The sequence below is a fragment of the Streptomyces sp. NPDC006610 genome, from assembly GCF_040611575.1.
Lineage (GTDB): Bacteria > Actinomycetota > Actinomycetes > Streptomycetales > Streptomycetaceae > Streptomyces.
In genome coordinates this window covers 1-55,664 of sequence record NZ_JBEXOP010000030.1, presented here as the reverse complement: position 1 = coordinate 55,664, position 55,664 = coordinate 1, and the positions used below count along the sequence as shown (strand labels likewise).

At 72.9% G+C, this 55,664-nt stretch carries 52 protein-coding genes and 1 pseudogene (1 of these 53 running past the window's edge); 23 read left to right on the top strand and 30 right to left on the bottom strand.

Annotated elements, in window-relative coordinates:
• The 8 genes from ABZY13_RS23325 to ABZY13_RS23290 all read right to left on the bottom strand — a co-directional run.
• Positions 1-165: the 5' portion of an acyl-CoA thioesterase gene (locus ABZY13_RS23325; RefSeq protein ID WP_356633765.1), read on the bottom strand. Its footprint begins 270 nt before the window's first position; the window shows 165 of its 435 coding nt (coding positions 1-165); its start codon is at positions 163-165; its stop codon lies beyond the left edge, outside the window.
• Positions 162-605 (bottom strand): holo-ACP synthase, encoded by a 444-nt coding sequence (locus tag ABZY13_RS23320; protein WP_356633763.1) that lies wholly within the window; start codon positions 603-605, stop codon positions 162-164. Before ABZY13_RS23320 ends, ABZY13_RS23325 begins: the two co-directional genes overlap by 4 nt.
• Complete coding sequence (locus tag ABZY13_RS23315) at positions 541-1,512, bottom strand: hypothetical protein (protein ID WP_356633761.1); 972 nt, start codon at positions 1,510-1,512, stop codon at positions 541-543. The genes ABZY13_RS23320 and ABZY13_RS23315 overlap by 65 nt, the downstream gene beginning before the upstream one ends.
• Positions 1,513-1,554: 42 nt before the next feature.
• Positions 1,555-1,815 carry a hypothetical protein gene (locus ABZY13_RS23310; RefSeq protein ID WP_356633759.1) on the bottom strand — a complete coding sequence of 87 codons (261 nt, stop codon included), beginning with the start codon at positions 1,813-1,815 and terminating at the stop codon, positions 1,555-1,557.
• Positions 1,816-1,862: 47 nt separating this feature from the next.
• Entirely contained in the window at positions 1,863-2,465 is a 603-nt protein-coding gene (locus tag ABZY13_RS23305; protein WP_356633757.1) for a TIGR03086 family metal-binding protein, read from the bottom strand.
• A gap of 131 nt (positions 2,466-2,596) precedes the next feature.
• Entirely contained in the window at positions 2,597-3,931 is a 1,335-nt protein-coding gene (locus tag ABZY13_RS23300; protein ID WP_356633755.1) for a PLP-dependent aminotransferase family protein, read from the bottom strand.
• A 3-nt stretch (positions 3,932-3,934) separates the two neighbouring features.
• The gene (locus ABZY13_RS23295; RefSeq protein ID WP_356633753.1) at positions 3,935-4,885 is read right to left on the bottom strand and encodes an alpha/beta hydrolase; all 951 of its coding nucleotides are present in this window, start codon (positions 4,883-4,885) and stop codon (positions 3,935-3,937) included.
• Positions 4,875-5,573 (bottom strand): TetR/AcrR family transcriptional regulator, encoded by a 699-nt coding sequence (locus ABZY13_RS23290; protein ID WP_356633751.1) that lies wholly within the window; start codon positions 5,571-5,573, stop codon positions 4,875-4,877. The genes ABZY13_RS23295 and ABZY13_RS23290 overlap by 11 nt, the downstream gene beginning before the upstream one ends.
• 187 nt (positions 5,574-5,760) lie before the next feature.
• On the opposite strand from ABZY13_RS23290, the gene ABZY13_RS23285 reads away from it, so the two are divergent.
• Entirely contained in the window at positions 5,761-6,831 is a 1,071-nt protein-coding gene (locus ABZY13_RS23285) for an alpha-hydroxy acid oxidase (protein WP_356633749.1), read from the top strand.
• 208 nt (positions 6,832-7,039) lie between these two features.
• Complete coding sequence (locus ABZY13_RS23280; RefSeq protein ID WP_356633747.1) at positions 7,040-8,524, top strand: class I adenylate-forming enzyme family protein; 1,485 nt, start codon at positions 7,040-7,042, stop codon at positions 8,522-8,524.
• On the opposite strand, the gene ABZY13_RS23275 is transcribed toward ABZY13_RS23280, so the two are convergent.
• Positions 8,468-9,130, bottom strand: coding sequence for a 4'-phosphopantetheinyl transferase superfamily protein (locus tag ABZY13_RS23275; protein ID WP_356633745.1), 663 nt, complete (start codon positions 9,128-9,130; stop codon positions 8,468-8,470). The two genes, ABZY13_RS23280 and ABZY13_RS23275, sit on opposite strands and share 57 nt — an antisense overlap.
• 18 nt (positions 9,131-9,148) lie before the next feature.
• Between ABZY13_RS23275 and ABZY13_RS23270 the strand changes: the two genes are divergently transcribed.
• The 8 genes from ABZY13_RS23270 (at position 9,149) to ABZY13_RS23235 (ending at position 18,485) form a co-directional block, all read left to right on the top strand.
• Positions 9,149-9,412, top strand: a complete 264-nt coding sequence (locus ABZY13_RS23270) for a phosphopantetheine-binding protein (RefSeq protein ID WP_356633743.1) — start codon at positions 9,149-9,151, stop codon at positions 9,410-9,412.
• Between the two features lie 270 nt (positions 9,413-9,682).
• A complete protein-coding gene (locus ABZY13_RS23265) occupies positions 9,683-11,332 on the top strand; it encodes a class I adenylate-forming enzyme family protein (RefSeq protein WP_356633741.1) in 1,650 nt (549 codons plus the stop codon).
• On the top strand, positions 11,329-12,612 hold the full coding sequence (locus tag ABZY13_RS23260; RefSeq protein WP_356633739.1) for a beta-ketoacyl-[acyl-carrier-protein] synthase family protein: 1,284 nt from the start codon (positions 11,329-11,331) through the stop codon (positions 12,610-12,612). Before ABZY13_RS23265 ends, ABZY13_RS23260 begins: the two co-directional genes overlap by 4 nt.
• The gene (gene hppD / locus ABZY13_RS23255; protein ID WP_356633737.1) at positions 12,609-13,673 is read left to right on the top strand and encodes a 4-hydroxyphenylpyruvate dioxygenase; all 1,065 of its coding nucleotides are present in this window, start codon (positions 12,609-12,611) and stop codon (positions 13,671-13,673) included. The genes ABZY13_RS23260 and hppD overlap by 4 nt, the downstream gene beginning before the upstream one ends.
• Positions 13,674-13,741: 68 nt before the next feature.
• Positions 13,742-14,659, top strand: coding sequence for a phytanoyl-CoA dioxygenase family protein (locus tag ABZY13_RS23250; RefSeq protein WP_356633735.1), 918 nt, complete (start codon positions 13,742-13,744; stop codon positions 14,657-14,659).
• Positions 14,659-15,552: a prephenate dehydrogenase gene (locus ABZY13_RS23245; RefSeq protein ID WP_356633733.1), complete on the top strand. Its 894-nt coding sequence runs from the start codon at positions 14,659-14,661 to the stop codon at positions 15,550-15,552. Before ABZY13_RS23250 ends, ABZY13_RS23245 begins: the two co-directional genes overlap by 1 nt.
• Positions 15,553-16,011: 459 nt before the next feature.
• On the top strand, positions 16,012-17,457 hold the full coding sequence (locus ABZY13_RS23240; protein ID WP_356633731.1) for a DHA2 family efflux MFS transporter permease subunit: 1,446 nt from the start codon (positions 16,012-16,014) through the stop codon (positions 17,455-17,457).
• Positions 17,458-17,513: 56 nt separating this feature from the next.
• On the top strand, positions 17,514-18,485 hold the full coding sequence (locus ABZY13_RS23235; protein ID WP_356633729.1) for an acyl-ACP desaturase: 972 nt from the start codon (positions 17,514-17,516) through the stop codon (positions 18,483-18,485).
• Positions 18,486-18,633: 148 nt separating this feature from the next.
• Here the strand turns inward: ABZY13_RS23235 and ABZY13_RS23230 are convergent, their stop codons facing one another.
• Genes ABZY13_RS23230 through ABZY13_RS23220 form a run of 3 tightly spaced genes read right to left on the bottom strand, consistent with a single transcriptional unit; the run spans position 18,634 to position 20,095 of the window.
• Positions 18,634-18,984: a 4Fe-4S dicluster domain-containing protein gene (locus ABZY13_RS23230; RefSeq protein WP_356633727.1), complete on the bottom strand. Its 351-nt coding sequence runs from the start codon at positions 18,982-18,984 to the stop codon at positions 18,634-18,636.
• Complete coding sequence (locus ABZY13_RS23225; RefSeq protein WP_356633725.1) at positions 18,981-19,925, bottom strand: hypothetical protein; 945 nt, start codon at positions 19,923-19,925, stop codon at positions 18,981-18,983. Before ABZY13_RS23225 ends, ABZY13_RS23230 begins: the two co-directional genes overlap by 4 nt.
• Positions 19,922-20,095 carry a hypothetical protein gene (locus ABZY13_RS23220; RefSeq protein ID WP_356633723.1) on the bottom strand — a complete coding sequence of 58 codons (174 nt, stop codon included), beginning with the start codon at positions 20,093-20,095 and terminating at the stop codon, positions 19,922-19,924. Before ABZY13_RS23220 ends, ABZY13_RS23225 begins: the two co-directional genes overlap by 4 nt.
• Positions 20,096-20,239: 144 nt before the next feature.
• On the opposite strand from ABZY13_RS23220, the gene ABZY13_RS23215 reads away from it, so the two are divergent.
• Together ABZY13_RS23215 and fabI are read left to right on the top strand one after the other, a co-directional pair.
• On the top strand, positions 20,240-21,202 hold the full coding sequence (locus tag ABZY13_RS23215) for an alpha/beta hydrolase (RefSeq protein ID WP_356633721.1): 963 nt from the start codon (positions 20,240-20,242) through the stop codon (positions 21,200-21,202).
• Positions 21,199-21,978, top strand: coding sequence for an enoyl-ACP reductase FabI (gene fabI / locus ABZY13_RS23210; protein ID WP_356633719.1), 780 nt, complete (start codon positions 21,199-21,201; stop codon positions 21,976-21,978). Before ABZY13_RS23215 ends, fabI begins: the two co-directional genes overlap by 4 nt.
• 69 nt (positions 21,979-22,047) lie before the next feature.
• Here the strand turns inward: fabI and ABZY13_RS23205 are convergent, their stop codons facing one another.
• Positions 22,048-22,692 carry a TetR/AcrR family transcriptional regulator gene (locus ABZY13_RS23205; protein WP_356633717.1) on the bottom strand — a complete coding sequence of 215 codons (645 nt, stop codon included), beginning with the start codon at positions 22,690-22,692 and terminating at the stop codon, positions 22,048-22,050.
• A gap of 113 nt (positions 22,693-22,805) precedes the next feature.
• A complete protein-coding gene (locus ABZY13_RS23200; RefSeq protein ID WP_356633715.1) occupies positions 22,806-23,702 on the bottom strand; it encodes an alpha/beta hydrolase in 897 nt (298 codons plus the stop codon).
• Between the two features lie 123 nt (positions 23,703-23,825).
• Between ABZY13_RS23200 and ABZY13_RS23195 the strand changes: the two genes are divergently transcribed.
• The 4 genes from ABZY13_RS23195 to ABZY13_RS23180 all read left to right on the top strand — a co-directional run bounded on the left by ABZY13_RS23195 (position 23,826) and on the right by ABZY13_RS23180 (position 28,866).
• On the top strand, positions 23,826-24,266 hold the full coding sequence (locus ABZY13_RS23195) for a hypothetical protein (protein ID WP_356633713.1): 441 nt from the start codon (positions 23,826-23,828) through the stop codon (positions 24,264-24,266).
• A gap of 254 nt (positions 24,267-24,520) precedes the next feature.
• Complete coding sequence (locus ABZY13_RS23190) at positions 24,521-25,627, top strand: GDSL-type esterase/lipase family protein (protein WP_356633711.1); 1,107 nt, start codon at positions 24,521-24,523, stop codon at positions 25,625-25,627.
• A 55-nt stretch (positions 25,628-25,682) separates the two neighbouring features.
• Positions 25,683-27,314: a cellulase family glycosylhydrolase gene (locus ABZY13_RS23185; protein ID WP_356633709.1), complete on the top strand. Its 1,632-nt coding sequence runs from the start codon at positions 25,683-25,685 to the stop codon at positions 27,312-27,314.
• A gap of 163 nt (positions 27,315-27,477) precedes the next feature.
• Complete coding sequence (locus ABZY13_RS23180) at positions 27,478-28,866, top strand: APC family permease (RefSeq protein WP_356633707.1); 1,389 nt, start codon at positions 27,478-27,480, stop codon at positions 28,864-28,866.
• A gap of 193 nt (positions 28,867-29,059) precedes the next feature.
• On the opposite strand, the gene ABZY13_RS23175 is transcribed toward ABZY13_RS23180, so the two are convergent.
• The gene (locus ABZY13_RS23175; protein WP_356633705.1) at positions 29,060-30,526 is read right to left on the bottom strand and encodes a non-reducing end alpha-L-arabinofuranosidase family hydrolase; all 1,467 of its coding nucleotides are present in this window, start codon (positions 30,524-30,526) and stop codon (positions 29,060-29,062) included.
• A 451-nt stretch (positions 30,527-30,977) separates the two neighbouring features.
• Here ABZY13_RS23175 and ABZY13_RS23170 point away from each other — a divergent pair, with 451 nt between their 5' ends.
• The gene (locus ABZY13_RS23170; RefSeq protein WP_356633703.1) at positions 30,978-32,417 is read left to right on the top strand and encodes an endo-1,4-beta-xylanase; all 1,440 of its coding nucleotides are present in this window, start codon (positions 30,978-30,980) and stop codon (positions 32,415-32,417) included.
• Positions 32,418-32,576: 159 nt separating this feature from the next.
• Here ABZY13_RS23170 and ABZY13_RS23165 read toward each other — a convergent pair.
• Positions 32,577-32,699, bottom strand: a pseudogene (locus ABZY13_RS23165) (aldehyde dehydrogenase family protein); the annotation flags it as partial.
• Between the two features lie 215 nt (positions 32,700-32,914).
• Entirely contained in the window at positions 32,915-33,535 is a 621-nt protein-coding gene (locus ABZY13_RS23160; RefSeq protein WP_356633701.1) for a TetR/AcrR family transcriptional regulator, read from the bottom strand.
• Between the two features lie 179 nt (positions 33,536-33,714).
• Here ABZY13_RS23160 and ABZY13_RS23155 point away from each other — a divergent pair, with 179 nt between their 5' ends.
• Positions 33,715-34,371 carry a peroxiredoxin-like family protein gene (locus tag ABZY13_RS23155; RefSeq protein WP_356633699.1) on the top strand — a complete coding sequence of 219 codons (657 nt, stop codon included), beginning with the start codon at positions 33,715-33,717 and terminating at the stop codon, positions 34,369-34,371.
• A gap of 7 nt (positions 34,372-34,378) precedes the next feature.
• Here ABZY13_RS23155 and ABZY13_RS23150 read toward each other — a convergent pair whose 3' ends face one another.
• The gene (locus tag ABZY13_RS23150; protein ID WP_356633697.1) at positions 34,379-35,152 is read right to left on the bottom strand and encodes a restriction endonuclease; all 774 of its coding nucleotides are present in this window, start codon (positions 35,150-35,152) and stop codon (positions 34,379-34,381) included.
• Between the two features lie 220 nt (positions 35,153-35,372).
• Between ABZY13_RS23150 and ABZY13_RS23145 the strand changes: the two genes are divergently transcribed.
• Positions 35,373-36,932, top strand: a complete 1,560-nt coding sequence (locus ABZY13_RS23145; RefSeq protein WP_356633695.1) for a carbohydrate-binding protein — start codon at positions 35,373-35,375, stop codon at positions 36,930-36,932.
• A 121-nt stretch (positions 36,933-37,053) separates the two neighbouring features.
• Here ABZY13_RS23145 and ABZY13_RS23140 read toward each other — a convergent pair whose 3' ends face one another.
• Positions 37,054-39,090, bottom strand: coding sequence for a sigma-70 family RNA polymerase sigma factor (locus ABZY13_RS23140; protein WP_356633693.1), 2,037 nt, complete (start codon positions 39,088-39,090; stop codon positions 37,054-37,056).
• A 277-nt stretch (positions 39,091-39,367) separates the two neighbouring features.
• On the opposite strand from ABZY13_RS23140, the gene ABZY13_RS23135 reads away from it, so the two are divergent.
• A complete protein-coding gene (locus ABZY13_RS23135) occupies positions 39,368-40,294 on the top strand; it encodes an SMP-30/gluconolactonase/LRE family protein (protein WP_356633691.1) in 927 nt (308 codons plus the stop codon).
• A gap of 179 nt (positions 40,295-40,473) precedes the next feature.
• Positions 40,474-42,858 (top strand): excinuclease ABC subunit UvrA, encoded by a 2,385-nt coding sequence (locus ABZY13_RS23130; RefSeq protein ID WP_356633689.1) that lies wholly within the window; start codon positions 40,474-40,476, stop codon positions 42,856-42,858.
• A 146-nt stretch (positions 42,859-43,004) separates the two neighbouring features.
• Here the strand turns inward: ABZY13_RS23130 and ABZY13_RS23125 are convergent, their stop codons facing one another.
• Together ABZY13_RS23125 and ABZY13_RS23120 are read right to left on the bottom strand one after the other, a co-directional pair.
• Complete coding sequence (locus ABZY13_RS23125) at positions 43,005-43,565, bottom strand: TetR family transcriptional regulator (protein ID WP_356633687.1); 561 nt, start codon at positions 43,563-43,565, stop codon at positions 43,005-43,007.
• A gap of 10 nt (positions 43,566-43,575) precedes the next feature.
• Complete coding sequence (locus tag ABZY13_RS23120) at positions 43,576-44,160, bottom strand: sugar O-acetyltransferase (RefSeq protein ID WP_356633685.1); 585 nt, start codon at positions 44,158-44,160, stop codon at positions 43,576-43,578.
• Positions 44,161-44,253: 93 nt separating this feature from the next.
• Here ABZY13_RS23120 and ABZY13_RS23115 point away from each other — a divergent pair, with 93 nt between their 5' ends.
• A complete protein-coding gene (locus ABZY13_RS23115) occupies positions 44,254-44,718 on the top strand; it encodes a hypothetical protein (RefSeq protein ID WP_356633683.1) in 465 nt (154 codons plus the stop codon).
• Positions 44,719-44,859: 141 nt separating this feature from the next.
• Here the strand turns inward: ABZY13_RS23115 and ABZY13_RS23110 are convergent, their stop codons facing one another.
• The 9 genes from ABZY13_RS23110 to ABZY13_RS23070 all read right to left on the bottom strand — a co-directional run bounded on the left by ABZY13_RS23110 (position 44,860) and on the right by ABZY13_RS23070 (position 53,995).
• Positions 44,860-45,951, bottom strand: coding sequence for a zinc-binding dehydrogenase (locus tag ABZY13_RS23110; protein ID WP_356633681.1), 1,092 nt, complete (start codon positions 45,949-45,951; stop codon positions 44,860-44,862).
• Positions 45,952-46,050: 99 nt separating this feature from the next.
• Positions 46,051-46,659 (bottom strand): DinB family protein, encoded by a 609-nt coding sequence (locus ABZY13_RS23105; protein ID WP_356633679.1) that lies wholly within the window; start codon positions 46,657-46,659, stop codon positions 46,051-46,053.
• An 86-nt stretch (positions 46,660-46,745) separates the two neighbouring features.
• Positions 46,746-47,840: an LLM class flavin-dependent oxidoreductase gene (locus ABZY13_RS23100; RefSeq protein ID WP_356633677.1), complete on the bottom strand. Its 1,095-nt coding sequence runs from the start codon at positions 47,838-47,840 to the stop codon at positions 46,746-46,748.
• Positions 47,841-47,863: 23 nt separating this feature from the next.
• Positions 47,864-48,883: an LLM class F420-dependent oxidoreductase gene (locus ABZY13_RS23095; protein ID WP_356633675.1), complete on the bottom strand. Its 1,020-nt coding sequence runs from the start codon at positions 48,881-48,883 to the stop codon at positions 47,864-47,866.
• Positions 48,880-50,586: an ABC transporter substrate-binding protein gene (locus ABZY13_RS23090; protein ID WP_356633673.1), complete on the bottom strand. Its 1,707-nt coding sequence runs from the start codon at positions 50,584-50,586 to the stop codon at positions 48,880-48,882. Before ABZY13_RS23090 ends, ABZY13_RS23095 begins: the two co-directional genes overlap by 4 nt.
• On the bottom strand, positions 50,583-51,383 hold the full coding sequence (locus ABZY13_RS23085; protein ID WP_356633671.1) for an ABC transporter ATP-binding protein: 801 nt from the start codon (positions 51,381-51,383) through the stop codon (positions 50,583-50,585). The genes ABZY13_RS23090 and ABZY13_RS23085 overlap by 4 nt, the downstream gene beginning before the upstream one ends.
• Positions 51,373-52,194 carry an ABC transporter ATP-binding protein gene (locus tag ABZY13_RS23080; RefSeq protein WP_356633669.1) on the bottom strand — a complete coding sequence of 274 codons (822 nt, stop codon included), beginning with the start codon at positions 52,192-52,194 and terminating at the stop codon, positions 51,373-51,375. Before ABZY13_RS23080 ends, ABZY13_RS23085 begins: the two co-directional genes overlap by 11 nt.
• Positions 52,191-53,048 carry an ABC transporter permease gene (locus tag ABZY13_RS23075; RefSeq protein WP_356633667.1) on the bottom strand — a complete coding sequence of 286 codons (858 nt, stop codon included), beginning with the start codon at positions 53,046-53,048 and terminating at the stop codon, positions 52,191-52,193. Before ABZY13_RS23075 ends, ABZY13_RS23080 begins: the two co-directional genes overlap by 4 nt.
• Positions 53,045-53,995, bottom strand: coding sequence for an ABC transporter permease (locus ABZY13_RS23070; RefSeq protein WP_356633665.1), 951 nt, complete (start codon positions 53,993-53,995; stop codon positions 53,045-53,047). The genes ABZY13_RS23075 and ABZY13_RS23070 overlap by 4 nt, the downstream gene beginning before the upstream one ends.
• 620 nt (positions 53,996-54,615) lie before the next feature.
• Between ABZY13_RS23070 and ABZY13_RS23065 the strand changes: the two genes are divergently transcribed.
• On the top strand, positions 54,616-55,482 hold the full coding sequence (locus ABZY13_RS23065) for a response regulator transcription factor (protein WP_356633663.1): 867 nt from the start codon (positions 54,616-54,618) through the stop codon (positions 55,480-55,482).
• The last annotated feature ends 182 nt before the right edge of the window (positions 55,483-55,664 follow it).

The window sequence follows — 55,664 nt, the reverse complement described above, 5'->3', positions numbered from 1 at the left end:
CTCGCGCGCGTCGACGCCGTGGGCGAGCCCCCACTCCCAGCGGCCGGTTTCCAGGAGTTGGGGGTACACGCTGTTGTTCAGGTGCCCGGCCCAGTCGAAGTCGTTGGGGCGCAGGGCGACTTCGCAGGTGTGTTCCAGCACCGGCGGTGGTGTGGCGGTGGTCATGAAGGGTTGCCTCCGCTCGTCGTCCCGATCGTCGTCGTCCCGTGCGCGGTCGCAGCCTGCGCCGTCGTCGCGTGGGGCTCGGCCAGGAGGACGACCACCGCGCCGGCCATGCCGCCGCTGTGGCTGATCGACAGCTCCGCCGCGATGTTCCGTTCCCGGCACCAGCGGCCGACGTCCCCGTGCAGCCGGAGCCGGGGCTGCCCGGCGGGGCCGTGGCCGACCTCGATCTCCGGGAAGGAGCACGCAGGCGCCCCGCCCATGGAGCTGAGCGCCTTGATGAAGGCCTCCTTGGCCGACAGCAGCCCCGTCAGGGACGCGTCCGGGTCGGGACGCGAGCGGCAGTGCGCCCGTTCCCCGGCGGTGAACACCGCACCGCTATCCCGCAAGTGCGGCCGGCGCGCCAGCTCCGCGACGCACTGCAGATCGAATCCGGTCGACATCGTTCGTGCGGAGGCTGGCGAAGTAGGCACGCTTCAGGTCCTCGTAGGATCGGGTCTCGATGCCGGTGACTTCCCGCACCAGGGCGAACACGCTGCTCAGCTTGCGCGAGTGCACCGACCCCTCGTGCAGCGCGTCCTCGCCGAGGGCGAACTCGTCCTCGGTCCGGATCCGCTCCCACCAGTTGACGAAGCCCTGACGCTCGGTCTGGGCCTCGCGCGCCGAGCCGAACGTCTCGCCGCCGTCGGGGCGGATCCAGGTGTACGCCATCGACAGGACGTCCTTGACGGGGTAGACCCCGGACTCCACCAGGGCCTTGGCGAAGGAGGCGAAGTACTGCCGGTGCTGCACCTCGTCCTTCATGATCGTGTGGAAGACGTCGTGCACCAGCTCGTCCTCGCTGGTGCGCGCCGCGTGCTGGTACGACACGCAGGCCTCGATCTCCACGCACGCCTGGAGGATGCAGACGCGGGCGTAGTTGTCGGTGGGGAAGGCCCCGCGGTGCTCGACGACCTCCTCCGTGTCGATGGCGTCGATGCCCGCCATCTCCATCAGGCGCCCGAAGGAGACCTCGTGGTGGGCCTCCTCCTCCAGCCAGTAGCGGGCCGACCAGGCGGCGGCGATGTGCAGGACGTCACTGCCCAGCGGGTTGGACTCGCGGATCTCGTTGGCCAGCTTGACGCCGTCCACGGCGAGCCGGATGCCGGCCGGCTGGGTGGTCAGCTCGGCGCGGGCGGCGTGCCACAGGGCGGCTTTGTCGCTCTCGCCCGGACGCGTCAGGCGGCGGCCGTCGAACAGCTCGTCGGACGACCAGCGGCGCTGCTCGTGGTAGCTCTGCTGGACGCGCAGCACGTCGGTGATGGTGGCCCCGGAGCGGAGCTCCTTGACGATGTCGGTCATGATCAGCATGTGTCTCGCCTTCCGGCCGGGAGGGGCGGGGGAGTCGTCCGTTCAGGAGGAGCTGGGCGCGAGCTGCTTGGCGAGGGCCTGGAGGACGTCCTCCGCGGTGTGGTCGAGGGTCATCGTCGGCAGTTCGACGTCCTCGTCGAAGCCGGTGTCCGCGAGCGCGCCCGCGAACGCGTCCAGCAGGTCGATGGAGTTGATCGCGCTCGGCGAGGCGACGAGGACCGCCGACAGCGGCTGCCCGGCGAACACCTCCGCCTGCGTCAGACCGAGACGCCGTGCGACATGCTGCTTGAGGTCGGTGAGCAAGGTGTCTCCCTGTGCGTGTCGGGCTGGAGGGTGTGTCCGGGCCGCGGCTACTGGACCGTCGCCGCTGACCATTCCGGCGACCGGCCGAGCGACGTGAGGACGAGGTCGAGGGAGCTGGCGCCGGGCGTCGTGGGAAGGGCGGGACGGAAGAGGGGGTCGGGCACCAGCCGGCGTTCGTCGTCCGGCACGCGCAGGGCGAACGCGACGGCGGCGTCGGCGACTTCCTCGTCGAGGTCCAGGGGCAGGCCGAGGGTGCGGGCCACGTCCCAGCCGTGGACGACATAGTCCAGGAAGTGGAACCCGATCGCGACCGAGGCGGGGAACCGCCGGGCGGTGCTGATCTCCGGGAGGGCGAACTCCCGGGTGAGCACGCCGTGCTGGGCGAAGGCGTCGATGGCGGTCCAGGCCGCGGCCCGGTACGTCGTCGACGGGTCCTCGCCGAGCGCGGCCGGATGCCAGGCGGTCGGGTCGTCGCCGCTCCCGGCCGCGGCCGCCGCGAACCCGTGGTGCTGGCCCGCCATGTGGGACACGAGCTGGTGGAGTGTCCAGCCGGTGCACGGAGTCGGCAGGTCCCAGTCCCCGGGGCCGGCCTGCTGCACGAGGCGTACGGTCTCCAGCACAGCCGTCCGGTCGAGCTTCCGGATATCCATGCGGGCCCTTTCGCGAGTGATGGTCCGAGCCGGGACATTAGCACGACCGTGCGTTTAGTTTTAAGGGTGTGGCTCGAAAAGAAGGGCCCGGCCGCTGTCGGCGGCCGGGCCCTCGGTCGTCGATCGCCAGGTCAGAGGCGTTCGGCCGGCTCCGCCGCCCGGGACTCGATGAAGTCGGCCAGCCGCCGCACGCCCTCCGCGATCTGATCGGCGGTCAGCGCGCTGCAGGACAGCCGCAGACGCCGCTCACCGCCGCCGTCCGGGTAGAAGTCGCTCATCGGCGTCCACAGCACACCGAAGGCGCGGGCGGAGTCCTCCAGGGCCTTGGCGTCGGCGACGAACGGGACGTCGACGACGAGGAAGAAGCCTCCCGTGGGCTCGTTCCAGCTCAGGCCCAGCTCACGGCGCCGCTCCGGCGGGAAGTGACGCTCCAGCTCGCTCAGCAGGGTGGCCAGGTTGGTGGCGTAGTGGGCGATGGCCCCGGCGTTGGCCTCGCGCAGCCGGCAGTCGCACTCCACGAGCAGTCCGCCGATGACGGCCTGGGCGACGGCCGAGGTGTTGACCGTCGTCATGCTCTTGATCTTGGAGAGCTCGTCGGCGAGCAGCGAACGCCGTCCGGCCGGGCCGACGACCTCCTGGTCGGCGACGACGTAGCCGACGCGCGCGCCGGGCAGCGCGGTCTTGGCGAACGAGCCCAGGTGCAGCACCCGTCGCTCGCGGTCCAGCGACTTCAGCGTGGGGCGTGCGGAGCCGGCCCGGACGAAGAACCCGTAGGGATCGTCCTCCAGGACGAGCAGATCCTCCTCCGCCGCGACCTCCAGCAGCCGCTGCCGCGCGGCGACGCTCATGCTGGTGCCCGACGGGTTGGCGAAGTCCGGGACCACGTACAGCGCGCGCGGCCGCCTGCCCGCCCGGCGCAGCCCGCGCGCGGCGGCCAGGAAGGCCTCGGGGTCGGGGCCGTCGGCGCCCTCCGGCACCGGGTGGGTCGCGATGTCGAGCAGCCGGGCGGCGCCGGTGATGCCGACGTAGCAGGGGGAGCTGACCAGGAGCGTGTCCTCGGGGCCGGCGAACAGCGCCCGCAGGGTGAGCAGCATGGCTTCCTGGCAGCCGGTCGTCACGACGATCGACTCCGGCGGCACGTGGATCTGCTCGTCGTTGGCCAGGGTGCGGGCGATCAGCTCGTGGATGATGCCGTTGGTGCGCCCGTACTGGAAGAGGTGGGTGCGGACCCGGTCCTTCGACCAGCCGCGCGCGTGTTCCAGGTGGTCGGTGTACGAGCGCAGGTGGCGGGCGAGGTCGTCGGTCTCGAACGCGCCCTCGGACGGCCTGCCGGGCGCGAAGGACAGGGCTTCGGGGAAGCGGGCGACGACCTCGTTGAGGAAGTTCATCGCGTCGAGCACCGGGTCGGTGAGCGAGGCGTGCAGGTCCTGGAGGGCGAGCGCCGGGATGGCGGTGGTGTCCGTCACGGCTCAGCCCTTCGTGGCGGCGTCGGCGAAGGCGGTGCGCAGGTGGGCGGCGGCCTGCTCCACGGCCCGGCGGGCCGCGTCCAGCGTGCCGGACATGGTGAAGAAGCCGTGCGCCATGCCCGGGTAGCGGGTCGACTCGGCGGGCACCCCGCTCTCCCGCAGCCGCCGGGCGTAGCTCTCGCCCTCGTCGCGCAGCGGGTCGTACTCGGCGGTGATCACCAGCGCGGGCGGCAGCCCGGAGTGGTCGGGGGCGCGCAGCGGGGAGGCGAGGGGGTGGGCGCCGTCCTCGGGGGCGGCGAGGTAGTTGTCCCAGTACCAGTGCACCGACTTGTCGTTGAAGAGCAGCGGGTCGGTGTTCTCCCGCCGTGACGGGGTGTCCGCCAGGTAGTCGGTGTTCGGGTAGACGAGCAGCTGGGTCAGGATGCCGGGGCCGCCCGCGTCACGGGCCATGAGCGTCACGGCCGCGGCGAGGTTGCCACCGGCGCTGTCGCCGGCGACGGCCAGCCGGCTCGCGTCCCCGCCGAACTCCGCGGCGTGCTCGGCGGCCCACCGGACGCCCGCGAAGCAGTCCTCGGGAGCGGCGGGGAACTTGTGCTCGGGCGCCAGGCGGTAGCCGACGGCGACGGTGAGACAGCCGACGGAGTTGGCGAGGCTGCGGCAGAGTGCGTCGCCGGTGTCCAGGGAGCCCAGGGTCCAGCCGCCGCCGAAGAAGTAGACGAGCACGGGCAACGGCCCCTGGCCCGCCGGACGGTAGACGCGCACCGGCAGCGGGCCGCCGGGGCCGTCGACGGTGAGGTCCAGCACCTGGTCCACCGGCTCGGGCGTGCCGGCCCCGGCCTGGATGGCGGCGAGGTCGGCGGCTCTCGCCTCCTCCAGCGTCATCGTGTACAGCGGGCGCACGCCCTGCGCCGCGCGACGGTCGTACAGGGTCTGCAACTGCGGATCAAATGGCATGGTGCCTCCGGTCCGGGCCCGCGAGCACTGTGGTCACGGGCGGTTCAAGGGTGTCGGGCAGCAGCGACGGGTCGGTCGCGGCGTCGCGCAGCCGGCTGATGATGCCGTCGGCGGCCCTGCGGTAGCAGGTGAAGTTTCCGTGCAGTACGGATTCGGCGTTGGCCATTTCCAGGAGGGCGACGAGTTCGAAGGCGAGCTGGGCCGAGTCCGTGGCCGGGCGGATCTCGCCCGCCTCCTTGGCCTCGTCGATGGTCTGCTCGACGAGGGTGAACCAGTTGCCGTGCGCGCTCGCCACGGCGTCGTGCACCTTGCCCTGGCGGGCGTCGTACTCCGCCGAGACCGAGTAGAAGAAGCATCCGCCGGGGAAGACGCGCTGTTCCGAGTAGAGGAGCCAGTTGCCGCACAGGCACCGCAGCCGGCCGAGGCCGGCGGGCAGGTCGCGGGCCGGCTGCACGACGCGCTCGATGAAGACCTTGACGGCGGCGCGCACGGTGGCGAGTTGCAGCTCCTCCTTCGACCCGAACAGGGCGAACACCCCGCTCTTGCTGAGGGAGAGCTCGCCCGCGAGGCGGCCGAGCGACAGGCCTTCGAGGCCCTCCACCGACGCGATCCTGACGGCTTTGTGGAGGATCGCCCGCCGGGTCTGGTTGCCGCGTTCGATCCGTCCGTCCGTGCCTGTCCCTGCCAAGGGACACCTCCTAGTCACCTCCCGTCGAGGTCGTCCGCCGTTCTCGGTCGGCCGGATACCGGAGTATGTGGACGACCGTGCGGACATGTGGGAGAGTTCGGTTAGTGTACGCCCGTGCGGTTAGTTGGGAAGCACGGCAGAGCGCGCGAGAGCGAGCGAGAACACGGGGGTGTTCGCAGTGGTGCCGATGGCGCTTCACGAGTACGAGGCGGCCGCGAGGAAGCGGCTGCCGGGTCCGGTGTGGGACTTCCTGGCAGGCGGGAGCGGGACCGAGTCGATGCTGTCGGCCGGCCGCGAGGCCCTCGACCGGCTCCGGCTGCGGCCCCGCTGCCTCGTCGACGTGTCGGACTGCGACCCCGGCGCCTCGGTGCTGGGCGCGGACCTCGCGGCGCCGCTGGGCATCGCGCCCATGGCCTACCACCGGCTCGCCCACCCCGACGGCGAGGTGGCCACCGCGCGCGCCGCCGGCGAGGCGGGCGTGCTGTTCACCGTCAGCATGTTCGCGAGCCGCACCCTGGAGGACATCGCCGCCGAGGCGACGGGGCCCCTGTGGCTCCAGCTCTACTGGCTCAAACGGCGCGAGCCGATGATCGCCCTGGTCCGGCGGGCGGAGGCCGCCGGGTACCGTGCGCTGGTCCTGACGGTCGACGCGCCGAGAGTCGCCCGCCGTCCGCGCGACGCGCGCAACGGCTTCGCGATACCGGAGGGCGTCCGCGCGGTGAACGTCGACCCCTCCGTCATGTCGGCCTCCCACGTCGGCGCTCCGCGGGAGTCCGCCGTCGCACGCCATTCCCGGGAGCAGTTCGACGCCACCATCACCTGGGAGGACCTGGCCTGGCTGCGCGAGCGCACCAGTCTCCCCCTCGTGCTGAAGGGCCTGCTGACCGCGGAGGATGCCGAGCTGGCCGTGAAACACGGGGTCGACGGCATTGTCGTGTCCAATCACGGAGGGCGGCAGCTCGATTTTGCGCAACCTGCGGTGGAAGCGCTCCCGGAAATTTCCGAGATCGTCGCGGGGCGCTGTCCCGTGATCTTGGACGGTGCGGTACGGCACGGCGCCGATATCGCGAAGGCGCTCTGCCTGGGCGCCGATTTCGTTTTTGTGGGGCGTCCCGTTCTGTGGGGACTCGCACATTCCGGAAGCGTCGGCGCGTCCGCCGTCCTCCGGACGCTCACGGAGGAGTTCGAGGAGGTCATGGCCCTTATGGGGGTGCCTCGGGTTCCGCTTTTCGGCCCGTCGGGGGTTACCCGGCGGTGAAATCTCTTTGACCCTCGGGTCACCCCCATTCATCTGTCCCTCGGGAAATGAATGGGGGTATTCGGCATGCTCGAGAACAACTCCGCAGGTCATATGGTGACGTGCAACACTTCATCGCCTTTACTTGCTTACTCGCAGGTAGTGAGCAACGATGAATCTGCTGCCACGGGGTGAGTACGGCGGCAGGACCGTATCGGTTTTTCGATGGGTGGGGATTTCAGTGGGGGAAGCGGTACCGAAAAGGACCGTTTGCAGTGAAGGCGCCTGGATCGACGACATACTGCTCGAGGGGGACAGTCGCAGAACCGCCCTCCACCTGGGCAGGCCCGTGAGCCTGGCGGAGCTGCGCCGGCTCGTCGCCGAGGAGCAGGAACGTCTGCGGGCCGCCGGACTCGTGCCGGGCGGCACGCTCGCCGTGCGGATGCCCCCTTCCCTCGCCTGCATCGTCGCCATGCTCGCCGGGTGGCGCACGGGCGCCCAGGTCGCGCTCCTGGACCACCGGCTGACGACCTACGAGGTCGGCAAGGCCATCGCGCGGCTCACTCCGCAACTGGTCGTCGAACCCGTCGAGGAGGCCACCGGCCGGCTGCGCGGATACTTCGAACTGACCACCCGCATCACCCCCCTGCACGGCGGCCGCCCGGCCGCCTCGCCGCACGCGCTGCTCCAGCTCAGCTCCGGCTCGACCGGCCCCTCCAAGGTGATCGGCCGCACGGTCGGCAGCCTCCTGGAGGAACTCGACCGCTACTCCCGGCTCGACGGCTTCCCCCGCCGGGGCGAACGCACCGTCGTGCTCGCCTCGGTCGTCCACGTCCTCGGCCTGATCGGCGGACTGCTGCACGGACTCGCCTCCGGATCCGAGGTCGTCCTGCCCGGCACCCAGACGGTCGACGGCATCCTCAAGGCCGTCGCGGCCGGCGACGAGCCCACCACCGTCCTCGGCGTCCCCTCGCAGGCGGCGCTCCTCACCGCGCCCCAGACCCCGCCCCGCCTTCCCCAGCTGCGCCGCATGATCGTCGGCGGCGAACTGGTCAGGACGGACGTCTGGGAGCGGTTCACCCGCAACTACCGCGCCGACCTGGGCGTCATGTACGGCATGACCGAGGTCGGCGTCATCGCCACCGACCTCACCGGATCCACCCGCCCCGGCCTGACGCCCGCGCCCGGCATGAGGGTGCGCGTCGACGACGGACAGATCCTGCTCGGCCTGCCGGCCACCCCGTACGTGGGCCCGAGCGACCCGACCCGCTTCGTCGACGGCTGGCTGCGCACCAAGGACGCCGGCAGCATCGACGAGGCCACCGGCCTGCTCACCGTCCACGGCAGGATGGACTCGCAGGTCTCCATCGGCGGCCTCAAGGTCGACCTCGCCGAGGTCGAGGAGGCCCTCACCGCCATGCCCGGGGTCACCGACGCCGTCGTCGTGCAGGGCACCGGCATCGAGGCCTTCGTGACCGTCACGGACCGGGCGGCCTTCGACGGCCTCCCCGCCCGGCTCGCGGCGCGCCTCGCGCCGTACAAGCGCCCCCGCACGCTGCACGACCTGCCCGACATCCCCCGTACCGTCACCGGCAAGCCCGTGCGCAACGCAGAGATCCTGCGCGCCGCCGTGCGGTCCGCCGCCGCGCCGGACGACTCAGGCCGGGGCTCCGGTGACCCGGTGCACCTGAACGCGGACACCGCCCTCGCCTGAACCGCCCGCGGCGTCACCGCACAACGCGACGCCGACGACATGGCGGCCGTCGTCCACCAGGACCGCGCAGGACGCGAGACCGCCGTCGTCGGGCAGCGGGCGCGGAGCCCGGGCGCCCGGACCCGGCGGCCAGCACTCCTCGACCGGCATACGACGGCTCATGCCGCCGCCGCGCAGTCCGCGGCCCAGCGCCTTGCCGACCGCCTCCTTCTGCGTCCACAACCACAGGAAGGCGACGGAGCGTTCCGGCTCGGGCAGCCCGCCGATCCAGGCCGCCTCCGCGGGATGAAGCCACGCCCGGGCCATCGACTCGGCGCGCAGCCGCCGCACCCTCTCGACGTCGACGCCCACCGGAACTCCGCCGGTCAGGGCGATCGCCACCGCTCCCCGCGTGTGGGCCACGCTCACCCGCACACCTGCTCCGGCCCCGCCGAGATACGGGCGGCCGCCGGGTTCGTGCTCCACCCAGACCCCGGACTCCGGGACGCCGAGCATTCCGGCCGCGTTCCGCAGCAGCAGGGCGCGCGCCAGCCGGCGCTCGTTCCCGTCCGTGGTGCACCACAGCACCGTCACCGTGTCCGGGTCCAGACCCGGGCGCCCATCCATGAAGCAGGAGTCAATCAAATGTCCGCTGAAGTCGAGAAGTTCATCATCGAGGCGCTGAAGAACATGAACTACGACGTGTCCGACGTCACCGGCGACACCCCGCTCGGCCCGGCCGGCCTGGACCTCGAGTCGCTCTCGGTCGCCGAGATCGCCATCCAGGTCGAGGACACGTACGGAGTGAAGTTCGAGGAGGACGAGATGGAGACCGTCGCGCTGCTGACCGTCTCCGGTCTCGTCAAGGAGATCGTCGACCGCGCCTCCTCCGCCGCCGCGACCAGGTGACCCCGCGGCCGGCGACGGCCTGACACGCGCGCACCCTCCCGGCCCGGGCGCCCCGGCGCCGGGCCGGAGGGACGCGGAGCCAAGCCGTACGTGAACGGCCGCCCCGCGACCGAGCCGTACCCGAAGGCCGTGCCGGGCGAACCGTGCACCGGGGCCCGACCGGCGCGGCCGGGGACGAGGAGCCGTGACCGGCGCGGCCGTACGAGACAACCGTGACGGCGCAGCCGTACGCGAAGACCAGACACAAGGCCCGAAAGAGGGACCCCGGGAATGAACCCGAAGAACGAGCGCGCGGAACTCGCGGCCGATCAACGGCTGGGCGTGGGCAACGTGCTGACCACACTGATCGAGCGGGGCACCCGCCTCGACACTCCGACCCTGACCTTCGACACCGAGGTGGACGGCCACCCGGCCTGGCAGGCCCTGACCCTGGCGCAGCTCGGCGAGCGCGTCGCCGCCCGGGCCTCGGTGCTGCACTCCCTCGGGGTCCGGCCCCGCGACGCGGTCGCCGTCTGGGTGACGGACGGCGCCGACCAGGTCCTCGGCTACCTGGCGCTGGTCCGCCTGGGCGCGATCCCCGCGCTAGTCAACGGCAGGGTGCCCGCCGAGCAGGCGGCCGAGTACATCAGGCGGCTGCGTGCCGTCGGGGTCGTCGCCGACGTGCCGCACTGGGACGCGCTGTCCTCGGCCGGCAACACCACGCCGCTGCTCGCGCACCCCGCCGACCTCGGCAAGGGCGACCCCGACGAGGCCCCCAGGCCCTACCGGCACCACGGCAACGAGCCCGTGGTCATCACCCACTCCTCCGGGACGACCGGCCTGCCCAAGGCCGTGATCCACTCCCACCACAGTCTGTTCGCGGCCATCCGCCACCGGCTCTCGCTGCCCAAGGGCCAGGGCCTGGACCGCATGCTGGGCGCCCTGCCCTCGGCGCACGCGGCCACGGTCATCGCCGTCAACCTCGCCCTGACCAACCGGGCACAGCTGGCCGTGATGTCCCGGCAGACCGGGTCCGCGGTGCTCGACGCCATCGAGTCCTGGCAGCCGGCCAGCGTCCTCGGCTTCGCCGCCACCTGGTCCGAGCTCGCGGGCGAGGACCTGTCCCGCCGTGCCATGGACTCGGTGCGCACCTGGTGGAACACCGGGGACTGCGCGCACGAGGCGCACATCCGCAAGCTCATCGCCACCGGCACGCGCGAGTCCGTCACCGCGCAGGGACGGGTGCAAACCCGCGGCTCGTTCTTCGTGGACGGCCTCGGCTCCTCGGAGATGGGGCACTCCCAGTTCCACATCACCCACACCCCCGACACCAGCCGCTACGGCCGCTGCATCGGCAAGCCGCACGCCTTCTCCGACGTGGCGGTCGTCGACGACGAGGGCGAGCGGCTCGGCGTCGGCGAGGTCGGCCAGCTCGCCATCAGCGCGCCCACGCTGTCGCTGGGCTACTGGAACGACTCGGTGACCACCTACCGCACCCGCCGGGACGGCTACTTCCTCACCGGGGACCTCGTCTACCGCGACGAGGACGGCTACTACTACCACGTCGACCGTGCCGTGGACGCGGTGGACCTCGGCGACGGCCACCGCCTCTACACCATGCTCTGCGAGGAGCGGGTGCTGGCGGACTGCGCCGACGTGCTGGAGTGCACCGTCGTCGCCGTGCCGAGCGAGGGCCGGGTCGTCACGTCGGTGCTGCTGATGCTGGACCCGGAGGCCGACCCGGAGGCCGACCGCACGGCGCAGGTGCTCGCCGCGCTGGATCCGCGGGTGGCCGAGACCGTCGACCGCGTGGTCGTCGTCAGCCCGGACCGCATCCCGCTCGGCGCCACCGGCAAGGTGCGCAAGTTCCTGCTGCGCCAGCGGTTCCTCGACGGCGAACTGCTCGGCCGGGAGTCCTCCGCGAAGCAGGTGGCCGCATGACCGCCGCGCTTCCCGGCGCCGTCATCACCGGCCTCGGCACCTTCACCCCGCTCGGCCGCGGCGCCGCCGACACCTTCGACGCCCTGTGCCACGGCAAGTCGGGCCTGCGGCGACCGCCGGAGGGACATCTGCTCGACGGCACCGTGGGCACCGCCGGCATCGCCCCGGACATCGAGGCGCGGGAGGTGCTGCCGCCCAGCGAGGGCCGGCTCGTCGACCGCTTCGCCCTGATGGCGCTGGCCGCCGCCGACGACGCCCTCGCCGACGCGGGGCTCGTGGTGGGCGAGAACGCCGACCCGGAGCGGGTCGCGGTCGTCGTCTCCAGCGGCGCCGGCGGCCTGACCACGTACGAGGCACAGGCCCACGAGCGGGTCGGGCGCGGCCCGACGGCGGTCAGCCCCTACCTGCTGCCCGGCATGCTGCCGAACATGGCGGCCGCCCGCATCGCCATCAAGCACGGCATCCGGGGCTGGAGTTCGGCCGTCTCCACGGCCTGCGCCGCCGGCGCCCACGCCGTGGCGGAGGCCGCCCGGCTGATCCGGTACGGCGAGGCCGACGTAGTCGTCTGCGGCGGAGCCGAGGCCCCGCTCAACGCGACGTCCGCGCTGGCGTTCGCGCACGCCCGGGCGCTGGCCAGCGGCTGGGACGACGACCCCGAGGCGGCCAGCCGCCCCTTCGACCGCCGCCGCAACGGCTTCGTCCTCGCGGAGGGCGCCGGGGTGCTGGTGATCGAGCGCGCCGACCACGCGGACGCCCGCGGCGCGGCGGGCTACGCCGACCTCCTCGGCTGGGGCTCCACCACCGACGCCTTCAAGCCGACCGCGCCGCGCCCGGACGGCGAGGGCGCCGCGCAGGCCATGCGCGGGGCGCTGCGGACCGGCGGGCTGACGCCCGACGACGTCGGCTACATCAACGCCCACGGCACGGCCACCAAGCTGGGCGACGTCGCCGAGACGAGGGCCGTGCACGCCGTGTTCGGGGACCGCTCCCCGGCCGTCAGCAGCACCAAGTCGATGACCGGCCATCTGCTCGGCGGCTCCGGCGCCGTGGAAGCGGCCGTCTGCGCCCTCGCCATCGCGCGCGGCGCGCTGCCGCCCACCCACAACCTCACCGACGTCGACCCGGCCTGCGACCTCGACCACGTGCGGGGCGAGGCCCGGCGCGTGCCCGTCCAGGCTGCCATCTCCAACTCGTTCGCCTTCGGCGGCCACAACGTCAGCCTGCTCTTCGGCACGGCCAGCACCCGCAGCAAGCGACACCACGAGGGAGACCACAAGTGAACATCGGAGCCGTGGACCACGTCGAGTTCCACGTCGGCGACGCCCAGCAGTCCGCGTTCTACCTCTGCACCGCGTTCGGCTTCCGGCTGCGCGGCCAGGCCGGCCCCGAGACGGGCCGGCCGGACAGCCGCTCCCTGCTGCTGAGCCAGGGCGGCATCGACATCGTGCTCACGTCCGGGCTGACCCCCGACCACCCGGCGGCGGCGTACGTGTCCCAGCACGGCGACGGCGTGGCCACCATCGCCTTCGAGGTCACCGACGCCGTCGAGGCGTTCGAGACGGCCGTCGAGCGGGGGGCGACCCCGGTGGAGCGGCCCGTCGTGCACAGCCGCGGCGGAGCCGAGGTCGTCACCGCCTCCGTGCTCGGCTTCGGAGACGTCGCGCACCGTTTCGTGCAGCGCGCCGGCGACCGCGCCGACTTCCTGCCCGGGACGATGGACATCTTCGCCGCCGACCCCGACGAGAGCGAGCAGCTGCTCCACACCGTCGACCACGCGGCGATCTGCCTGCCCGCCGGAGACCTGCGGTCGACGGTCGCCTTCTACGAGAAGGTCTTCGGCTTCAGCCAGATCTTCGAGGAGTTCATCGAGGTCGGCGAGCAGGCCATGGACTCCAAGGTGGTGCAGAGCCCGTCCGGCAAGGTCACCTTCACGCTCATCGAGCCCGTGACCGACCGCAAGCCCGGCCAGATCGACGCCTTCCTGGCCCGCCACGGCGGTGCCGGCGTGCAGCACCTCGCCCTGCTCACCGACGACATCGTCACCGCCGTCCCGGCGATGGAGGCCCGCGGCGTCACGTTCCTGGACACGCCCGGCGCCTACTACGACGAGCTGACCGAGCGCATGGGCGAGCCCGACCTGCGCGTCGACGACCTGCGCCGCACCAACGTCCTGGTCGACCAGGACCACTGGGGGCAGGTCTTCCAGATCTTCACCCAGTCCATGCACGTACGGAAGACCTTCTTCTGGGAGGTCATCGACCGGCACGGCGCCCGCACCTTCGGCAGCGGCAACATCAAGGCCCTCTACGAGGCCGTGGCCCGCGAGAAGGCGCCGGCCTGACGCCGCGGCCGGCGTCCTTCGTGCCTGCACCTCTCCACCGTCCGCAACCGCAGCACTCGAGGAAGACCATGACTGATCAGGACACCGCACCGTTCACGCTGACCGAGCAGGAGCGCGCGCTCCTGCCCACCGACGAGGAAGTCCACTTCTACGCCGAGCACGGCTGGTACCTGTCCAAGAAGATCTTCACCGACGATGAGGTCGACCTCCTGGAGTCGGCCAGCGAGCGCTTCTACGCGGGACACCGCGACCGCACCCTGCCGGTGCGCCCGCCCAAGCTCGCCTACTGGGAGCCCGGGCACGGCCCCGTGCAGCGGCACAACGACTACATCCACTACGAGGACGACACGATCGGCCGCATCCTGCGCAAGCCGCTGCTCGGCGCGGTGGCCGCCCGGCTCGCCGAGGCCGAGGAGATACGGGTCTTCCAGTCCACCCTGATCTACAAGCCGCCGGTCGCCGGTGAGCAGTCCAACATCGTGCCCTGGCACTTCGACCGGCACTACTGGGCCACCTCCACCTCCGAGCGGATGCTGACCGCGTTCATCCCCTTCCACGACTGCGGCGAGGAGATGGGCACGATCACGATGGTGGACGGCAGCCACCGGTGGAAGGAGACGGCCGCCAACGACGAGACGTCCCTGCACTTCGCCGAGCGCGACCGCAGCGAACTCGACCAGATGCTGGACGAGAACGCCGCGTACAACGGCGTCGAGGTGCGCAAGGTCCCGATGATGATCCCGAAGGGCCACGTCAGCTTCCACCACTGCCGCACGTACCACGGCAGCGGCGCCAACGTGAGCGACCGCCCGCGCCGTGCGATCTCCTTCCACCTCCAGGACGGCGAGAACCGCTACCGTCCCTTCCGCCGCTCCGACGGCACGGACGTCACCTACAACCACGACGTCGTGGTGCGCAAGACGCCCGAGGGGACGCCGGACTACAGCGACCCCGAGTTCCTCCCCGTGCTGTGGCGCAGCCGCTGATGCGCAGTGCCGCGGTGGTCGGAACCGGGCTGATCGGCACGTCGATCGCGCTGGCCCTGCGGGCCCGGGGCATCACCCCCCACCTCCTCGACGCCGACCCGGACGCCGCGCGGACCGCGGCCGACCTGGGCGCCGGCGTGGTGGGGGCGCCCCGCGCACCGGTCGACCTGGCCGTCATCGCCGTACCGCCGCAGCATGTCGCCGCGTGCCTGCACGAGCAGCAGGCGCGAGGGCTGGCCCAGGACTTCACCGACGTGTCGAGCGTGAAGGTGCGGCCGCTGGAGGAGGCGGCGCGGCTGGGCTGCGACCTGACCCGGTTCGTGGGCGGCCACCCGATGGCGGGCCGGGAGCAGTCCGGCCCGCTCGCGGCGCGGGCCGACCTCTTCCGGGGCAGGCCCTGGGTGCTCACCCCGGCCGGCAGCGCCGGCGACCGGGCCGTGGTCCGGGCGCGTGAACTCGCCGAACTGTGCGGGGCACGGCCCGTCGTCATGGAACCCGACCAGCACGACCGGGCGGTGGCCCTGGTCTCGCACACCCCGCACCTGGTCGCGAGCCTCCTCGCGGCCCGGCTGCTGCACGGCGACGAGTCCCATCTGCGGCTGGCCGGCCAGGGGTTGCGGGACGCCACCCGGATCGCCGCGGGCGACGCCGACCTGTGGACCGACATCCTCAGCTCGAACGCGTCGGCGGTCGCGGAGGTGCTGACGGAGCTGGTCCTCGAACTGGACGCGGCCGTGGACGCCCTGCGGGAACTGGCGAAGGCCCCGTCGGAACCCGGCACCGCCGGGGCCCACCTCAACGACGCCCTGGCCCGCGGGGTACGGGGGCGCGGCCTGATCCAGGAGCGCGCTGCCGGCGGCCTGAGCCTGACCGGTGTGGCCGTGGGGGCATGAGACGGGTCCGGGGCGCCGGTGCGCCGTCGGTCCGGTCCACGGCGGCGGCGGGCGACCGCGGCCGCACCGGTCCCCGTCGCCCCGCCCTCCGCGCCCCCGCCCGCCGGCGGCGCGCGCTTCGGATCGCGCCGGTCCCGGGTCGGCACCCGCAACCGGGAGTGCTTTCCGGCCAATTCCCGCAGGGGGCGTCCGGCGCATATGCCGAGGGAAGCCGGACGCAGCGATGTGGATGATTCGTGACAGGCGCGGCGAAACGCGTCCGGTCCTGCTTGCGGACGTCCTCGAGCCGCCGCACGGCGCCGGGCGAGAGGGCGCCCGCCGGGAGGACGGACGGCTTCCCCGTGCCCTAATCGGTCGGGCCCCTCTTTTAACTGAACGCACGATCGTTTAGTTTTACGGGGCGGGTGCGGCCGCTGCGGACGGGCGACGGCGGCGCATCAGACGAAGGGACCACCTCGCATGACGACCGCCTCACCCCACTCGTCGGACACCGGTCCGGCCAGAACCAAGCAGCCGGAGGACGCCGGGCAGGCGCAGCAGTCCGCCGCGGCCACGGCCAAGCTCGCCCTCCTCGTCGCCTCGGGCGCCACCTTCCTTGCGGTGCTCGACACCACGGTCGTGAACATCGCCTTCGCGGACCTGCGCGTCAACTTCCCCGACGCCTCGCTGTCCCAGCTGACCTGGGTCGTCACCTCGTACACCGTCGTCTTCGCGGCGCTGCTCGCCGTGGCCGGCCGGGTCGCCGACGTCATCGGCCGCAAGAAGCTGTTCCTGTGGTCCACGGCCGTGTTCATCGTGGCCTCACTGCTGAGCGGGCTCGCGGCGGGCGTGCCGATGCTGATCGCCGCCCGTGCGCTGCAGGGAGTGGGAGCCGCGGGACTCATCCCCTCGGCGCTCGGACTGGTGCTCCAGCACACGCCCCCGGCCCGCCGGCAGGTGGCCGTCGGCGTCTGGGGCGCGGTCGGCAGCATGGCCGCCGCCGTGGGCCCGAGCCTCGGCGGACTGCTGGTGGACGTCTGGGGCTGGCGCAGCGTCTTCCTGATCAACCTGCCGATCGGGCTCGCCATCCTGGCCGGAGCGGCCAGGCTCACCACCGACGCGCCGAGCGGGCGCAGACTGCCCGACCCCGTCGGCACCCTCGCCCTGGCGCTGGGCGTCGGCGGAGTCGTCTTCGGCGTGACCCAGGGCACCGAGTGGGGCTGGGGCAGCGGACGCGTGCTCGGCCTGCTGATCGGCGGCGTCCTGGTGCTCGGGCTGGCCCTGCTGCTCTCCCGGCGGCACGCCGCGCCCGCCCTCGAACTCGACCTGTGGCGCAGCCGTGCCTTCGCGGCCACCAACGCGACCTCGGTGCTCTTCGGCGCGGCGATGTACTCCTATCTGCTCAGCTCCCTGCTGTTCCTCAACGCGGTGTGGGGCTACTCCGAGCTGAAGGCCGGTCTCGCGGTGACGCCGGGCGCCTTCGCCGCCGCGATCGGGGCGACGATCGTGGGGCGCCGGGTCGGTCCGGCCGCCCAGTGGGCCGCCGTCGCCATCGGTTCCGCTCTCTTCGGCGCCTCGTGTGTCGCGATGTACCTCCTCCTCGGCCCGGAGAAGCAGTACGCGGCGGTCTGGCTGCCCCTCGGCATCGTCGCCGGCATCGGCATCGGCGCGGCCCTGACCGCGATCTCCAACGCGGCCACGGCCTCGCTGCCGCCGCAGCGCTTCGCCTCCGGCACGGGTCTGCTCATGACGACCCGGCAGATCGGCGGCGCCCTCGGCATCGCCGTCCTCGCCGCGATCCTCGCGCGGTTCGACGTCCTCGACGACGAGGGCTATCTCCAGGTGTTCCTCGCCTGCGGCATCGGGGCCGTGGCGGCCGCCGTCACGGCGCCCGCGATCCGGTCCCGGTTCGCGCCGAACACGTGACCGTCAGGCCCGGCGGGGGTCGACGGCTCCCGCGACAGTGTGAAGAAGAGAGCACGATGCCCCCCATCGATCGATCCGACCGCACGGTCGCGCGAGCCGAGCACTCCCTGCTCGCGGAACTGCAACCGGTGGTGGAGAGCAACCTCCACCGTCACCTGGCCGTCGCCAAGGAGTGGTTCCCGCACGAGTACATCCCGTGGAGCGAGGGCCGTACGTTCGACGGCCCGCTCGACGGGCAGCCGTGGAGCGACGAGGAGGCCACGCTGCCCGAAGTGGCCCGCACGTCCCTGGTGGTCAATCTCCTGACCGAGGACAACCTGCCCGGCTACCACTTCGCGGTGGCCGAGTTCGGCAAGGACGGCGCGTGGGGCACCTGGGTCGACCGCTGGACCGCGGAGGAGGCCAGGCACGGCACCGCCCTGCGCGACTACCTCCTGGTCACCCGGGCCGTCGACCCCAGGGCCCTGGAACGAGCCCGGATGACGCACATGTCGGGCGGCTACGACCGCCCCGACGGCTTCAGCGCGCTGCACGCCATCGCGTACGCCGCGTTCCAGGAGCTGGCCACGCGCATCTCGCACCGCAACACCGGGCAGGCGAGCACGGATCCGCGCTGTGACGCGCTGCTCGCGCGGATCGCCGCGGACGAGAACCTGCACATGGTCTTCTACCGCAACCTGGTCGAGGCCGCGTTCGAACTCGCGCCCGACACGGCCATGCGGGCGGTCCGGGACGTCGTCGTCGGGTTCGAGATGCCGGGCTCCACGATCAGGGACTTCGGCCGCAAGTCGGCGGAGATCGCCATCGCCGGCATCTACGACCTGCGCCTCCACCACGACAGCGTCGTCATGCCCGTCCTGCGCAAGCTGCGGGTCTTCGAGCGGGACGGCCTCGGCGCGCCGGGGGAGGCGGCACGGGAGGAACTCGCCCGGTTCGTCGCCCAGCTGGACGAGAAGGCGACCTCCTTCACCGACCGCCGCGAGGGCATCAGGGCGGCGCGCGCGAAACGGGAGGCCGCCGCGGCCTGAGCCGGGGCGGCCGGCGGGCACGGCGAAGGGGGCGGCCGGAACTCGGCCGCCCCCTTCGTGGTGGGCGGAACGGGCCGCCGGGGTTCGGGGCCGCCGCACCGCGAGCGTCGGCAGGAGGTCCCGGAGCGGGAGCAGGTGCGGGCCCCGGTCAGGAGCAGGTGGCGCGGGGAGCCTCCTCCTCCGGGAGCGTGTGCCACTTGTCCGGCCGTCCGAGCCACTCGTCCGGGCCGGCGAGCGGCACCACGTCCGTCGTGGCCAGGGGCAGCCGGGGAGCGAGCCGGGCGTTCCACTCGAGAGCCGGCGCCAGCTCGGGCGGCAGCTCGTCCTCCGGGTAGATCGCGTCGGCCGGGCAGGCCTCCACGCAGTTGCCGCAGTCGATGCACTCCTCGGGGTCGATCACGAGGAACGCGCCGGCCTCGCGGAAGCAGGCGACCGGACAGTAGGTGACGCACTCGGCGTACTTGCAGTGCACGCACTGCTCGGTGACGACGTGGGTCATGCGACGCCCTCCCGTCGGGCACCGTGCGCGCCGGCCAGCTCGGGGTGTCCGTCCACGAAGCGGTGCCCGGCGGCGAGACCGGTCCCGTACGCCTCGGCGAGCCCCTCGGCGGTCGCCGCGGCGTAGTCCACGCCCAGCTCCTTGAGATCCCGGTCCGGCTTGACGACGAGGACCCGGGCCCCGTCCAGCCCGGAGCCGTCGACGATCTCCTCGGAGGCGTAGAGGTCGCGGAAGAGCGGGAACGGGTCGGAGCCGATCGCGATCAGCACGTCCACGCCCCGGGCGGCGACCTCACGCGCCGGGCAGGAGCAGGTGTACGAGGCGTCCACGTACGCCTCTCCGTCGACCTCGGCGGGGACCGACCAGGCGTGCAGCATGCGCGTCGAGGCGTAGGCGACGGCGTCGTAGTTCTCCGGAGTCAGGCGCGGCCGGCCGTCGCCGGGCTCGGCGTGCGTGGAGAAGACGACGGGGGCGAGGTTGCGCTCCACCCAGTCGCGGTTCCCGGTGAAGACGTCGCGCAACAGCTGCCGGCCCAGGGCCTTCGCGCCGGGACCCTGTGTGGTCTCGGCGGCGGCAGCGTCGGTGACCTTGCTGGTGGCCAGCAGGAACTCCGGGGCGCCGGGCCGGAACAGTCCTTCGCGCAGGCCGGGGCCGTACTCCGCGATGCTGTCGAGGACGACGGTGCTCATGCCCTTGTCGACGGAGGCCGCGGCGGCGCCCAGCCAGTAGTCCACGCCGACCCCTCGGGCCCGGCCCGTCGCGGCGAGGCCGCCGGAGAGCCCCGAGGACGAGGCCGTGCCGTACACGTCGGCGCGCAGGCCGCGCTCCTCGAAGGCGGACAGCACGCCGTGGCCGTAGACGCCCTTGAGCATGCCGGAGGCGACCGCGACGCCGAGGCGCATCCCGGGCCCGGCGCCGCTTCTGCCTTCCACGTCGGTCATGGCCGGTCCTCCTTCCCGGGCCGCGCCGCGCCGGCCGGCTGCGGGGGCCAGTCCTTCAGGAGTTCGGCGTCGATCACCGCGTTCAGATGGTCCTTGAACCACTGGTTCGGGCCGGGCTGCCGGTCCGCCGCGGTCCGAGGGGGGCGGGGAGCGGGGTGCGAGAGCGTCATGGCGTCCTCCAAGCGGGAGTGCTGACCTTCGCACATTAGCACGACCGTGCGTTTACTTTTCTAGACCCGTACGCAAGACTGCTCCTAAATATGAGCGAACGATCGTGCTAGTATCTCGCTCCGAAACGATCTGGAGGCACTGCCATGGATCCCGCGACGGAGGCCGTGGACCCGGTCCGGAGTGCCGAGGGGGAGCGGTTGTTCGACCTCTTCCGGCGGCCCCAGGGGCGCAGCAGGCCCCGCCCCGACGAGCGGGCGGTCATCGACAGCGCGCGCACCGGCGAGCTGGACGTCGACGGCAGGACGGTCGTCACGTATTCCTGGGGCGACGGCGAGCGCCCGGTGCTGCTCGTGCACGGCTGGGAGTCGCGCGCTTCGCGCTACGCCAAGCTCGTCACCCGGCTCGTCGAACTCGGCCACAGCCCGGTGTCCTTCGACGCGCCGGGACACGGCGAGTCCGAGGGCGACACCACGACCCTCCTCGAGTACCGCGCCGTCATCGACCGACTGCACCGCTCGCACGGGGACTTCGTGGCCGTGGTGGGCCACTCCTTCGGCGTGCTGGCCTCCCTCCTGTCGTTGTCCGGGGGGGTGCGCGGCGAACGGATGGTGGCGATCAGCTCCGTGCCCGACTTCGGCTATCTGGTCGACTCGTTCTGCGCCCACCTGGGACTGGAGCCGCACCGGGAGAACGAGCTGCGCCACCGTCTGGAGCGGGACCTCTACCCCGGCGAGGACATGTGGACCCGCTTCTCCGTCCTCCACCTCGCCTCGCGTCTGCCCGTCCCGCTCCTCGTCGTCCACGACGAGAACGACGAGGCGGTGGGCGCGGAGCAGGCGGAGCGCATCGCCGGGGCCCTCGGCGGACGGGCGCGCCTGGTCGTCACCCGCAGGCTCGGGCACCGGCTGATCCTCGGAGCCCCCCGGGTCGTCGACGAGATCGCCCGGTTCGTCACGGGCGAGGACCCGGCCGCCGGCGAAGCCCCCGACCCAGCCGTCGCACGAGCCCCCGGCCCCGCCGATGCCCAGGCCCCGACGGCCCGCGCCGACGTCCGAGCCCGCGCCGCCGCCCCCGCCGAGCGCAGGAGCGAGGTGGCGGCACGATGAGCGGCCTTCTCGCGGGCAAGCGCGTTCTGGTCACCGGCGTCCTCATGGAGTCCTCGATCGCCTTCCACACCGCCCGGATCGCCCAGGAACAGGGCGCCGAGGTGGTCCTCACCGGATACGGCAGGCTCGGCCTCGTCGAGCGCGTCGCCAGGCGGCTGCCGCGCCCGGCCCCGCTCGTCGAGCTCGACGTCCAGGACCGGGCGCACCTGGAGAGCCTCGCCGACCGGATCCGGGAGCAGGTGGGGGCGCAGGCGCGCCTCGACGGCGTCGTGCACTCCATCGCCTTCGCCCCGCAGGACGCCCTGGGCGGCAACTTCCTGGCCACCGGCTGGGGCTCCGTCGCGACCGCCGTCGAGGTCTCGGCGTACTCCCTCAAGGCGCTCGCCGTGGCGTGCCTGCCGCTCATGGAGGAGCGCGGCGGAGCGATCGTGGGTCTCGACTTCGACGCGAGCACGGCCTGGCCGGCGTACGACTGGATGGGCGTGGCCAAGGCGGCGCTCGAGGCCACCTCCCGCTACGTCGCCCGCGACCTCGGGCCGCGCGGCATCCGCTGCAACCTGGTGGCCGCGGGGCCGGTGAAGACGATGGCGGCCAGGCACATCCCCGGGTTCGAGACGTTCCGGGAGGTCTGGGAGACCCGGGCCCCCCTCGGCTGGGACGTCTCCGACCCGGAACCGGCGGCCCGCGCCGTCGCCGCCCTGCTCTCCGACTGGTTCCCCCGGACGACGGGGGAGATCGTGCACGTGGACGGCGGTGTGCACGCGATCGGCGCGTGACGGCGGCCCGGCGGCCCGCTCGGGTGAACGGGCCGCCGCCGCACGGTCCAGGGCGTGCGGTGCGGCGCGTCAGGGGGCGTCGGGCAGCAGCGCCGGGTCGGTGGCCACCGCGCGCAGGCGGTTGAGCACGGCGGTGGCCGCTTTGTCGTAGCACGTGAAGTCGTTGTGCAGGACGGACTCGGCGTTCGCCATCTCCAGCAGCGCCACCAGCTCGAAGACGAGCTGCGGGACGTCCGCGTCGGCCGCCAGCTCGCCCGCCAGCTGGGCCTCGCGCGCGGTCTGCTCCATGTACGAGACCCAGTTGGCGCGCGCCGAGGCGAGCGTGTCGTGGACCTTGCCCTCGCGGGCGTCGTACTCGGCGGAGACCGAGTAGAAGAAGCAGCCGCCGGGGAAGACCCGCTCGCGGGAGTATGCGAGCCACCCCGTGCACAGGCGCCACAGCCGGCCGATGCCCGCGGGCAGGTCACGGGCCGGCTGGACCACATGCTCCAGATACACGGTGATCGCCGTGCGGATGGTGGCGAGCTGGAGGTCCTCCTTGGAGCCGAACAGCGCGAACACGCCGCTCTTGCTCAGTTTGAGGTCGCTCGCCAGTTGTCCCATGGACAGCGCCGCCAGGCCCTCCACGGAGGCGATGTCCACCGCACGTCTGAGGATCATCTGCCGGGTCTGGTTGCCGCGCGCGATCCGGCCGTCGGCCTGCGTCCCTGCCACGCCCATGTGCACCTACTCTCCTGGCACCGGACTTCTCGGTTCCGTTGAGGCGACAGCAATCATAACCAATGAGCGGACGTTCGTGCGGTTAGCGTGCGCGAAACCGGAACGACTCAGTCCAGCGCGACCGCGCGGGGGTCCGCCCCGTCGGCCGGGCGCGGGTCCTGGGCGATGAAGTCCAGCACGGTCCGTACGACCTCCGGGTCGCCGAGGATCCGGCGGTGACCGAGGCCGTTCGTGACGACCAGCCGCGCCCGGTCGCCGAAGGCCCCGGCCAGCCGGCGGCCCTGCGTCACCCGGATCCGGGTGTCGTCCTCGTCGTGGATCACCAGCATCGGCGAGCGCACGATCCCCGTGACGTCCGTGATGGAGAAGGGCACCTCGGCGGGAGGCAGGTCGGGGAAGAGGTTCGTCCGGATCTCGTCGTGCAGCCGCGCCTTGAGCCGGTCGCGCACCTTGAGCTCGGTGCAGAACTCCTCGACCAGGTAGTCGAAGTCGCAGACGCCGCTGATGGTCACGATCTTCCGCGCCGTCACCCCGTGCTTGAGCCCGTAGAACGACCCCAGCACCCCGAGGGAGTGCGCGATCAGGCACTCGAAGGCGCCGTACCGGTCGTGCAGCGCGGAGACGATGTCGCGGTACTCCAGGATCGTGGTGCCGCGGCCGTTCGCGTCACCGTGCCCCGGCGCGTCGAAGGCGATGACGCTGTGGCCGCGGTCGAGCAGACCCGGGACGAAGGCGGACAGCCGGGAGGCGCGCGACTGCCAGCCGTGGACCAGCAGCACGGGGCGGCTGCCGTCGCCCCAGCGGTAGGTCACCGCGTGCTTGCCGCCGCCGACGTCCACGCGGTCGACCTCGGCCTTCTCGAACAGCTCGCGCTCGGCGGACCGCAGCCCGCTGCGTGCGAGCGGCATGTGGAACAGGGTGAACGCGCCCTTGCCCGCCAGCCGTCCCGACACCAGGGCGGCGGTATTGAGGACGGTGCTCGCGACGGCCTCGGTGGGTTTCATGCTCGAGCTCCTCGGTAGGCATCAGGGGCCTGATATATTAGCACGAACGACCGTGCAGTTTTCAACGGTCCTGACCGCCCGCTTCGACCATCCATCCGCTGTACCTGCCCGCGAGGAGACGCCATGCCGGCCGCCATCTGGTTCGCCCCGTGGAAGCCCGGACCGGCGGACCGTGCCGCTCCGGACGACGAACCGGGCGGCACGGCCGTCGTGAGCGTCACGGACTTCGTCCCGCACCGCCCCTGGACCTCCTTCGGTGTCAACGCCCGCGGCGCCGCCCTGCGCCGGAGCTGGGGCGACGTCGAGGGGGCGGTCGGGCTCTGGCTGTGGAGCGTCCCCGGTCTGCTGCGCCCCCGGTCGGGCTCGGTCTCCGTATGGCGCGACGAGCGGCACCTGCACGCCTTCGTGGCCCGTCACGACCACGTGCGCATCATGCGCGCCTACCGGGACCGCGGTGACCTGCACTCGGCGACCTGGCGGACGGACCGCTTCGACAAGAGGGAGACCCTTGTGGCGGCGCGGTCCCTGATCCGGGAATGGAGCGCGCAGCCCGCCCCCCGGTGAATCCTTCCCCGCGCGGTCCCGACGGCGGCGGGGTCCGGCGCCCGCTCGACGGGGCGCGGGACGAGGCGTGCGGCCGGAGAGGTGCGCACGGCGCGGCGCACGCGGACCGCCGGGGGTGTTTTCACTCGCCGCCCGGGACACCGGAACGCCGGTCTGCCGCAGCAGGGTTGACGGGTAAATGACAATGATGGGTTGATGGTTCTTGTGGGAGCGCTCCCATGCCGCTCCCATCCCCACACGAAGAAGGGACCGCCATGAACAGACCCCGTTCGTCGAGTCCGCCAGCCCTTCCTCTCCTCGGTCTCCTGGCCGCCCTGGTCCTCTCCCTGGGGATGCTCCTCGCCCCGAGCGCCGCAGCCGCACCCATGGTCGGGGCGACCGCGGACCCGGTGCGCGTCATGCCGCTGGGCGACTCGATCACCGGCTCGCCCGGTTGCTGGCGGGCGGTGCTGTGGAACCGGCTGCTGAGCGCCGGGTACACGGACATCGACTTCGTCGGCACCCTCGGTCCCCAGGGCTGCGGTCAGGCGCACGACGGGGACAACGAGGGCCACGGCGGCGAGCTGGTGACCAACACGGCCGACCGGAACCTGCTCCCCGCGCGGCTCGCGTCGACGCAGCCGGACATCGTTGTCATGCACTTCGGCACGAACGACGTCTGGAGCAACATCCCGCCGGACCGCATCCTCGCCGCCTACACCAAGCTGGTCGAGCAGATGCGGGCCGCCAACCCGGACATGAGGGTCCTCGTCGCGCAGATCATCCCGATGAACCCCAGCACCTGCGCGGAGTGCGCCCAGCGCGTCGTCGCCCTGAACGCGCGCATCCCCGACTGGGCGCGGGCGACGAGCACCAGCCGCTCCCCGGTGACCGTCGTCGACCAGTGGACCGGCTTCAGCACGGCAGCCGACACCTACGACGGCGTCCACCCCAACGCGTCCGGCGACGACAAGATCGCCGCCCGCTGGTACCCGGCCCTCGCCGCGACGCTCGACGCGGGGGTGCCGGGTGGGCCCGGCGGTCCGGGCGGCAGCGAGCCCACCTGCACCGCGACGTTCCGGGCCGTCTCCGTCTGGCGGGGCGGACACCAGGGCGAGGTGACGGTGAGCAACACCTCCGCCTCGGCCGTCTCCGGCTGGACCGCCACCGTCGTGCCGTCGGGCGGCGCACGGCTCACCCAGGTCTGGAACGGCAGCCTCACCACCGCCGCCGACGGCACCGCCACGGTCACCAACCTGGCATGGAACGGCACGCTCGCACCCGGAGCGAGCGCCACCTTCGGCTACATCGCCACCACCTCCGACACGGCCGGCGTCCCGTCGGCGACCGTCGGCTGCACGGCCAGGGCTGCCGTCTCCTGACAGCCCTTCACCTCATCCCTCGTCCCGTCACCGTCATCCCTCTTGTGGAGCCGCCATGAGATCTTCCACCGCAACCGCCCCTCGCCTGGCCACCGTCCTGGCCGCCATGGCGGGGCTGCTCCTGTCCCTGCTCGCCCTGGGCACCCCGGCCCACGCGGCGCCCACCGGCTTCCGCGTCGAGAACGGCCGCCTGCTGGAGGCGTCCGGGAACGACTTCGTGATGCGCGGCGTCAACCACGCGCACACCTGGTATCCGGACCGGTTCAGCTCCCTCTCCCACATCAAGGCCAAGGGAGCCAACACCGTCCGCGTGGTCCTCTCCAGCGGTGACCGCTGGACCCGCAACGACACCACGGACGTGGCCAACGTCGTCGCCGAGTGCAAGCGGACCCGCCTGATCTGCGTCCTGGAGGTGCACGACACCACGGGCTACGGCGAGCAGAGCGGGGCCGTCACGCTGTCGCGCGCCGCCGACTACTGGATCAGCGTGCAGAACGCCCTGCTGGGCCAGGAGAAGTACGTCATCGTCAACATCGGCAACGAGCCGTACGGCAACACCAACTACACGAACTGGACGGCCGACACCAAGGCGGCCATCCAGAAGCTGCGCGGCGCGGGCTTCCAGCACACGATCATGGTGGACGCCCCCAACTGGGGCCAGGACTGGTCCTTCACCATGCGCGACAACGCCGCCTCGGTGTTCGCGGCCGACCCGGACCGCAACACGGTCTTCTCCATCCACATGTACGGAGTCTTCGACACCGCCGCCGAGGTCGGCGACTACCTCAACCGTTTCGTCACCGCGAAACTCCCCATCGTGGTCGGCGAGTTCGGGCACGACCACTCGGACGGCAACCCCGACGAGGACGCGATCCTGGCGGTGACGCGGCAGCTCGACCTCGGCTACCTCGGCTGGTCCTGGAGCGGCAACGGCGGCGGGGTCGAGTACCTGGACATGGTCACGAACTTCGACCCGAACCAGCTCACTCCGTGGGGGCAGCGGCTCTTCAACGGCCCGAACGGCATCGCCGCCACGGCCAAGGAGGCCGCCGTCTACTCCTCCTCCGGCGACACCGTCGCACCGACCGCTCCGGGAACCCCCGCGGCGTCGGCGGTGACCTCCTCGTCCGTCACCCTGTCCTGGTCCGCCTCCACCGACGCGGTCGGCGTCACCGGCTACGACGTGGTCCGTGTCGCCGGCGCGGAGGAGACGGCCGTCACCAGTACGACGGGCACCTCCACCACCGTCACCGGGCTCACCCCGGCCACCTCGTACACGTTCGCCGTGTACGCCCGCGACGCCGCCGGCAACCGCTCGCAGCGCTCCGGCACCGTGGCGGTGACCACCTCCCCGGGCGGTTCCACGGCCGCGTGCACCGTCGGCTACAAGGTCACGAGCCAGTGGCCCGGCGGTTTCCAGGGCGAGATCGTGCTGCGCAACACCGGTACGTCGGCGATCAACGGCTGGACGCTGCGCTGGACCTTCGCCGACGGTCAGCGCGTCAGCAACCTGTGGGGCGGTACGGCCGTACAGAGCGGCGCGGAGGTCACGGTGACCTCGGCCCCGTACACCGCGTCCGTGCCCGCGGCGGGTTCCGTCACCCTCGGCTTCACCGCCTCCCGGGGCGCCACGAACTCCAGCCCCACCGCGTTCACCCTGAACGGTTCCGCCTGCTCCACGGCCTGACCGTCCGGTGCCCCGGCCCGCACACCGGGCCGGGGCCCGCTTCCCGCCGCGCCCCCGCGTCCCGGTGTCCCGCACCGCCTCGTCCGGGACGACGGACGGCCGCGCTGGGCCGATGGGCCGATCCCTGGGCGTGAGGGACGCGTCGCGGGGGATACGGGTCGGTATGCCAGCAGTGAGAGATCAGCGACCGGCGACCGCCCCGGGCGGCCCGGCGCTCAAGAAGGCCCTGACCACGCCGCTTCTGTACTTCTTCATCCTCGGTGACGTCCTGGGCGCCGGGGTGTACGTCCTGGTGGGCCAGGTCGCCGCCGACGCGGGCGGAGCGGTGTGGGCGCCACTGGTCGTCGCCCTGCTGCTGGCGATGCTGACCGCCGCCTCGTACGCGGAGCTGGCCACCAAGTACCGGCGGGCCGGAGGGGCCGCCCACTACGCCACGCGGGCCTTCGGGCCGTTCGCCGGGTTCCTCGCGGGCTTCTGCATGCTCGCCGCCGGCGTGGTCTCGGTCGCCGCCCTGGCCCGCGGGTTCGGCGGCGACTACCTGTCGGCCTTCGTGTCCCTGCCCGTCGGTCTGGTCGCCGTCGTCTTCCTCGCCCTGATCGCCCTGCTGAACGCACGCGGCATCAAGGAGTCGATGCGCGCGAACGTCGTCGCCACCGTCGTCGAGGTCGGCGGGCTGCTCGTCGTCGTCGCCCTGGGCGCATGGCTGCTCCTGCGAGGCGAGGGCGACGCCGGGCGCCTGACGCGGCTGGGCACCGCGGAGCACGGGGCGGCCGCCGCGATCCTCAGCGGGTCTGTCCTCGCGTACTACTCCTTCGTCGGCTTCGAGACGTCCGTGAACGTCGTCGAGGAGACCCGCGACCCGCGCCGCTCCTACCCCCGTGCCCTGTTCGGCGCCCTGGCCACCGCCGGCGCCGTCTACGTCATGGTGGGCGTCGCCGCCTCGGCGGCCGTGCCGACGGACCGGCTCGCCGCGTCCAGCGGGCCGCTGCTGGAAGTCGTCAGGGAGGCGGGCGGCGTGCCCCCGCTCCTCTTCAGCGCCATCGCGCTCGTCGCGGTCGCCAACGGCGCCCTGCTGACCGGCATCATGGCCTCCCGGCTCGCCTTCGGCATGGCCCGCGACGGACTGCTGCCCTCGCCGCTGGCCAAGGTACTGCCCGGCCGTCGTACGCCGTGGGCGGCCATCGCCGCCACCACGGCGCCGGCCATGTTCCTCGCGCTGACCGGCAGCGTCACCGCTCTGGCGTCCACCCTGGTCCTGCTGCTGCTCGTGGTCTTCTTCATGGTCAACGTCGCCGTGCTGGTCCTGCGCCGCGACCCCGGCACGTCGGCGCACTTCCGGGCTCCGACCGTGCTGCCGGTGCTGGGCGCCGCCTCGTGCGTCCTGCTCGCCACGCGGATCGAGGGGCAGGTCTGGCTGCGCGGGTCGGCCGTCCTGGCCGTCGGCGCGCTGCTCGGCGCGATGGCGGCGACACGGCGTCACCGGCGCCGAAACGAGCCGGATCGGGCGGACGCGCACGGCGGGGCCGGTGGCGCCGTCCGGGACGAGCCCTGACCGCCGGGTGCCGGACCGGACCGGTGCCGGCACTGGTGACATCGACCTGGCCGGCTACGGCGGCGTGACGGTGTCGTAACCCGGGCGGCGTCCGGGCCTCGGGGAGGCGCGGTACGAGAACTGGTGGGAGTGCGGCCGCCCACGGCCCGCGGTGGGCTGTGGGCGGCCGTGCCCGAGGAGAGGGCGTCTGCCGTCAGCGCTGCAGTGTCAGCAGACCCGGACGGTAGGGCAGCAGGCCGTAGTCGCCGCCGGAGCTGGGGCTGCGCCCCTGGTACAGCAACTGCAGATTGCAGGGGTCGACGGTCATGGTCTGATCGGCGCTGGTGCGGAGCAGTTCGCCGTGGCTGATGTCGTTGGTCCAGGTGGCGCCGCTGTTGGCCTTGCCGGCGAAGGGATTGCTCTCGGTCGCGGCCTGGGGCGTCCACGAGCCGTTCAGGCTGGTGGCCGTGAACGAGCGGAAGTAGCGGCCCTGCGAGCCGATCGCCTCGACGATCATGAGGTACCGGTTCTGGCCCTGCAGCTTGTAGACCTGCGGGGCTTCGAACAGGTTGTTCGTCGTATCGCTCATGACCACGGTCGAGGTCGTGCCGAAGCTGCCCGGGAAGTTCCCGATCGGCATGCTGGCCCGGTAGATCTTGCCGTTGTCACCCGCGAAGAACAGGTACATGTTCGTCCCGTCCGCGATGAGCGTCTGGTCGATGGGCCCGGTGCCGGAGCCGGTGATGGTCCCGGAGAACAGCGGCTGCTCGGCCGACCAGCCGTTCGGGTTGGTGGGGTCGCTCGACGTCCGGTAGGAGAAGGCGGTCCTGCCCCACTGGTAGGCGAGCACCCAGACGTTCTTCGGCGCGAAGTGGAAGAGCGTGGGCGCGACGGTGGAGGACGACATCGCGTTCTGGCTCGCCGAGGCCATCTCCGACCAGTTGGTGAACGGGCTGAAGTTCATCGAACCCCAACTCGTCCCCGTGTCGTGCGTCGTCGCGTAGACCAGCTGCCTGCCGTTGTACGGGGCGACGGTGAAGTCCTTGAGCGAGACCCATCCCGGCCTGGGCTGTGCCAGCGCACCCGTCGACGACCAGCGGTAGCTCGACGGCAGATCGCACGTGCCGGGATTGCCGGCGCCGACCTTGACGAGCTGCCACTGCTGGTTGGCGCCGCCCCAGTCGTCGTACTGGACGATGTTGGCGTTGTCGGCGGTTGAGGCGCCCTGCACTTCGAGGGCCTTGTTGCTGTGGCGCGAGACGAGCCTCACGTAGCCGTCCGAGCTGTCGGCCAGCCGCCACTGCTGGTTGGCGGCGTTCAGGTCGGTCCACTGGACGATCGAGCCGCCGTTCGCGGTGGACCAGTTGTGCACGTCCAGCACCTTGCCCGAGTGGCGGGACTTGATGCGGTAGTAACCGCCCCCGGCGTCGACGAACTGCCACTGCTGCTGTGCCTGGTCGTTCCTGGTCCACTGGGTGATGCGGGCGCCGTCGTTGGTGGCCATGTTGTAGACGTCCAGCGCCTTGCCGCTGTTGCGGTTGACCAGCACGTACGAGGCGTTGGGGTCCACGGTCGCCGCGGCGGCCGGCTGGGCGCCGAGGAAGGTGGCGGCGAGCAGCAAGGGAGCGAGGGCGGCGAGTAAGCGTTTCAGGCGGATCGGGGACGGTCGGCGGAACCGCATCAGAGGGCACTCCTTTGGGGGCAGGCGTGAGTGAGGTGACCCGGTCCGAACCACGCAGCGGGCGGCCGGGGGCAGGGGACGGCCCCGAAACGTTTCGAAGGGGTCTCGGAGGCGTCGAGGGCACAAGCTAGGAACGACTGAGCCGTTCGGTCAAGGCCTGCAGCAGAACTGCCCACGCAGCACGCCTGCTTCGGCTTCCGAAAATTTCGAGTGGCGGTCGTAAATTTTTCTGCGAGCAGTATTGACGGTTCATCGTCAACGCCTCAATCATCCTGTCTGGGAGACCGGCCAAAGTTCGATATGTCGAACGAGGGTCTTGGGTGAGCTGCACTGCCACGGCAGGTCCACGCACAGCCGGTTCCCGGCCCGCCCCGTCCGACTGTCCAACGGGAGCGGACGACGCATCACCCTGCGCTTCAGTCCTTCTGTGATTATTTTGGAGGCACAGCCCATGGGCTCCTATGCCCTTCCCAGAGCCGCTATCGGCCGGAGGATCCGCGGCCTGCTGATGACGTTGGTGGTCGGCGCCGTCGGCACGGCCGCCGCACTGACCGCGCCGCCGGCCGCACACGCCGCCGAGACCACGCTCGGCGCCGCGGCGGCGCAGAGCGGCCGCTACTTCGGCACCGCCATCGCCTCGGGCAAGCTGGGCGACTCGGCGTACACGACGATCGCCAACCGTGAGTTCAACTCGGTCACGGCCGAGAACGAGATGAAGATCGACGCCACCGAACCGCAGCGTGGCCAGTTCAACTTCACCGCCGCCGACCGCGTTTACAACTGGGCGGTGCAGAACGGCAAGCAGGTGCGCGGCCACACCCTGGCCTGGCACTCCCAGCAGCCCGGCTGGATGGCGAACCTGAGCGGCAGCGCGCTGCGCCAGGCGATGATCGACCACATCAACGGCGTGATGGCCCACTACAAGGGCAAGATCGCCCAGTGGGACGTCGTGAACGAGGCGTTCGCCGACGGCTCTTCAGGAGCCCGGCGCGACTCCAACCTGCAGCGCACGGGCAACGACTGGATCGAGGTCGCCTTCCGGACCGCGCGCGCCGCCGACCCGGCCGCCAAGCTCTGCTACAACGACTACAACGTGGAGAACTGGACCTGGGCCAAGACCCAGGCCATGTACGCCATGGTGCGGGACTTCAAGCAGCGCGGCGTGCCGATCGACTGCGTCGGCTTCCAGGCGCACTTCAACAGCGGCAGCCCCTACAACGCGAACTTCCGCACCACCCTGCAGAACTTCGCCGCTCTCGGCGTCGACGTGGCCGTCACCGAACTCGACATCCAGGGCGCCTCGGCCACGACCTACGCCAACGTGGTCAACGACTGCCTGGCCGTCCCGCGTTGCCTCGGCATCACCGTCTGGGGCGTGCGCGACATGGACTCCTGGCGATCGGGGGACACGCCGCTGCTGTTCAACAACGACGGCAGCAAGAAGCCCGCCTACACCGCGGTGCTCAACGCACTCAACGGCGGCTCCACACCTCCCACGGACCCCCCGCCGGGTGGCGGACAGATCAAGGGCGTCGCTTCGGGCCGCTGCCTCGACGTGCCCAGCGCCAGTACCACCGACGGCACCCAGGTCCAGCTGTGGGACTGCCACAGCGGCACCAACCAGCAGTGGACGCACACCACCGCCGGCGAGCTGAGGGTCTACGGCAACAAGTGCCTGGACGCCGCCGGCACCGGCAACGGCGCCAAGGTCCAGATCTACAGCTGCTGGGGCGGCGACAACCAGAAATGGCGCCTCAACTCCGACGGATCGATCGTCGGCGTCCAGTCCGGCCTCTGCCTCGACGCCGTCGGGGCCGGAACCGCCAACGGCACCCTGATCCAGCTCTACACCTGCTCGAACGGCAGCAACCAGCGCTGGACCCGCGCCTGACGGGAGCCCCTGCCAACGACGGGGTCCGAAGGTCCTTCGTCGAGTCGGCGATCCGTTCGCACCGAGGAGTGGGGCCAGGCCGATCCTGGCCCCACTCCTCTTGTACGTCCGGCCGCCCGGCACACGACGAGGCGGCCGGACAACCGGCCTCACCTTCCAGAAGAAGCCGAGTTTCCGCGGGCTGTAGTAACAGAGGATGTTCTTCGTCTGCTGGTAGTGGTCCAGCATCATGCGGTGGGTCTCGCGGCCGATGCCCGACTTCTTGTAACCGCCGAACGCCGCGGCGCCCAGCGGCGCCACTCGTCCTCCAGGACCGCCCTGCGCCGCCGTGGGCCACTGCGCTGTGCCATGCGTCTTCCTCCGCCGTCCGACGTCCGCCGTCCGAGGGATACGACCGGGAGCGCCGCCTCGCGGTGTGTGCGTGATGCGGTGTGTCCGCGATGACGCCGCACCGCGGCCCCGGCGTCAACGCCGCGGGCCGGGCGGGCAGTGCGGCGTCAGGACCGAGGGCGCGTCGCGGTCGTCCCGGACGTGCCCGTCACCGCGTCGAGGGCCGCCGTGACCGTGGCGTGCAGCTGCTGTGCGTCGACTCCCGCGCGGGAGCGGATGTTGACGCCGTGCGCGAGGAGGGCCAGGAACTCGGCGGCGGACGCCGGGTCCACTCCGTCGGCGAGCTGGCGCAGCCCTTGTGCCGTGCGCAGGGCCGAGTGCAGGGCGTCGCGCAGGTGCGCGTGCTGGCGGTCGAGTACGGCGCGCAGGGCGGGGTCGGTGTTCTCGGCGCCCGCGTGGGCGTTGGAGATCATGCAGCCCCAGCGGGCGTACGCCCCGGTGCAGCGGGACTCGATGAGGTTCGTGAAGAACTCCGTGACGGCGGGCAGTCCGCGGTCGTCCGCCGCCAGCCGGGCGAGGACCGGGCGGGAGCGCTGCGCGACGTAGCGTTCCAGGGCCGCCAGGTACAGCTCCTGCTTGCCGCCGAACGTGGCGTACAGGCTGGAGCGGTTGAGGCCGGTCGCGTTCACGACGTCCTGGATTCCCGTCCGGGCGACGCCCCGGCGCCAGAACAGCCGGACCACCGTGTCGAGGACGGCGTCCGGATCGAAGTGCTTGGTGTCCGGCATCCGCGCCCATCCCGCCTCGTCGATCGGTCTCGCCGTCCTGCCGCCGCGCCGGCGTCGAGCCATTCCGGGACGGCGGTCCCAAGATAACTCTCCGGCGTTGACTCGGAGTGCGCTCCACCACCTATCTTGAAACGGTCGTTCCAAGTTCATGCCGCCAAGTCCCCCCGGAGGGAACACCCGTGAGCGTCAACGCCGAACTGCGCGCCTTCTTCGACAGCCGTCAGGAGCACATCCCCGCCGAGATCCGTGCCATCCTCCAGCGCGGGGTCGATGAACTGGCCGAGTCAAGGCAGGCGGAGCGTGCCCTGACCGTGGGCGCCAAGGCCCCGGCCTTCACGCTGCCCTCGGCCACCGGGCTGTCCGTCTCGCTGACCGAACTCCTCTCCGGCGGACCGGTGGTGCTGACCTTCTACCGCGGCTCCTGGTGCCCGTACTGCAACATCACCCTGCGCTCCCTGCGGGAACACCACGACGCCGTCATCGCCCGCGGCGCGCGGCTGGTCGCCGTCTCCCCGCAGATCCCCGACGAGTCCCTGTCCCTCGTGGAGAAGCACCAGCTCGCCTTCGACGTGCTCAGCGACGTCGGCTGCGACACGGCCAAGCAGTACGGTCTCGCCTTCGACATGCCGGAGGATCTCGCCGCCGTGCACGAGAAGTTCGGCATCGACCTGGCCCGCTCGAACGCCGGCCACCCGCGCACGCTGCCCATGCCCGCGACGTACGTCATCGACCGGGAGGGCGTGATCCGCTGGGCGTTCGTGCACCACGACCACACCGTCCGCGCCGAGCCGGCCGACGTCCTTGCCGCACTGGACGGCCTGGACCGCGTCGGCTGACGGCCGCTCACTCCTCCCGGCGGTCCCAACCCGCCCATGGAGTCGGGCCGTTGCCCTCGCACCAGGCGATCAGGGCCCGCCCGTCCACGCACACGATGCCGCACTGTCCGGCGTACTCCAGGGCAGGCGCCGTGAAGTCGCCGGTGGTGACGACGACGGCGAGGTCGGCCTCGTGGACGGTGAAGCAGGTGCCTCCGAAGCGCTGGAGGTCCTGTGAGCCGACCTTGTTCTCCTCGCCGTAGCGCTTGCACTGGACGACCAGCCGCCGGCCGTCCGGCGCAAGCGCCACCACGTCGGCGCCCAGGTCTCCCGCCCCGCCGACCACCTCGACCTGCGAGCAGCCGTCACGCTCGAGCAGGCCGGCCACGGCCTGCTCGAACTCCTCCGGGCTCAGGGCGTCGTGGGCGAGGACGCCGTCGGCGGCGCCGGGCGGTGACGGCGGGCCGGACGACCCGTCCCGCGGGAGGACGGCCGTGTGCTCCAGGTCCTCCAGCGCCGTCGTCGTGCCCCGCTCCAGCGCCTCGGCGGCCCGCCGGGCGAGCCTCGCCGCGGAGCGTCTGCGGAGGCGTCCACGTCCGTGACCGACGGCCGCTGCCAACCCCACGGACAGCAGGGCCCCGGTCCACACGGGACGCTGCTCCAGCGCATCCGCCGCCGCGCGGCCCGCCAGCCCCAGGGCGATGAGCACGGTCGCCAGGAGGGCGAAGAACACGGCCGTGGAGCGCAGGTCGAAGCGGCGCCCGCGATGGATCGGCCGGGTGCGGTGCTCGGGACTGATCATGCACGCCGATTGCCCTCGATCGGGACTTTCACCCGTGCGAGTGATGAGCCGACCAGCGCGCTCACATGCGTCGACGTTCAGGTAAGTGAACGACGATCAGCGACGCAACCGTTGACGCGCCCATGGCAAGCGCTTACCGTCCAGGAAAAAGCGCTGCGGTTCACAACGGGGGTCGTGCGCCCCTCGTCGGTCGAGCCCACCACACCGGGAGACATCAACGATGCACCGCACACCCGTTCTTGCCTGCGTCGGCCTGCTGGCCGGCACGCTCGTCGCGCTGTCCGGGAACACGGCCCAGGCGGCGACCACCCGTTACGAGGCCGAGAGTTCCCCGGCGGTCTGCACCGGGAGCATCGACTCCGACTGGTCCGGCTACTCGGGCACCGGATTCTGCAACGCGAACAACACCGTGGGCGCGTACGCGCAGTTCACCGTGAACGCATCGGCCGCCGGCACGGCCACGCTCGGCATCCGCTTCGCCAACGGCAGTTCCACCGCCCGACCGGCGAACCTCACCGTCAACGGCGGCGCGGCCACCACCCTGTCGTTCGAGGGCACCGGAGCCTGGGCGACCTGGGTCACCAAGACGGTGACCGTCCCGGTCGCCTCGGGCAGCAACACCATCCGCCTCAGCCCCACCACGTCGGGCGGCCTGCCCAACATCGACTACGTCGACGTCGAGACCAGCGGCACCACCACCCCGCCGCCCACGTCCTCCGCCCTCTACGTGGCGCCGGACGGCACCGACGGCGCGGCCGGCACGGAGGCGGCCCCGACCACGCTCACCTCGGCCATCAGCCGGATCACCCCGGGCGGCACGATCTACCTGCGCGGCGGGACGTACCGCCACTCGCAGACGGTCACCATCCCGGCCGGCAACAACGGCACCGCGAGCGACCGCACGGAACTCCTCGCCCACCCCGGCGAGACCCCCGTGCTCAACTTCTCCGCCCAGACGGAGGACCCGGCCAACCGCGGCCTCGCCGTCAACGGGTCCTACTGGCACGTCAAGGGCCTCGTCGTCGAACGCGCCGGCGACAACGGCATCTTCGTCGGCGGCAGCAACAACATCATCGAGCGCACGGTCACCCGCTACAACCGCGACACCGGCCTCCAGCTCTCCCGCATGCTGTCCACCACGCCCCGAGAGCAGTGGCCTTCCAACAACCTCATCCTGAGCGCGGAGTCGCACGACAACGCCGACTCGGACGGCGAGGACGCCGACGGCTTCGCGGCCAAGCTCACCACCGGGAGCGGCAACGTCTTCCGGTACGCCGTCGCCCATCACAACATCGACGACGGCTGGGACCTCTACACCAAGTCGGACACGGGCGCGATCGGGCCGGTGACCATCGAGGACTCCCTCGCCCACACCAACGGCACGCTCAGCGACGGCTCCCAGGCCGGCAACGGCGACCGCAACGGATACAAGCTCGGCGGCGAGAACATCAAGGTCGACCACGTCGTCCGGCGCAGCATCGCCTACCGCAACGGCAAGCACGGGTTCACGTACAACAGCAACCCCGGCACCATGACGGTCTCGGACAACGTCAGCGTCGACAACGCCGAGCGCAACTTCAACTTCGACGGCGGCACCTCGGTGTTCCGCAACAACACCTCCTGCCGCAGCGGCAGCGGCACCAACGACCGGATCATCGGCAGCGCCGACGGCTCCAACCAGTTCTGGTCGGGCTCGAACGGCTCCCGCTGCTCCTCCTACGCGGGCACGCTGAGGTGGTCCTTCGCCTCGGACGGCCGACTGGTCGTCACCTTCGGCTGACGCCGACGCCGTTGAACGCCCGGCCCACCCGGCAGTCCGTCCGGGCGGGCCGGGCACCGGTGCGGCGCCGGCCAGGGGCACCGGCGCCGCGGCGGCCACCGTCGAGAGATCGCGGCCGAGGTCATGGCGCCGACCGGAACGCCCTGCCCTGCGGCGTCAGCGTGCCGCCCGGCCGGAACAGCGTGGTCCCGGGCCCCGACTCGTCCGTCCCGAGCCCGAACCAGGCATAGCGCTGGAGGTAGGGCAGCCCGGCGAGCATCTTCGTGGCCGACGTCAGGAAGGCCGCCTGCTCCTCGTCGGCCGGGTGGCGCACGCCCTGCGAGAAGTCGATGAGCGCGAACTCGGTCAGCCAGATCGGCTTGCCGTACCGCCGGTGCACGGCGTCCAGGTAGCCGCGCAGCTGTTCCACCGCCGCCTCGGTGCGGAAGTCGGCGCCGTACCAGTGCAGGGCGATGAAGTCGACGCGCAGGCCCCGCTGTTCGGCCCCGGTCATGAACCGGTCCAGCCAGCCACCGGGCCGGTCGCCCCCGTAGGCCACGGCCGGGCTGCCCAGGACGCTGCCGGTCGACTCCAGGCGGGGCCACAGGTCGAGGGCCTGTTCCACGCTCATGTTCGCCTGGGAGTCGAAGTCGGGCTCGTTGAAGCCGAGCAGGTAGGGACCGGCGGCCTTCGCCTCCGCGAGGGCCTGAGGGGTGACGCTGTCGGCTCCCCAGATCATCGGCACGAAGTCGGCGCCGCCGGCGGACGTGATGCCGGGGTGGCGGGTGGACCAGGTGTAGTACCAGCCCGCCCCGGACTGCCGCAGCGCGTCCTGCGCCCCGGAGAACGACCACACTCCGACGCCCTTGCGCTGCGTGGACACCACCGGCGACGCCGCTTCGGGCGCGTCGGCGGCCTTCGGCGCCTCGGACTTCGACGCGCGGGGCGACGCGCTCGCCGAAGCGGACGGCTTCGCCTTCCGCTCGGTCGCCGAAGGGCTGGGCGAGACAGGCGCGCTGCGCTCCCGCGCCGTCGCGGACGCGGACGCCGGGCCGGCGGCGGGCCGCGCCCCGCTGTCGGGCGCCGCCGTCGGGCCGCCGTCCCGCGACGGCGTCAGGACCCACGCACCGACGACGACGGCGGCGGTGGCCATGGCGGCGACGACGGCACGGCCGTGCCGCGCGCGCCCCGCGGTGCGGCGCCGGTGCCCGGGCCGCACCGACCGGGACCGCGGCGGGGCCTGCGGCGGCGCTACGGAGGGCGACGAGGCGGACGCGCGGGCGTCGGCAGGTGTGGCATCCGGCGCGGCCTCGGCCGGTACGGCGTCCGGCGCGGCCTCGGCGGCCCGTGCGGCGCCCATCGCGGCCTCGGCCCGTACCGCCTCCAGCGCGGTGTCGTGGAGCCCTGCCGGCGGAACCAGCAGCGGCAGACCGACCAGCAGGCGCGCCACCGGAAGCAGCCCGTCGCCCTGCTCACCGCACCGGCGGCAGTCGCGCAGGTGCCGGGCGATCCGCTTGCGCCACAGCGGACTCGGCCGCGCGTCCCACGTCCGCGTCACCTCGGCCAGCTCCGCGCAGACCGGCTGCGCGGCCAGTGCCCGCACCACGGCCCGCCCGGCGTCGAGCTGCTCCTTGAGCCGCTGGATCCGCACCGCCGTGTGCCGGCCGGACAGCCCCAGCGCCTCGCACACCTCGGCACGCGTCAGCTGACCGGTCTCCTCCAGCCACCACAGCGAGAGCACTTCACGGTGATCGCCGTCCAGCCAGCGGGTGGCCTCGACGACCTCCCGGCGGTCGTCGCGCAGTTGCAGCCGCAGGACGGTGAGCGACGCGAAGTCCGAGGCGGGGTCGGCGAGATGCGCGGCCACGTCGATCGGCTCCTGCGTACGCCGCTGCTGTTGCCGGCCGCGCATCCAGTCCCGTATCTGCCGCACAGTGATGGCCACCATCCAAGACCGGTACGCCGTGGGGCGTTCCAACCGGTTCAGGCTGCGCACCACCCGCAGCAGCGTTTCCTGCACGACGTCGTCCACGTCCTGGTGGCCGTCCAGCGCGCGCCCGACGAGGTTGTAGACGAGCGGCAACGACTGCGACACCAGCCCTTCGACCGCTCGTGGATCGCCGGCGCAGGCAGCGGACACCAAGGCGGCGCCGGGGTCGTGCCCGTGGTCTGTGCGCATGGAGCGTCTTCTTCCTCTCTGATGCCCTGGGGCGGTACCCGGGCCGGACGATCGTCGTCCGCCCACTATGGGAGACGGCGGGGCGCCCGCGCGACAACGGAAATCGCGCTGCACGCCCTGCCCGCCGTCCGACCCGGCCCGCCCCGTGCGCGGTCGGGCCCGGCCCCGCCCCGGTTCGCCCGGCCCCGTCCGCGAGCAGGCCGGGGGCGGTTCACGCATACTCTGGTGCCGGAAGAGATCGACGGCGATGTGCGCGACGAGACGGTGAGGTGGGCGGATGCCCGGCGAGCGACCGGAACTGTACGAGGTCTTCGACGAACGCTTCCGCACCGGCAGGTGCACCGCCGGCGACTCCCGGCTGGAGGTCCTCTTCGACGGTTGCCGCTGGGCCGAGGGTCCGTTGTACGTCCCCGCCGGGCGCTACCTGCTCTGGAGCGACATCCCAAACGACCGCCTGCTCCGCTGGGACGAGACCACCGGCGAGGTCGGCGTCTTCCGCTCGCCCGCCGGTCACCCCAACGGCAACACGCTGGACGGCCAGGGCCGCCTCGTCACCTGCGAGCAGGGCAACCGCCGGATCACCCGCACCGAGCACGACGGCTCCGTCACCGTCATCGCCGAGCGCTACCGGGGCAAGCGGCTCAACAGCCCGAACGACGCCGCCGTGAAGTCGGACGGCTCGATCTGGTTCTCCGACCCCGACTTCGGCATCATCAGCGACTACGAGGGCCACCGCGCCGAGAGCGAGATCGGCGCCCGCAACGTCTACCGCGTGGACCCGGCCGACGGAGAGGTCCGCCTGGTCGCCGACGGCTTCGACGGCCCCAACGGCCTCGTCTTCTCCCCGGACGAACGCCGGCTCTACGTCTCCGACAGCCGCGCCAACCACATCCGCGTCTTCGACGTCCGCGACGACGGCACGCTCGGCGAGGGCGAGGTCTTCACCGAGTGCCGCCTCGGCAAGTTCGACAACATCCGCTTCGACGACGCCGGACGCCTCTGGGCCGCCGCCATGGACGGCGGCGTCCACTGCTACGACCCGGACGGCACCCTCCTGGGCCGCCTCCTGGTCCCCGGCGTGGTCGCCAACATCCGCTTCGGGGGACTCCGGCGCAACCGCATGTTCATCGCCGCCGACACGACGCTGTACTCCGTCGTCCTCTCGGTCACCGGCACCCCGCCCCTGCCGACCGCCCGCCGGTGACCCGGCGGCGCGCAGGAGCGGAAACGACGAGCGTCGGACGAGCGGGAATCGAGAAGCGCCGGACCCGCGCCCTTGCCTAGGCTGGCCGGCGAAACCAAGCCCCCGCAGCCGGTCGGACACGCGCCCGGCGAGCAGCGCACGGCCGCGCAGGCGGCCCCGCCCGACGGATGGAGACAACGATGAGCAAGGCCACGAGGACGGACACACGGCCGCCTGCGCGGCACGCCGCCGACAGCCACGACATGATCCGTGTGCATGGGGCCCGCGAGAACAACCTCAAGGACGTCAGCATCGAGATCCCCAAGCGCCGGCTGACGGTGTTCACCGGCGTCTCCGGCTCGGGCAAGAGCTCGCTGGTGTTCAACACGATCGCCGCCGAGTCCCAGCGGCTGATCAACGAGACCTACAGCGCCTTCGTCCAGGGCTTCATGCCGACGCTGGCGCGCCCGGAGGTCGACGTCCTCGACGGCCTGACCACCGCCATCACCGTCGACCAGCAGCGGATGGGCGGCGACCCGCGCTCCACCGTCGGCACCGCCACCGACGCCAACGCCATGCTGCGCATCCTCTTCAGCCGGCTCGGCGAGCCGCACATCGGCCCGCCCAGCGCCTACTCCTTCAACACGGCCTCCGTCCGGGGCAGCGGCGCGATCAGCGTCGGCTCCAAGCAGGCGGTGAAGGCGACGTTCACCCGCACCGGCGGCATGTGCCCGCGCTGCGAGGGCCGTGGCACGGTCTCCGACATCGACCTCACCCAGCTCTACGACGACTCCAAGTCCATCGCGGAGGGCGCGTTCACCATCCCCGGCTGGAAGTCGGACAACGTGTGGACCGTCGGCCTGTACGCCCAGTCGGGCTTCCTCGACCCCGACAAGCCGATCCGCGACTTCACCGAGCGGGAGCTGCGGGACTTCCTCTACCACGAGCCGACCAAGGTGAAGGTCAACGGCGTCAACCTCACGTACGAAGGACTGATCCCCAAGATCCAGAAGTCGTTCCTGTCCAAGGACAAGGAGGCGATGCAGCCCCACATCCGGGCCTTCGTGGAGCGCGCCGTCACCTTCACGACCTGCCCCGACTGCGACGGCACGCGGCTCAGCGAGGGCGCCCGGTCCTCGAAGATCCAGGGCATCTCCATCGCCGACGCCTGCGCGATGCAGGTCAGCGACCTGGCCGAGTGGGTCCGCGGCCTCGGTGAGCCGTCCGTCGCCCCGCTGCTCGCGGCGCTGCAGCACACCCTGGAGTCGTTCGTGGAGATCGGCCTCGGCTACCTCTCCCTGGACCGCCCCGCGGCCACCCTCTCCGGCGGCGAGGCGCAGCGCGTCAAGATGATCCGCCATCTCGGCTCCTCGCTCACCGACGTCACCTACGTCTTCGACGAGCCGACCGTCGGCCTGCACCCGCACGACATCCAGCGGATGAACAACCTGCTGCTGCGCCTGCGCGACAAGGGCAACACCGTGCTGGTCGTGGAGCACAAGCCCGAGGCGATCGCGATCGCCGACCACGTCGTGGACCTCGGCCCGGGCGCCGGCACGGAAGGCGGCGCCGTCTGCTACGAGGGCACGGTGGAAGGCCTGCGGGCGTCCGGCACGATCACCGGCCGCCATCTGGACGACCGGGCCGCGGTCAAGAAGTCGGTCCGCAAGCCGACCGGCGCCCTGGAGATCCGGGGGGCCGACGCGAACAACCTGCGCGACGTCGACGTCGACATCCCGCTCGGCGTGCTCTGCGTCGTCACCGGCGTCGCAGGTTCCGGCAAGAGTTCCCTGGTGCACGGCTCGGTCCCGGCCGGCGCCGGCGTCGTCTCGGTGGACCAGGGTGCGATCAAGGGCTCCCGGCGCAGCAACCCGGCGACGTACACGGGACTGCTCGATCCGATCCGCAAGGCGTTCGCCAAGGCCAACGGCGTGAAGCCGGCCCTGTTCAGCGCCAACTCCGAGGGCGCCTGCCCGACCTGCAACGGCGCGGGCGTCGTCTACACCGACCTGGCGATGCTGGCGGGCGTCGCGACGACGTGCGAGGAGTGCGAGGGGAAGCGGTTCCAGGCGTCGGTGCTGGAGTACCGGCTCGGGGGCCGGGACATCAGCGAGGTGCTGGCGATGTCGGTGATCGAGGCGGAGGAGTTCTTCGGCACGGGCGAGGCCCGCACCCCGGCCGCGCACAAGATCCTCGACCGGCTCGCCGACGTCGGGCTCGGCTACCTCACCCTCGGCCAGCCGCTCACCACCCTGTCCGGCGGCGAGCGCCAGCGGCTGAAGCTGGCCACGCACATGGCCGAGAAGGGCGGCGTCTACGTCCTGGACGAGCCGACCACCGGCCTCCACCTCGCCGACGTGGAGCAGCTGCTCGCCCTGCTGGACCGGCTCGTGGACTCCGGGAAGTCCGTCATCGTCGTGGAGCACCACCAGGCGGTCATGGCGCACGCCGACTGGATCATCGACCTCGGCCCCGGCGCCGGCCATGACGGCGGCCGGATCGTCTTCGAGGGCACCCCGGCCGACCTGGTCCGGGCCCGCTCCACCCTCACCGGCGAGCACCTGGCGGCGTACGTCGGCGCCTGACCCCGGGTGAAGGGCAGGGCGGGGAGCCCGTGCGGCACGGCGGTCAGGTCCGTGCCGCACGGGCGGCTGTGGGCGAGCGCGCGCCGGGCCCGGCGCCCGCCGTCCGGTCCGGCCGACGGTCCCTCAGCAAGATCTTCATCAGTCTTCTAGGGATCGCGCCGTTCGCCGGTGGCGGTGATGCGGGAGACGGCCTCCAGGGTGAGGGCGCGGTCGTGCGGTGCGGCGGCGAGCGCCCGGTGCAGGGTCAGGCCCTCGATCAGCGCGTCGAGCTGCCGGGCGGTGTCCGGGTCGAAGTGCTTCTCCAGATGGACCCGGCTGCGGCGCATCCACTCGTGGGTCAGTTCCCGGTAGGCGGGCCGGCGCGCGGCGAGGGTGTACAGCTCCTGGGTGACGACCAGATCGCGGCGGCTTCCCTCCGACAGCGCGTGCACGAGGTCGGCCACCGCCTCCCTCGCCTCGTCGCGGGTGGCCGGGGCGGAGAGGTACGCGTCGAAGACCGCGACGATGTGGTCGGTGAAGCGGCCGAAGGCCTCCCGGAGCAGTTGGTCCATGCCGTCGAAGTGATACGTCATCGACCCCAGCGGCACCCCGGCGCGCGCGGCGATCTTCCGGTGGGAGACCCCGGCGACGCCCTCCTCGGCGATGAGGTCGAGCGCCGCCGCGAGGATGCGCTCGCGGCGCTGCGGATCGGCGTGCCCGGTGGCCATGGCGGGGTGTTCACAGAGTGCGGACCGGGCGGGCCGGGTTGCCCACGACGACGACGTTCGCCGGCACGTCCTTGGTGACGACGGCCCCGGCGCCGACGACGGAGTTGTCGCCGATCGTCACGCCGGGCAGCACGACGGCGCCGCCGCCGAGCCACACGTTGTCGCCGATCGTGATCGGCTTCGCAGCCTCCAGCTTGTCCCGGCGGGGCTCCGGCTCCAGCGGGTGGGTCGGCGTGAGCAGCTGGACGTTGGGCCCGATCTGGCAGTCCTCGCCGATCGTGATCGCCGCTACGTCCAGCGCCGTCAGGTTGTAGTTGACGAAGGTGCGCGCGCCGATCGAGATGTTGCTGCCGTAGTCCACGTACAGCGGCGGCCGTACGTGCGCCTCCTCGCCCAGGGCGCCGAGCAGCTCGGCGAGGACGGCCCCGGCCGCGCCGGCGTCCTCGGCGTACGCGGCCTGGTAGCGGGCGGCGAGCCGCACGGCCCGCTGCTGCCGGCGGGCGATCTCGGGATCGTCCGCGATGTAGAGGTCACCCGCGAGCATGCGCTCGAGGTTGGTGCGGGGGTCCTGGGCGAAGTAGTCCGTCGTCGACATGCGTACGATCGTACGCTCCCAGGGTCCGGCTGTCCCGGATTCGGCCGATCTTGGGGGTCAAGTGCCCTGCGTCCACTGGTAGGTTGACGTGCCATGCGCATCATCGTCACGGTCGAGGGCGACGACTCCGGAAGCGGCCACGAGCTGCGCCGCTGGCTGACGGCCGAACCGGGGATGCGGGGCCGGGTCCGGCCGGCGGACGCGCCGCCGCCCGGCGCCACGGGCGCCGTGTCCGACACATTGGTCGCCCTGGTGGAGCCCGGTGGCATCGCCGCGGTGTTCGCCGGCGCCCTGGTCGCCTGGCTCCAGAGCCGCCGCGGCACCCGGACCGTGACGATCACCCGTCCCGACGGCACGCGGATCACCGTCACGGCCGCCCAGGTCAAGGCCCTGGACGCCCGTCGGGCGGCCGACCTGGCCCGCGAACTGGCGGCCGCGGTCGACGCCGCCGCCCCGCCCGGCGACGATCCGGCCGGCCCGGATGCGCGTCCCCGCGCCCGGAACGCCGACGACACTCCCCGCCCGGACGCCGACGACGGCCGCCCGCCCGCCTCCTGACCCACCCGGTCCCGCCCCGCGCGGACCTGCGCGATGCTCGTCGGCGTCCGGGCGGGCAGGGGCACGCCCGCAAGCGTCGGTGTTCGTCGCTCCCGACGGTCCGCACCGTCCCGCGCCGTCCACACGGGACGGCAGGCGGGGTCAGAACGACGTGATGACCACCCGTGCCGTCCCGGGGTCCTTCAGCGCGGCGTAACCGGCGTCGATCTCCTCCAGGGCGATGCGGTGGGAGACGAGGTCGTCCAGGTTCAGACGGCCCCGCAGATAGAGGTCGGCGTGGCGCGGGATGTCGCGTCGCGGGTTGCCCGAGCCCATGATCACGCCCTGGACGCGTTTCTGCTGGAGCAGCAGGTGGGGCAGGGACAGCCGCAGCTCGCCTCCGCTCATCGCCAGTCCGACGACGTACACCGCGCCGCCGAGGGCGGTCATGGCCAGCGCCTGCTCCGTCGTGGCCGCCGTGCCGACCATGTCGAAAGCGTGGTCCACCCCGCCGCCGGTCAGTTCGCGCACGGCCTCGGCGGCGTCCACGGCCCGGGAGTCGACGGTGTCCGTGGCGCCGAAGGCACGCGCACGGCCGAGTCTGCCGTCCTGGACGTCGACGGCGACGATGCGTGACGCGCCGGCGATCCCGGCCGCGGCGACCGCGTTCAGTCCGACGCCTCCGACGCCGATCACGGCGACGCTCTCGCCCGCCCGGACGCGCGCCGTGGTGAGAACGGATCCCACGCCGGTCAGCACCCCGCACCCCAGGAGCGCCGCGGGGGCGAAGGGCACCTCGCGCGGGACGGCGGTCAGCTGGTGCTCGTGCACCAGGACCTGCTGGGCGAAGCCGCCGAGCCCCATGCCCTGGGTGAGGGGCAGACCGGCGCGGGCGAGCCGGGGACCGTGTTGCGGATCGCGCGTCGTCGCCCCTGGATTGCCGCACTGGTACGGCCTGCCGTCCAGGCACGCGGGGCAGCCGCCGCACCACTGGACGAGGCAGCCGACCACATGGTCGCCGACGCCGAAGTCGGACGCCTGCGGGCCGAGGGCGGTGACGACGCCGGCGATCTCGTGGCCCAGCACGACCGGCGGCTCGTAGCCGGGCAACGGGTGGGCGGCGAGGGTCAGATCGGTGTGACACAGGCCGGACGCCCGTACGTCCACCAGGACCTCACGGCCGACCGGCTCGGCGATGTCGACGTCGTGGACGGCGAAACCCCCGCCCACGACGTCCACCACTGCTGCTTTCACGTTGTCAGCTCCCTGCGCGAGGCGAAACGGGCAAGCCCAGGGTGTCCTGTCGTCGGCGGCGGGACCAGAGGGCGCACGGGCCGGGCCGGACGTGCCCCCTCACGCGCCGCCCGCGCCCGCGCGCTTCGCCGCCTCTCGCGCCTCGCGCTCGAGCCGGCCCCGGTACTCCTCCCACCAGGCCGCATCGTCGGAGGCCAGGCTGTCGTTGTGCTCGCCCAGTCCCACGGCGCCGTCCAGGAGCTCGCGGAGGATGTCCGCGTGTCCGGCGTGCCGGTGGGTGTCGGCGACGACCCGCACCACCGCCTGATGCAGCGTCACCTCGTCCCTGCCGTCGGGCCACCACGGCACCCTGCCGACCGTGTCCAGCGCGAGCGCGTCGATCGTGGCGTCCGAGTGCGCCCACGCCCGCCGGTACAGGTCCACGACGAACTCGCGCGACTCGTCGGCGGTGGCCCACATGTCCCCGTTGGTCTCGGCGGCGTGCTCCAGCCAGGGCAGCGGCTCCCCGGACGGCCGTCCGAACGTGTCGCCGAGGTAGCCCAGTTCGCAGGTGGCCACATGCTTGACCAGGCCCAGCAGGTTGGTGCCGGTCGGGGTCAGCGGGCGGCGGACGTCGTACTCCGGGAGCCCGTCGAGCTTCCACAGCAGGGCGTCGCGCGCGGACTGGAGGGAGGAACGGAGGTCGGCCTTGGGATCGGTTGCCTTCATGGGGGTTCAGTCTGCCCGGTGACCGGCCCGGCTTCGAACGGCCGGCCGGTCACCGGCGATACCTGCCGACCAGGACTCCCGCCGCCTCACCAGCCCCGTCTCGCGTAGGAGGTGTTGCGCGGGGCCGGCGGGACGTACGCGGCGCGCAGCCCGGCGACCAGGGCGCGCCGCAGCGCGCGGTCCTCGTCGGTCTCCAGTGCCATGTCCAGCTGGACGATGTCGACCCCGGCCGCCCGCAGCAGCCCGATCCGGGCGGCGACGGTCTGCGGCGAGCCGACGAACGCGCCGGCGAGAGCCCGGTCGACATAGGCCGGCAACCGGTCGGTGCGGCCGCGTTCGCGGTCCCGGTCGAGCTGGACGGCGTCCAGCCGGCGGGCGGCCTCCGGGCCGGAGGCCGCCCGCAGGACGTCCGCGCGGATACGCCGGGCCCGCGCTTGGGCGGCCTCGTCGGTGGGGCCGGCGACCACGGTGACATGCCGCCAGATCTTCAGGGTCCTGCCGTGCGCCGCCGCCGCGGCGCGCGCCCGCGCGATGTGCCGGCGGGTCGCGCTGAGCGGCAGGGACGGCACCGCGTACACATCGGCGTGCCGCGCCGCGAGTTCCACGCCCTCCGGCGACGAGCCGCCGAACGACAGCAGCTCCGCGCGGGGCCGCGGCGACAGCCCGGAGCGGGCGCCGCGCACGGTGTAGAACTCGCCGTCGTGGTCGAAGTCCTCCCGGGCGTGCAGGGTGCGCCGGAACACCTCCAGGTACTCGCCCGCCCGGCGGTAGCGGTCCGCCTTGCCGAGCAGGTCGCCGTCCCGTGCGACGTCGGCGTCGCTGGAGCCGACGATGACGTGCGCGGCGGCCCGCCCGCCGGACAGCCGGTCCAGGGTGGCCAGTGTCCGCGCGGCCACCGTGGGGGCGGTCGTGCCCACCCGGTGGGCCACCGCGACGCGCAGTCTGCCGGTCGCGGCAAGCGCCCAGCACGCCACCAGCCACGGGTCCGGCCACGAGCTGGACTGCACGACCAGCGCGCTGTCCAGCCCGTCCTCCTCGTTCTCCCGCGCCGTGCGCGCCACGTACTCCGGGTCCGCGTCGCGGTCGCGCGGGTCGGGTGCGAAGCGCAGGGCCTGCCGCTCCTCGGGCGTGGCCCCGGGCACGGGGGCGGCGCGGACGCCGCCGCGTATGTCCAGCTCCATGACGGACGCCTCCGGTACGGGGGTCAGCGGGCGGCGGCCGGACCGAGCCGGGCCAGGGTGTCCAGCAGCCTGGCCCGGCTGACGAACACCTCCGGCGGCAGGGACACGTACAGCTGGATCGTGGTCACGCCCGGACGGTGGTAGCGCAGGATGCGCTCCCGGCACTCCTCGGGCGAGCCGCTGATGAACAGCCCGTCCACGACCTCGTCGGGCAGTGCCTTCTGCGCTCCCTCGATGTCGCCCTCGGCCCAGCGGGCGTGCGATTCGGCCAGCAGGTCGCCGTTGCCCAGCCACTCGTGGAACTTGCGGTACGGCTCGCGGTTGAGGATCCAGGCGAGGAAGGGCCGGGTGGCCCGGTGGGCGTAGTCGGTGTCCTCGGTGGGGCACACGAACACCTTCACGACCAGCTCCTTGCCCGGCGGCTGCGGCCCGACCGCGTCGAGGACCTTCGGCACGTCCTCGGGGAACAGCAGGTTGGTGATGGCGCCGTCGCCCTCGCGGAACCCCAGCCGCAGCATGCCCGGCCGCAGCGCGCCCAGGATCACCTTGACCGGGTCGGCCGGCGGGTGCGGCAGCCGGTAGCCGGTGATGGAGAAGGTGTCGAAGTCGCCCGCGATGTGCTCGCCGCGCAGCGCGCGGGTGACGAACCGCAGCACGTCCCGGGTCCGCTTGAACGGTTCGTCGAACGGGATGCCGTTGATGTCCGTCACATGCGCGGGCACCGAGGCGCCGATGCCCAGCAGCAGTCGCCCGGGGGCGAGTTGGGCGAGCGTGGCGGCGGTCTGCGCGAGGACGGCGGGGCCGCGGGTGTGCACCGGGACGATGCCGGTGGCGATGCGCAGGCTCGGCGACCAGGCGGCGACGGTCGCCAGCGGGGTGAAGGCGTCGGTGCCGCCGCCCTCGGCGCTCCACACGTCCGTGTAGCCGAGGTCCGGCAGGCGCTCCACCAGGAAGCGGTGGCGGTCGATGGTCAGTCCGGGCAGCGGCAGGGTGACGCCCCACTTGGGCGGCAGACCGGCGGCGGGCGCGGGGGAGAGGGTCATGGGGTCACCCAAACGGTAGTGAGGTCGATGAACCAGGACTGCGGCTGCACGAGGCCGCGCACCTTCGGCGAAAGCGCCCTGGGGTTGAGGTCGTTGACGACGAACAGCCAGGGCGCGTCCGCCGTGACCAGCTTCAGTGCCTCCCGGTAGGCGGCCTCGCGTTCCGTCCGGTCGGTGCTCGCGCCCGCCGTCGCGAGCAGCTCGTCGACCTTCGGGTTGCCGTAGTGCCCGGTCCAGAACGGGCTGTCGGAGCCGATGAACAGCGGCAGCAGCGCCTCGGACTGGAACAGCGTCGTGGACTGCGCGATGGCCTGCGAGCCGCGGGCCACCTCACCCTCGGCCTCCGCGCTGATCAGCGTCGACCAGTCGGTGGTGCGGATCTCGGCCTTGATGCCGACGGCGGCGAGGTCGCGCTGCACGGCCTCGGCGATCGGCACCGGCACGAGGTTGCCGGATCCGCCCGTGGGCACGGTGACCGAGGTGCTGAAGCCGTCCGGGTAGCCGGCCTCGGCGAGCAGCTTCCGGGCCTTGGCCGGGTCGTGGCCGTAGGCGTCGTTCGCCGGGTCGTGGGCGAACGTGCCGTGCGGAGCGGCCTGCCGGGCGGGGCGCGCGGTGCCGTGGAGCAGCTCGTCGGCGATGGCCTCGCGGTCGACGGCGTAGTTGGCGGCCCGGCGCACCCGGGGGTCGCTCCAGGGCTTGGCGGACGTGTCGAGGATCCAGTACCACAGGTGGTCGTAGCTGTTGGTGACGACCTCGGCGCCGTCGGCCTTCAGGCTCGGGATGTCGTCCGGGTTGGGGTACTCGATCCAGTTCACCGAGCCGGAGCGCAGGGCTGCGGTGCGCGCGGCGGCGTCCGGCAGGGCCTTCACGACGAGCCGGTCCAGCCTGGGAGCGCCGCGCCAGTGGTCGTCGAAGCGGGCGAGTTCGATCTGTTCGCCGGGCGCCTGCCGGACGAAGCGGAACGGCCCGGTGCCGACGGGGTGTTCGGAGAACTTCGCGGTCCCGGTCTTGCGCACGGCGGCGGGGCTGGCGATGAGGACGTGGGCGAGGTCCTGCGGGAAGTGGCCGTTGGGCTTCTCGGTGACCAGCCGCACGCGGTCCTCGGCGAGCTTGGTGTACGCGGTGATGCCGCCCGCGTACTCGCCCGCCGCCGCGCCGAGGGCGTCCGTGTAGTACGGGCTCTTCTCGTCGAGGTAGCGGTCGAGGTTGAACAGCACCGCGTCGGCGTCGAAGGCGGTGCCGTCGTGGAACTTCACGCCCTTGCGCAGGGTGAACGTCCAGGTCCTGTCGTCCTCGGCGACCTTCCAGGAGGTGGCGAGGGCGCCGGTGATCTCGGCGGGGCCGTCGGCGCGGGACAGGTCGTAGCGGGTGAGGCCTTCGTACAGCTGGAAGCCGACCAGCCGCTTGCCCTCGTATCCGGCGCCGCCGATGACGGTGTCGGGGTTGGGGAGCTTGCCCGTCGCGCCGATGACGAGGGTGCCGCCGCGCTTGCCGCCGCCCGCGGAGTCGTCGGCGGCCGTGCCGTCGCCGCAGCCGGCCGCGGCGAGCGGCAGCAGCAGCGCGGCGGCGAGGCCGGCGGCCCGCAGGCGCAGGCCCCGCCGCGCCGGGCGCGTCGTGCCCCGCAACTGCGGATCCTGTCTGTGCGGGCGGTGGTGGGACGGTTGCTGATGGTGCGTCATGGAGTCCTCGTCGGGGTGGTTCACGGAGCGGACGGTTCGCCGACCGGAGTCGGCGTGAGGGGCTCTGGGGCGCCGCCGTCGGCGGCGAGCAGGGCGCGGGTGTAGGGGTGGGAGGGCGCGGCCCACAGGGCGGCCGTCGTGCCCTGCTCGATGATCCGGCCCTCGCGCAGGACGACGGCCCGATGGGCGAGACGCCGTACGACGGCCAGATCGTGGGAGATGAACAGACAGGCCAGGCCCAGGCGTTCTTGGAGCTCGCCGAGCAGGTCCAGGATCTGGGCCTGGACGGTGGTGTCCAGGGCGGAGGTCGGCTCGTCGCAGACGATCAGGTCGGGGCCGGTGGCGAGGGCGCGGGCGATGGCGACGCGCTGCACCTGACCGCCGGACAGTTCGCGCGGGTAGCGGCGGGCCAGTTCGGGCCGCAGCCCCACCTTGCGGAAGAGGTCGGCGACGATCTCCGGGCGTTCGCGGCGGGGCGTGCCGTGCACGCGCAGGGTGAAGGCGACCGCCTCGCCGGCGCGCAGCGCGGGGTTGAGGGACCCCCGCGGCTGCTGCGGCACGAACTGCAGCCGCGCCCGCACGCGCCGTCCGGTGGCGCCGCCCAGCCGGTACGGGTCGTGGCCGTCGAAGCGGACGGCGCCGGAGTCGGGGGCGAGCAGGCCGAGCGCGAGGCGGGCCAGCGTCGACTTGCCGGACCCGGACTCGCCGACCAGGCCGACCGTCTCCCCGGCCGCGACGTGCAGGCAGACGTCGTCCAGGGCGAGCCGTCCGCGCCGGTAGCGCTTGGACACGCGGTCGAGGCGGAGCAGGTCACCGGTCATCGCGGGCTCCAGGCTGTGCGGCCACCAGCGCGGCGGCGTAAGGGTGTCGCGGCGCGCCGAGCAACTGCTCCACGGGGCCGGTCTCCACGATCCGTCCCTCGCGCATGACCGCCACCCGGTGGCCGGCCCGGCGGGCGACGCCGATGTCGTGGGTGACCATGAGCAGGGCGATGCCGCGTTCGGCGACCAGGTGCGTGAACAGGTCCACGACGCGGGCCCGCACCAGGGCGTCCAGCGCGGTCGTGGGCTCGTCCGCGATCAGCAGGCCGGGCCCGCAGGCGAGGGCCAGGGCGATCACGGCGCGCTGGCGCAGCCCTCCGGACAGTTCGTGCGGGTGGGCGCAGGCGACCCGCTCCGGGTCGGCGACGCCGGCCTCCTCCAGCGAGCGCAGCGCCAGCGGGCGTGCGGCGCGCCGGCCGTCGGCGATGCGGTGGCGCAGCAGCACCTCGGTCAGCTGCGACCCGATCCGGCGCAGCGGGTCGAGGCCGGCGTCGGGGTCCTGGGGGACGTAGCCGACGCGGCGTCCGCGGACGTCGGACAGGGCGCGTTCGCCGAGGCCGAGCAGGTCGGTGCCGGAGAGCCGGACGGCGCCACGGACGCGTGCGCCGCGTCCGGGCAGCCCCAGGACGGTGCGGGCCAGGGTGGACTTGCCGCTGCCCGACTCGCCGAGCAGCACCAGGGCCTCGCCGGGCCGCACGGTCAGGCTCACCCCGTCGACGGCGCGCACCTCGCCGCCGTCCCCGGTGTGGGTGACGGTGAGGTTTTCGACCTCGAGCCGCTCGGGCGCGGCGGCCGGTGCGGGGGCGCTCATCGGCCCGCCTCCACGGGGAGGGTCCGGCCGGCGCCGGTGCCGCGGCGCAGGGCGTCGCCGAGGGAGTTGAAGACGACGGAGACGACGAGGATGGTGACGGCGGGCAGGACGGCGACCTCCGGGTGGGTCAGCAGGCCCGGCCGCAGCTCGTCGAGCATCGCGCCCCATTCGGCGGCCGGCGGGGGCACGCCCAGGCCGAGGAAGGACAGCCCGGCCGCGTACACGATGGCCAGCCCCACCAGGGACGACGAGTAGACGAGCAGGACCGGCGCGACGACCGGCGCCACCTGGCGCAGGGCGACGGCGAGGGGCCCGGCCCCGGCGACGCGCGCGGCCTCCAGGTACTCGGCGGTGCGGATGCGCCGCACCTCGGCGAAGGCCACGCGGGTCACCGCCGGGGTGAGGACGACGGACAGGGAGACGGCGGTGGCGAACAGGCCGGGGCGCAGCACGGTCGCGACGGTGATCGCGAGGAGCACGCCGGGGAAGGCGTAGAGCACGTCGAGCGTGCGCAGCAGGGCGTGCTCGGTGAATCGGCCGCCGAGCCCCGCCGCGATGCCGAGCAGGGCGCCGGCGACGGTGGCGACGGCCACCGGGAGGATGCCGCCCAGCAGCGAGGGTCCGGCGGCGACGAGCAGCCGGCTCAGCACGTCCCGGCCCTGGGTGTCGGTGCCCAGCGGATGGCCGGGGCTGCCCGGCGGCAGCAGCCGCTCCCGCAGGCTCCCGGCGTCGGGGTCGTGCGGTGCGAGCAGCGGACCGGCCACGGCCACGAGCAGCAGCAGGGCCGCGAGGGCCGCCGGGACGAGCAGCCCGGGACGGGGAAGGCGCGGGAAGGGGGACCGGGAGGACGTCACAGCGCACCCCGCAGCCGGGGGTCGACGAGGGCGTGCGCGGTGTCGACGAGGATGTTGACGCCGACGAAGGCGACGGCGACCAGCAGCACTCCGGCCTGGATGAGCGGCAGGTCGCGGGCGGTGAGGGCGTCGTAGAGCAGCCTCCCCACCCCCGGCCAGGCGAACAGGGTCTCCACGAACACGACCCCCTCCAGCAGATAGGCCAGCTGGAGTCCGCCGATCGTCAGCAGGGCCGGGGAGGCGTTGTGCACGCAGTGCCGCAGCACGGCCGGGCGGCGCAGGCCCCGGGCACGCAGCCCGTCGGCGAGGTCGGAGCGCAGTACGGCCCCGAGGGCTGCGCCGAAGACGCGGGCGGTCAGCCCGAGGGGGACCAGCGCGGCGGCGACGGCGGGGAGCACGAGATGGTGCAGCCGGTCGGCCGTACCGCCCCCGGCGAACACGTCCTGCGTGCCGCCGGCCGGGAACCAGCGCAGCCCCACGGCGAAGACGGCGATGAACAGCAGCGCCACCGAGTACTGCGGCGCGGAGACGGCCAGCGTGCTCAGCGTGCGCGACAACCGGGCACCGGCCCCGTCGGGCCGGGCGGCGCCCAGCGCGCCCAGCAGCGTGCCCCCGGTCAGCACCAGCAGGAAGGCGGCGCCGGTGAGGACGAGGGTGTGCCCGAGCGCCGGCAACAGCAGCTCGCCCACCGGACGTTGCGCCGAGATGGACACGCCGAGGTCGCCCTGGAGCGCGTGCCGCAGCCAGTGCCCGTAGCGCACGGGCAGCGGCTCGCCGAGGCCGAGTCGTTCCGTGAGGCGTTCCCTGGCCTCGGCGGGCGCGCCCGGGCCGAGCAGGGTGGCCACGGGGTCGCCGGGGACGAGGGCGACGGCGGCGAAGACGACGACGGTGACGCCCAGGAGCGTGGGCACGGCGAGCAGCAGCCGCCGGGCCAGATACCGCCTCATCCGTCGGTCTCCCGGTGCGCGGCGCCGGTCCGGCCGGCGGGCGTACGTGGGTGGGCGGTCATGCGACAGGTCCTTCCTGGGGCGGTGCGACGCAGGTCGGCACGGGTGGGGGAGGGGGGCCGGGGCGGCGGCCGTGACCGAAGCGTGCGGGAACGCAACCGGCGTGAACCAGCCAGGCGTTGATGCTGATACCCGTGGTCACAGGATCGGCGGTACGGAATACCCGCGTCCCGCACACACCCGTGACCCGGACCCGGTTGACCCGTGTCGAGCGGCCGAATTACGCTGCCCGCATGGCTTATCGGCGAACCGACTTCACCCTGGTCGGTATCGGCGGCTCGTGGCACCGCAGGACGTTCGACGAGTTCTGTCGTCCGACGGCCGGGCGCTGATCCGACGGCACGTCCCGTCCGCGCCCCCTTCCCGGAACCGGCCCGACCGGCCGCCCCTCCCTTCCCGTTCCGGCCTTTCCCCGGCCCGCGGCAGGAGACGCAGGGGCCGCCCCGGGCACGCGCCCGCCGCCGGGGCCCACCCCGGCCCCGCCATCGCCGAGGGGAACCCCACGTGAAGCCGTACCACCGCACCAGACCCGACTCCCTCACCACTCGGGGGAGTTCACGGTGACGACGCTGACCACCGCCGCCCGCGCGGGCGACCCGCGCATCGTCCGCGCGGAGATAGACAACCCGCTCGACATGATCGCCGGCCACCAGTTGCTGCGCGATCCCGGGGACCGGCCACCGGGGCACCTGCCCCACTCCCGCCGCGAAACGGCCGCCCCCTGCGACTGCGGACACCCCGCCTGCACCGGACCGGCGGCCCACGCCCGCCCGCCCGTCGTCCGCGTCTTCCTCGCCGAGCGACACCCCGTGGCGAGCGCCGGCCTGCGCAGCGTCCTGAACGCCGACCCCGGCATCGCCGTCGTCGGCTCCAGCGGCGACCCGCTCCGGCTGCCGGAGGCGCTGCGGCGCGTGCGGCCCGACGTGGTCCTCCTCGGCAACGGCGGGACGCTCGCGGAGGACCTGGCCCTGATGGCCCGCCTCCGCTCTCCGGACGTCGCGCCCGAGGCGCGCGTGCTGCTGCTGCGCCGGGCGCAGAGCACCGCCGAGGCCAGCCGGATGCTGCTGGCCGGCGCGAGCGGCTGCCTCGCCCTCGACCAGCCGGAGGAGCGGATCATCCGCGCGGTCGGCATCGCGGGCCTCGGCGGCTCGGTGTTCCTGCCCGCGCCGCCCCCGGCCCGCGTCCAGCCGGCCGGACTGGCGCGGGACGCGGCCGAACCGCCGCCCCAGCAGTGCGGGCTCACCGACCGGGAGCGCCAGGTGCTCGCCCAGCTGGCACGCGGCCTCAGCAACGCCGAGATAGGGCGGGAACTCGCCCTGGCCGAGGCGACGGTGAAGAAGCATCTCACCAACGCCATGCGCAAGACCGGCCAGTCCGACCGGCTGCGCGCCGCGCTGTACGCACACCGCCACGGCCTGGCGGGCTGAACCGGCGTACGGCCTCGCCACAGGCGCGCACCCCTGCACAGGCGCCCCCATGCGGGGTCCTTCGCCCGGAGGCGCACTCGCGCCGGCGCCGAGCGCGCACCCCTCACCCGGAGGGGGGGGGGCGCGCCCCCGCCGCCGGGGGGGGCCCCAGCCGCGGGGGGGGCGGGCGCGCCCCGCCGGCC

Bases quoted from the DNA above. Each gene is read 5' to 3' on its own strand.
- ABZY13_RS23215 (WP_356633721.1), top strand. From the start codon at position 20,240: ATGGATCCCGCGACGGAGGCCGTGGACCCGGTCCGGAGTGCCGAGGGG.
- ABZY13_RS23100 (WP_356633677.1), bottom strand. From the start codon at position 47,840: ATGGAGCTGGACATACGCGGCGGCGTCCGCGCCGCCCCCGTGCCCGGG.
- ABZY13_RS23265 (WP_356633741.1), top strand. From the start codon at position 9,683: ATGAACCCGAAGAACGAGCGCGCGGAACTCGCGGCCGATCAACGGCTG.
- ABZY13_RS23295 (WP_356633753.1), bottom strand. From the start codon at position 4,885: ATGCCATTTGATCCGCAGTTGCAGACCCTGTACGACCGTCGCGCGGCG.
- ABZY13_RS23085 (WP_356633671.1), bottom strand. From the start codon at position 51,383: ATGACCGGTGACCTGCTCCGCCTCGACCGCGTGTCCAAGCGCTACCGG.
- ABZY13_RS23135 (WP_356633691.1), top strand. From the start codon at position 39,368: ATGCCCGGCGAGCGACCGGAACTGTACGAGGTCTTCGACGAACGCTTC.
- ABZY13_RS23105 (WP_356633679.1), bottom strand. From the start codon at position 46,659: ATGAAGGCAACCGATCCCAAGGCCGACCTCCGTTCCTCCCTCCAGTCC.
- ABZY13_RS23305 (WP_356633757.1), bottom strand. From the start codon at position 2,465: ATGGATATCCGGAAGCTCGACCGGACGGCTGTGCTGGAGACCGTACGC.
- ABZY13_RS23095 (WP_356633675.1), bottom strand. From the start codon at position 48,883: ATGACCCTCTCCCCCGCGCCCGCCGCCGGTCTGCCGCCCAAGTGGGGC.
- ABZY13_RS23250 (WP_356633735.1), top strand. From the start codon at position 13,742: ATGACTGATCAGGACACCGCACCGTTCACGCTGACCGAGCAGGAGCGC.
- ABZY13_RS23070 (WP_356633665.1), bottom strand. From the start codon at position 53,995: ATGAGGCGGTATCTGGCCCGGCGGCTGCTGCTCGCCGTGCCCACGCTC.
- ABZY13_RS23175 (WP_356633705.1), bottom strand. From the start codon at position 30,526: ATGCGGTTCCGCCGACCGTCCCCGATCCGCCTGAAACGCTTACTCGCC.
- ABZY13_RS23150 (WP_356633697.1), bottom strand. From the start codon at position 35,152: ATGATCAGTCCCGAGCACCGCACCCGGCCGATCCATCGCGGGCGCCGC.
- ABZY13_RS23170 (WP_356633703.1), top strand. From the start codon at position 30,978: ATGGGCTCCTATGCCCTTCCCAGAGCCGCTATCGGCCGGAGGATCCGC.
- ABZY13_RS23320 (WP_356633763.1), bottom strand. From the start codon at position 605: ATGTCGACCGGATTCGATCTGCAGTGCGTCGCGGAGCTGGCGCGCCGG.
- ABZY13_RS23235 (WP_356633729.1), top strand. From the start codon at position 17,514: ATGCCCCCCATCGATCGATCCGACCGCACGGTCGCGCGAGCCGAGCAC.
- ABZY13_RS23190 (WP_356633711.1), top strand. From the start codon at position 24,521: ATGAACAGACCCCGTTCGTCGAGTCCGCCAGCCCTTCCTCTCCTCGGT.
- ABZY13_RS23160 (WP_356633701.1), bottom strand. From the start codon at position 33,535: ATGCCGGACACCAAGCACTTCGATCCGGACGCCGTCCTCGACACGGTG.
- ABZY13_RS23260 (WP_356633739.1), top strand. From the start codon at position 11,329: ATGACCGCCGCGCTTCCCGGCGCCGTCATCACCGGCCTCGGCACCTTC.
- ABZY13_RS23200 (WP_356633715.1), bottom strand. From the start codon at position 23,702: ATGAAACCCACCGAGGCCGTCGCGAGCACCGTCCTCAATACCGCCGCC.
- ABZY13_RS23145 (WP_356633695.1), top strand. From the start codon at position 35,373: ATGCACCGCACACCCGTTCTTGCCTGCGTCGGCCTGCTGGCCGGCACG.
- ABZY13_RS23230 (WP_356633727.1), bottom strand. From the start codon at position 18,984: ATGACCCACGTCGTCACCGAGCAGTGCGTGCACTGCAAGTACGCCGAG.
- ABZY13_RS23120 (WP_356633685.1), bottom strand. From the start codon at position 44,160: ATGTCGACGACGGACTACTTCGCCCAGGACCCCCGCACCAACCTCGAG.
- ABZY13_RS23195 (WP_356633713.1), top strand. From the start codon at position 23,826: ATGCCGGCCGCCATCTGGTTCGCCCCGTGGAAGCCCGGACCGGCGGAC.
- ABZY13_RS23270 (WP_356633743.1), top strand. From the start codon at position 9,149: ATGTCCGCTGAAGTCGAGAAGTTCATCATCGAGGCGCTGAAGAACATG.
- ABZY13_RS23245 (WP_356633733.1), top strand. From the start codon at position 14,659: ATGCGCAGTGCCGCGGTGGTCGGAACCGGGCTGATCGGCACGTCGATC.
- ABZY13_RS23275 (WP_356633745.1), bottom strand. From the start codon at position 9,130: ATGGATGGGCGCCCGGGTCTGGACCCGGACACGGTGACGGTGCTGTGG.
- ABZY13_RS23185 (WP_356633709.1), top strand. From the start codon at position 25,683: ATGAGATCTTCCACCGCAACCGCCCCTCGCCTGGCCACCGTCCTGGCC.
- ABZY13_RS23240 (WP_356633731.1), top strand. From the start codon at position 16,012: ATGACGACCGCCTCACCCCACTCGTCGGACACCGGTCCGGCCAGAACC.
- ABZY13_RS23220 (WP_356633723.1), bottom strand. From the start codon at position 20,095: ATGACGCTCTCGCACCCCGCTCCCCGCCCCCCTCGGACCGCGGCGGAC.
- ABZY13_RS23180 (WP_356633707.1), top strand. From the start codon at position 27,478: ATGCCAGCAGTGAGAGATCAGCGACCGGCGACCGCCCCGGGCGGCCCG.
- ABZY13_RS23130 (WP_356633689.1), top strand. From the start codon at position 40,474: ATGAGCAAGGCCACGAGGACGGACACACGGCCGCCTGCGCGGCACGCC.
- ABZY13_RS23115 (WP_356633683.1), top strand. From the start codon at position 44,254: ATGCGCATCATCGTCACGGTCGAGGGCGACGACTCCGGAAGCGGCCAC.
- ABZY13_RS23315 (WP_356633761.1), bottom strand. From the start codon at position 1,512: ATGCTGATCATGACCGACATCGTCAAGGAGCTCCGCTCCGGGGCCACC.
- ABZY13_RS23080 (WP_356633669.1), bottom strand. From the start codon at position 52,194: ATGAGCGCCCCCGCACCGGCCGCCGCGCCCGAGCGGCTCGAGGTCGAA.
- ABZY13_RS23125 (WP_356633687.1), bottom strand. From the start codon at position 43,565: ATGGCCACCGGGCACGCCGATCCGCAGCGCCGCGAGCGCATCCTCGCG.
- ABZY13_RS23285 (WP_356633749.1), top strand. From the start codon at position 5,761: ATGGCGCTTCACGAGTACGAGGCGGCCGCGAGGAAGCGGCTGCCGGGT.
- fabI (WP_356633719.1), top strand. From the start codon at position 21,199: ATGAGCGGCCTTCTCGCGGGCAAGCGCGTTCTGGTCACCGGCGTCCTC.
- ABZY13_RS23225 (WP_356633725.1), bottom strand. From the start codon at position 19,925: ATGACCGACGTGGAAGGCAGAAGCGGCGCCGGGCCCGGGATGCGCCTC.
- ABZY13_RS23140 (WP_356633693.1), bottom strand. From the start codon at position 39,090: ATGCGCACAGACCACGGGCACGACCCCGGCGCCGCCTTGGTGTCCGCT.